Here is a 50,608-nt window from a genome sequence, read left to right as displayed (position 1 = left end):
TCAGGGTGGTTTTTATGCCCACTTGGTGAATAGTTAGAGAGGAGAAAAGATGCAATCAGAATTTTTAGAAAGTGCTGAGTTTTACAATCGTCGTTACCATAATTTTTCTAGTTATGTGATTTTTCCAAGTTTTATCTTGTTTTTGTTCCTGATCGTTTTTTCAATTTTTGCACAAAAGGAGATAAGCTTGACAGCTGGAGCTACGGTAGAACCTGCTCGTATCATTGCCACCATTCAGTCTAGTAGTAATAGTAAGATTGTTGCCAACCATTTGGCTGAAAATAAGTTTGTCAAGCAAGGGGATCTTCTCGTTCAATACCAAGAGGGAGCAGAAGCAGTTCAGGCTGAGAATTATGCTAGTCAGTTGGAAATGCTCAAGGATCAGAAGGTTCAACTGGAGTATTTAAAAGCAAGCCTTCAATCAGGAAGCGATCAATTTCCTGAAGCAGATAAATTTGGTTATCAGCATAGTTTTTTAGATTATCTAAATCAAGCTGCTAGTCTGCGAAGTCAGGTTGAGCAGCAAAATGCTAGTATATCATCTCAAAATGCAGCAGCCAGTGGTAGTCAGGCAGAGTTAGGCAATCTCATCGGTGAAACCCAGTCCAAAATTAAAGAATATCAGCAAGCTAAGTCTGCTATTCAAGCTGATGGAGTCTTAGAGAGTGATCATCCAGCTTATGTCATTTATCAGTCTTATCAGTCAACAAAAGAGCAGGGATCGGAAGCCAAACAGCAGGTCTTATCTCAGCTAGATGCTCACATCACTCAGTTGGAGTCAACTCTTGCAGGTTATCGAGTACAGTATGCAGGTTCAGGAGCCCAGCAAGCTTATGCATCTGGATTAGGAAGTCAGTTGGAGTCATTAAAATCTCAGCAACTAGCCAAGGTAGGCCAGGAATTAACGCTCTTGGATCAGAAAATTCTTGAAGTAGAGTCAGGTAAAAAGATTCAAGGAAATCTTTTAGATAAGGGAAAAATCACAGCAACAGAAGATGGTGTTCTACATTTGAATCCTGAGCATAGTCGATCTACCATCATTCCAGAAGGAACTATTCTTGCTCACCTTTTTCCACAGTTGGCTAGGGAGAGGAAGGCAAAACTGACAGCTTATATCAGTTCTAAGGAAGTGGCTGATCTCAAGCATGGAAATGAGGTACGATTTACAACAGTAACAGATGCCAATAAGCAGCTAGTGTTGACCTCCAAGATTACGAATATCGATACCAGTGCGACTCAGACAGAAAAGGGCAATTTCTTTAAATTAGAGGCAGAGACCGATTTGAATGCTGAACAAGCAGAAAAACTTCGTTATGGACTTGAAGGTCGTTTGACTATGATTACAGGTAGGAAGAGTTTTTTACGCTACTATCTGGACCGCTTTTTGAAACAAGAATAAAGTTTCTATTTTTAACTCAAATCGATCTTAGAAAATCGCAAATGAAAAATCGTTTGCGATTTTTCTGTACTTTTTCAGATACTATACAAAATATAGTTCGTGTAATATTTGATTTTTAGTGTATGTTGTGTTAGAATGATGTAAAGTAATGCGAAAGGCGAACAAGAAAATGTCCAGTAAACTTATTTATACGGGAAAAGCTAAAGATATCTATACTACAGAAGACGAAAATGTGATTAAGTCGGTCTACAAGGATCAGGCCACTATGCTGAATGGAGCTCGCAAAGAGACCATAGAGGGGAAAGGTGTGCTGAATAATCAGATTTCGTCTCTTATTTTCGAAAAATTGAATGCGGCTGGTGTGGCGACACACTTTATCGAACGTATTTCTGACACAGAACAACTTAACAAGAAGGTTTCAATCATTCCTTTGGAGGTTGTGCTGCGTAACGTGACTGCAGGTTCTTTCTCAAAACGTTTTGGCGTGGAAGAAGGTTTGGACTTAGAAACTCCAATCGTTGAATTTTACTACAAGAACGATGATTTGGATGATCCATTCATCAATGATGAGCATGTGAAGTTCTTGGATATTGCCAATGATGAGCAAATTGCTTATATCAAGGAAGAAACGCGTCGTATCAATGAATTGTTGAAAGATTGGTTTGCACAAATTGGTCTTCGGTTGATTGACTTCAAATTGGAATTTGGTTTTGATAAGGATGGCAAGATCATCTTGGCAGATGAATTTTCACCAGACAACTGCCGTCTTTGGGATGCGGAAGGGCACCACATGGACAAGGATGTTTTCCGTAGGGACTTGGGCAGTTTGACAGATGTTTATGAAGTTGTATTGGAAAAATTGCAAGGATTGAAGTAATTTTTTGAATTCCTCTCCAATACGGTTTTTAAGTAGAAATAAATAAAGGAACTAAAATGGATAAACGTATTTTCGTTGAGAAAAAAGCTGATTTTCGTGTGAAATCGGACTCTTTAGTAAAAGAATTACAACATAATCTTCAGTTAAAAACTTTGAAGGATCTTCGTATTGTTCAGGTTTACGATGTCTTTAATTTGGCAGAGGACTTGTTTGCGCGTGCGGAAAAACATATTTTTTCTGAGCAAGTGACCGATACTGTTTTGGATGAAGCTGCGGTTCAGGCTGATCTTGAGAAGGTTGCTTTCTTTGCTATCGAAAGTTTGCCTGGTCAATTTGACCAACGTGCGGCCTCTTCACAAGAAGCTTTGCTGTTGCTTGGTAGCTCAAGTGATGTAACGGTGAATACAGCACAACTCTACTTGGTCAATAAGGATATTGATGCGAATGAATTGGAAGCTGTTAAAAACTATCTTTTGAACCCAGTGGACTCTCGTTTCAAAGATATCACTCTTGGCATTGCGAAACAGGATTTCTCTGAGTCTGACAAGACCATTCCAAACTTGGATTTCTTTGAAACTTATACAGCAGAAGATTTTGCTAAGTATAAGGCTGAGCAAGGATTGGCCATGGAAGTGGATGACCTTCTCTTCATTCAAGATTACTTCAAGTCTATTGGACGTGTGCCAACTGAGACTGAGTTGAAGGTTTTGGATACTTATTGGTCTGACCACTGCCGTCACACAACTTTTGAGACAGAGTTGAAAAACATCGACTTCTCAGCTTCTAAATTCCAAAAACAATTGCAGGCGACTTATGACAAATATATCGCTATGCGTGACGAGCTAGGACGTACAGAAAAACCTCAAACCTTGATGGATATGGCGACTATTTTTGGCCGTTATGAGCGTGCTAATGGTCGTTTGGATGATATGGAAGTATCTGATGAAATCAATGCCTGCTCTGTAGAAATTGACGTGGATGTCAATGGTGTCAAAGAACCATGGCTTCTCATGTTCAAAAACGAAACTCACAACCACCCAACGGAAATCGAACCATTTGGTGGTGCGGCTACTTGTATCGGTGGTGCCATTCGTGACCCATTGTCAGGGCGTTCCTACGTTTACCAAGCCATGCGTATTTCAGGTGCTGGCGATATTACAGCTCCAATTTCAGAAACTCGCGCTGGGAAATTGCCACAACAAGTGATTTCTAAAACAGCGGCTCACGGTTATTCTTCATATGGGAACCAGATTGGTCTTGCAACAACTTATGTTCGTGAATACTTCCACCCAGGTTTCGTTGCTAAGCGTATGGAGCTAGGTGCCGTTGTCGGTGCGGCTCCTAAGGAAAATGTTGTCCGTGAAAAACCTGAAGCAGGTGATGTGATTATCTTGCTCGGTGGTAAGACTGGACGTGATGGTGTCGGTGGTGCGACAGGTTCTTCTAAAGTTCAAACGGTTGAATCTGTTGAAACAGCTGGTGCTGAGGTTCAAAAAGGGAATGCCATCGAAGAACGTAAGATTCAACGTCTTTTCCGTAATGGGGAAGTAACCCGTCTGATCAAGAAATCAAATGACTTTGGTGCTGGTGGTGTCTGTGTGGCTATCGGTGAATTGGCAGATGGTCTTGAAATTGATCTAGACAAAGTGCCATTGAAATACCAAGGTTTGAACGGTACAGAAATTGCCATCTCTGAATCTCAAGAGCGTATGGCTGTGGTAGTTCGTCCAGAAGATGTGGCAACCTTTATTGCAGCATGTAACAAAGAAAATATTGACGCGGTTGTCGTTGCGACAGTGACTGAAAAACCAAATCTTGTCATGCACTGGAATGGTGAAACAATCGTCGATTTGGAACGTCGTTTCCTTGATACGAACGGTGTACGTGTGGTTGTAGATGCTAAGGTGGTTGACAAGGATGTCAAGATTCCAGAAGAACGTCAAACATCCGCTGAAACACTTGAAGCAGATACGCTTGCAGTCTTAGCTGACCTCAACCATGCTAGTCAAAAAGGGTTGCAAACCATCTTTGATAGCTCAGTTGGTCGTTCAACAGTCAATCACCCACTTGGTGGTCGCTACCAAATTACACCAACTGAAGCTTCTGTACAGAAATTGCCAGTCCAACATGGTGTGACAACAACTGCTTCTGTTATGGCGCAAGGCTTTAACCCATACATCGCAGAATGGTCTCCATATCATGGTGCTGCTTATGCGGTCATCGAAGCAACCGCTCGTTTGGTTGCTGCTGGTGCAAACTGGTCTAAGGCTCGTTTCTCTTATCAAGAATACTTCGAGCGTATGGATAAACAAGCAGAGCGTTTTGGTCAACCAGTAGCAGCTCTTCTTGGATCCATTGAAGTTCAGATTCAACTTGGGTTGCCATCTATCGGTGGTAAGGACTCTATGTCTGGTACCTTTGAAGAATTAACAGTACCACCAACCTTGGTTGCTTTTGGTGTCACAACTGCAGATAGCCGTAAGGTCCTTTCTCCAGAATTTAAAGCTGCTGGTGAAAATATCTATTACATCCCAGGTCAAGCTTTGGCACAAGAAATTGACTTTGATCTTATCAAGTCTAACTTTACTCAATTTGAAGCCATCCAAGCTGATCACAAAGTGACAGCAGCATCAGCTGTCAAATATGGAGGTGTCCTTGAAGCTCTTGCTCTTGCAACATTTGGTAACCATATCGGTGCTATTGTAACCCTTGAAAATCTTGAAACCGCCTTGACAGCTCAATTGGGTGGATTCATCTTTACATCTCCTGAAGAAATTGTGGGAGTTAAGAAGATTGGACAAACAACAGCTGACTTTACACTTGCTGTCAATGGTGTAACGCTTGATGGACACAAGCTTGACAGTGCCTTCCAAGGTAAATTGGAAGAAGTTTACCCAACGAAATTTGCACAAGCAAAAGAACTGGAAGAAGTGCCTGCGGTAGCATCAGATGCTATCATCAAAGTAAAAGAAACAGTTGAGACACCAGTGGTTTACATCCCAGTATTCCCAGGCACTAACTCTGAGTACGATTCAGCTAAGGCCTTTGAAAAAGAAGGTGCAAAAGTCAACTTAGTACCATTTGTCACACTTAACGAAGAGGCTATTGTCAAGTCTGTTGACACCATGGTTGACAATATTGAAAAAGCTAACATTATCTTCTTTGCAGGTGGCTTCTCAGCCGCCGACGAACCCGATGGATCAGCTAAATTTATCGTTAACATCTTGCTCAATGAAAAAGTACGTGCAGCTATTGATAGTTTCATCGAAGGTGGTGGTTTGATTATCGGTATCTGTAACGGATTCCAAGCTCTTGTCAAATCAGGTCTTCTTCCATACGGTAACTTTGAAGATGCAAGCAGTACCAGCCCAACCCTCTTCTACAATGATGCCAACCAACACGTGGCTAAGATGGTAGAAACACGGATTGCCAATACCAACTCACCATGGCTTGCTGGCGTGAAAGTTGGTGACATCCATGCCATCCCAGTATCACATGGTGAAGGTAAATTTGTCGTGACAGCTGAGGAATTTGCAGAACTTCGTGACAATGGACAAATCTTTAGCCAATATGTTGACTTCGAAGGCAAACCAAGCATGGATTCACAATACAATCCTAACGGATCTGTGAATGCTATCGAAGGGATCACCAGCAAGAATGGTCAAATCATCGGTAAGATGGGACACTCAGAACGTTATGAAGACGGTCTCTTCCAAAATATTCCAGGAAATAAAGACCAACATCTCTTTGCATCAGCGGTTCAATACTTTACTGGGAAATAGGCTTTGCAGATTTTCTAATAGATAACCATCAGTAAATGTAAAATCAAGTAGATCTAACTTGCTATAATTGCAAATGATTTGCTGTTGCGAGTGAAACGAGCTTCTGCCGTATCATTCCGCTCTAGTATCGTTAAGGAATGATACACAAATAAAAATTAGGTATATAAAATGACATACGAAGTAAAATCTCTTAATGAAGAATGTGGTGTTTTTGGTATCTGGGGCCACCCAGACGCTGCCAAATTGACCTATTTTGGACTCCATAGTCTTCAGCACCGTGGTCAGGAGGGGGCAGGTATCCTCTCCAATGACCATGGGCAATTGAAGCGTCATCGTGATATGGGGCTTTTATCAGAAGTCTTCAAAAATCCTGCTAATTTGGATAAATTGACAGGAACTGGAGCGATTGGACACGTGCGTTATGCGACTGCGGGAGAAGCATCTGTAGACAATATCCAACCTTTCCTATTCCGCTTTCACGATATGCAGTTTGGTTTGGCTCATAATGGGAATCTGACCAATGCAGAATCTCTCAAGAAAGAATTGGAACAAAGAGGAGCAATCTTTAGCTCGACTTCTGATTCAGAAATCTTGGCTCACTTGATTCGCCGTAGCCACAATCCAAACCTAATGGGTAAAATTAAGGAAGCCCTCAGTCTTGTTAAAGGTGGTTTTGCTTATCTCTTGATGTTTGAAGATAAGTTAATTGCAGCGCTTGATCCAAACGGCTTCCGTCCTCTGTCAATCGGGAAAATGACGAATGGAGCAGTAGTGGTTTCATCTGAGACCTGTGCCTTTGAAGTAATCGGTGCTGAGTGGATTCGCGATGTGAAACCAGGCGAGATTGTTATTATTGATGACAATGGTATCCAGTATGACAGCTATACAAACGATACTCAGTTGGCTATCTGTTCCATGGAGTATATCTACTTTGCCCGTCCTGACTCCAATATCCATGGTGTCAATGTTCATACGGCTCGTAAGAGAATGGGAGCTCAATTGGCACGTGAGTTCAAGTATGAAGCTGATATCGTAGTTGGGGTACCAAACTCCTCACTCAGTGCAGCTATGGGCTTTGCTGAAGAATCAGGCCTGCCAAATGAAATGGGGCTCATCAAGAACCAATATACGCAACGGACCTTTATCCAGCCGACTCAAGAATTGCGCGAGCAAGGGGTTCGTATGAAATTGTCTGCCGTTTCTGGTGTCGTTAAAGGCAAACGCGTGGTCATGATTGATGATTCGATTGTACGAGGAACAACATCACGTCGCATTGTCCAACTCTTGAAAGAAGCGGGGGCATCAGAAGTTCACGTTGCTATTGGGAGTCCTGCTCTTGCCTATCCTTGTTTCTACGGGATTGATATTCAGACACGTCAGGAATTGATTGCAGCCAATCATACGGTTGAAGAAACTTGTCAAATCATTGGTGCGGATAGCCTGACTTATCTTTCTATTGATGGCTTGATTGACTCTATTGGGATTGAAACAGATGCGCCAAATGGCGGCCTCTGTGTGGCTTACTTTGATGGGAAATATCCAACTCCTCTCTATGACTATGAAGAAGAATATCGTAGAAGTTTAGAAGAAAAAACGAGTTTTTACAAATAAAAAATCCCATTGAAGGAAAGGAAAAGGAAAAAACAAATGACAAATAAAAATGCTTACGCGTCACGTCTCACTACTGACTAAAAGCTAAAGCATTTGTCAGTAGACGCTTTCTCCTATGGGACCAAAGCTAGAGACCTGACTAGTATTTTTAGATAAAATAATTGTTTATCTAAAAATACGTCGCAGTCTTTCTCAAAAAAAGAAAAGGAAAAAACAAATGACAAATAAAAATGCTTACGCAAAATCTGGCGTAGACGTTGAAGCGGGTTATGAAGTTGTTGAACGAATTAAAAAACACGTGGCACGTACGGAGCGTGCAGGTGTCATGGGAGCTCTTGGTGGTTTTGGTGGCATGTTCGACCTTTCAAAAACAGGTGTTAAAGAGCCAGTTTTGATCTCAGGAACTGACGGTGTTGGAACCAAGCTCATGCTGGCTATCAAGTACGACAAACACGATACTATCGGTCAAGACTGCGTGGCTATGTGTGTCAATGATATCATTGCTGCAGGAGCAGAGCCTCTTTACTTCTTGGACTATATCGCAACTGGTAAAAATGAACCAGCTAAGCTAGAACAAGTGGTTGCTGGTGTGGCCGAAGGTTGTGTGCAAGCTGGAGCAGCCCTTATCGGTGGGGAAACTGCTGAAATGCCTGGTATGTACGGTGAAGACGACTATGACTTGGCTGGATTTGCGGTCGGTGTTGCTGAAAAAAGCCAAATCATCGACGGTTCAAAAGTGGCAGCAGGGGATGTCCTTCTTGGACTTGCCTCAAGCGGTATCCACTCAAATGGTTACTCACTTGTGCGTCGTGTCTTTGCGGATTACACAGGCGAAGAAGTCTTGCCAGAATTGGAAGGCAAAAAGCTCAAAGAGGTCCTTCTTGAACCAACTCGTATCTACGTCAAAGCTGTTTTGCCTCTTATCAAAGAAGAATTGGTCAATGGGATTGCCCACATCACAGGTGGTGGTTTTATCGAAAATGTCCCACGTATGTTTGCGGATGACTTGGCTGCTGAAATTGACGAAAGCAAGGTCCCAGTTCTTCCAATTTTCAAAGCCCTTGAAAAATATGGTGAAATCAAACATGAAGAAATGTTTGAAATCTTCAACATGGGGATTGGTCTCATGCTTGCGGTGAAGCCAGAACACGTGGAACGTGTCAAAGAACTTCTTGACGAACCTGTTTATGAAATCGGTCGAATTGTGAAGAAGACAGATGCTAGTGTGGTGATTAAATAATGGCTAAAAAAATTGCTGTATTTGCCTCTGGCAATGGCTCAAACTTACAGGTGATTGCAGAACAGTTTCCAGTTGAGTTTGTCTTTTCTGATCATCGAGATGCCTACGTCCTTGAGCGTGCAGAAAATCTTGGAGTTTTAACCTATGCCTTTGAACTCAAGGAATTTGAGAGCAAGGTAGACTACGAAGCAGCCATTGTCGAGCTCTTGGATGAGCACCAGATTGACCTAGTTTGTTTGGCCGGTTATATGAAAATCGTCGGTCCAACCTTGCTAGCAGCCTATGAAGGACGTATTATCAATATTCACCCGGCTTACCTTCCAGAATTTCCAGGCGCTCATGGTATTGAAGATGCTTGGAATGCTGGCGTTGACCAGTCTGGTGTGACCATTCACTGGGTGGATTCTGGTGTGGACACTGGTAAGGTTATCAAACAAGTCCGTGTGCCAAGACTAGCTGATGATACCATTGACAGTTTTGAAGCTCGCATTCATGAGGCGGAGTATAAACTGTATCCAGAGGTGTTGGATAGTTTGGGAGCTGCACGAAAATAAGGAAGCCCTCGAGCTGAAAGAAAATTTTCGACTGTAGCAAATGAAGAACTTTTTTAAAAAAGGAAAAGAAATAACATGACTAAACGCGCACTAATTAGTGTTTCAGACAAAGCGGGCATTGTTGAATTTGCCCAAGAACTTAAAAAACTTGGTTGGGATATCATCTCAACAGGTGGTACCAAAGTTGCCCTTGATAATGCCGGTGTTGATACCATTGCCATCGACGATGTGACTGGTTTCCCGGAAATGATGGATGGTCGCGTCAAGACTCTCCATCCAAATATCCACGGTGGACTCTTGGCTCGTCGTGACTTAGATAGCCACTTGGAAGCGGCTAAAGACAACAAGATTGAGCTCATTGACCTTGTGGTGGTCAACCTTTACCCATTTAAGGAAACTATCCTTAAACCAGATGTGACTTATGCTGATGCAGTTGAAAATATCGATATTGGTGGGCCATCTATGCTTCGTTCAGCAGCGAAAAATCATGCCAGTGTTACAGTTGTGGTAGATCCTGCTGACTATGTTGTGGTTTTGGACGAATTGGCAGCAAACGGCGAAACCTCTTATGAAACTCGCCAACATTTAGCAGCCAAAGTATTTCGTCACACAGCGGCTTATGACGCTTTGATTGCAGAATACTTCACAGCTCAAGTGGGTGAAAGCAAGCCTGAAAAACTCACTTTGACTTATGACCTCAAGCAACCAATGCGTTACGGTGAGAACCCTCAACAAGATGCAGATTTCTACCAAAAAGCCTTGCCGACTGCCTATTCGATTGCTTCAGCTAAACAGCTTAACGGTAAAGAATTGTCCTTCAACAATATCCGTGACGCTGATGCTGCCATCCGTATCATTCGTGATTTTAAAGAACGTCCAACCGTTGTGGCTTTGAAACACATGAACCCATGTGGGATCGGTCAAGCTGACGATATCGAGACTGCATGGGACTATGCTTATGAGTCTGACCCAGTGTCTATCTTTGGTGGAATTGTCGTTCTCAACCGTGAGGTAGATGCTGCGACAGCTGAGAAGATGCACGGCGTTTTCCTTGAAATCATCATCGCACCAAGCTATACGGATGAAGCGCTAGCTATTTTGACCAACAAAAAGAAAAACTTGCGCATTCTTGCCTTGCCATTTGACGCACAAGATGCTAGTGAAGTGGAAGCAGAATACACAGGTGTTGTCGGTGGACTCCTCGTTCAAAATCAAGATGTGGTCAAGGAAAGCCCAGCTGACTGGCAAGTGGTAACCAAACGCCAACCAACTGAGACAGAAGCGACTGCTCTTGAGTTTGCTTGGAAGGCTATTAAGTACGTCAAATCAAACGGAATCATTGTGACTAATGATCACATGACACTTGGCGTTGGTCCAGGTCAAACTAACCGTGTGGCTTCTGTTCGTATTGCTATTGACCAAGCTAAAGACCGTCTTGACGGCGCTGTTCTTGCTTCGGATGCCTTCTTCCCATTTGCGGATAACGTGGAAGAAATCGCCAAAGCTGGTATCAAGGCCATCATTCAACCAGGTGGGTCAGTACGAGACCAAGAGTCTATCGAAGCTGCTGATAAATACGGCTTGACTATGGTCTTCACAGGCGTGAGACATTTTAGACATTAAGAGAATAAAAGGGAAGAAAACAGTTTCTTTCCTTTTTTTGTTTTAAAAGCGAAACGAAACAAGATTAAAACGAACGTTTATGGTATAATATTAGTAAATAATTCGCAAAAGAGGTTGTAAGATGAAGCTGTTAGTTGTTGGTTCGGGTGGTCGTGAACATGCGATTGCTAAGAAGTTACTTGAGTCAAAAGACGTTGAAAAAGTCTTTGTAGCTCCTGGGAATGACGGGATGACTCTGGATGGTCTGGAACTGGTAAATATCTCTATTTCCGAACATTATAAATTGATTGAGTTTGCAAAAGCCAACGATATTGCTTGGTCCTTCATTGGTCCAGATGACGCTCTTGCGGCTGGTATCGTGGATGATTTCAATGCAGCTGGTCTCAAAGCCTTTGGTCCGACAAGATTGGCAGCGGAGTTGGAGTGGTCTAAGGATTTTGCTAAGGAAATCATGGTCAAATACGATGTTCCGACAGCAGCCTATGGCACATTTTCAGATTTTGAGGAAGCCAAGGCCTATATCGAGGAGAAAGGCGCTCCAATCGTCGTCAAAGCAGATGGCTTGGCCCTTGGGAAAGGTGTCGTCGTTGCGGAGACAGTTGAGCAAGCCGTCGAAGCCGCTCATGAGATGCTTTTGGACAATAAATTTGGTGATTCAGGTGCGCGTGTAGTCATCGAGGAATTCCTGGATGGAGAAGAGTTTTCTCTCTTTGCCTTTGTCAATGGCGACAAATTCTACATTATGCCAACGGCTCAGGACCACAAACGTACCTACGATGGTGACAAGGGGCCTAACACTGGGGGGATGGGTGCCTATGCGCCAGTTCCTCACTTGCTACAAAGCGTGGTTGATACAGCGGTTGACACCATTGTCAAGCCTGTTCTTGAAGGCATGATTAAAGAAGGGCGCCCCTATCTTGGTGTCCTTTACGCGGGGCTTATCCTGACAGCTGATGGCCCTAAAGTTATCGAGTTCAACTCACGCTTTGGCGATCCTGAAACACAAATCATCTTGCCTCGCTTGACATCTGACTTTGCACAAAATATCACCGATATTTTGGATGGTAAAGAGCCAGCCATCACTTGGACGGACAAGGGTGTGACACTAGGCGTGGTTGTAGCCTCAAACGGCTACCCACTCGCTTATGAGAAGGGTGTCAAACTTCCAGCCAAGACAGAGGGTGACATCATCACTTACTATGCTGGAGCTAAATTTGCTGAAAATGGCCAAGATCTCCTCTCAAACGGCGGACGTGTCTACATGCTCGTCACAACAGCAGACACAGTTAAAGACGGCCAAAATATTATCTACAACGAACTCAACAAACAAAACACAGAAGGCCTCTTCTATCGTACGGATATCGGTAGCAAGGCGATAAAAGATTAACAGATATTATATTTGTAAAAGGCGAGCGAAAGCGAGCCAAACACGATAATGGTCTCCGTGGGGAAAAGACCCGAACAGTATCTGTTCTGGTCGGGGGAAACTTTGAGACCTTAGGCTCAAAGTTTAGGAATGAAACCGAAGGTTTGCTTCCGTCCCCACCACCTAAGACCATTATCAAAAAAAGAAAAAGGAAAAATTATGACTAAACCAGTAATTTCCATCATCATGGGCTCAAAATCCGACTGGGCAACCATGCAAAAAGCTGCCGAAGTCCTCGACAACTTTGGCGTTGCTTACGAAAAGAAAGTTGTTTCCGCACACCGTACACCAGACCTCATGTTCAAACATGCGGAAGAAGCACGTAGCCGTGGCATCAAGGCCATCATCGCAGGTGCGGGTGGCGCTGCTCACTTGCCAGGGATGGTAGCAGCTAAGACTACACTTCCAGTCATCGGTGTGCCGGTCAAATCACGTGCTCTTAGCGGTGTGGATTCTCTCTACTCTATCGTTCAGATGCCGGGTGGAGTACCAGTCGCAACCATGGCGATCGGTGAAGCAGGTGCGACAAATGCGGCCCTCTTTGCCCTTCGTCTTCTTTCAGTAGAGGATAAGGCTATTGCAGATGCGCTTGCTAACTTTGCTGAAGAACAAGGAAAAATCGCAGAGGAGTCTACTAATGAGCTCAACTAAAACCATTGGCATCATCGGTGGTGGCCAGCTCGGTCAGATGATGGCGATCTCAGCTATCTACATGGGACACAAGGTTATCGCGCTGGATCCAGCAGCTGATTGTCCAGCCTCCCGTGTGGCGGAAATCATCGTGGCCCCTTACGACGACGTAGATGCTCTTCGTCAGTTGGCAGATCGCTGTGATGTTCTCACTTATGAATTTGAAAATGTAGATGCTGATGGTTTGGATGCCGTTATCAAAGACGGTCAACTTCCACAAGGGACAGACCTACTTCGCATTTCCCAAAATCGCATTTTTGAAAAGGACTTCCTTTCCAACAAAGCACAAGTCACTGTGGCTCCTTACAAGGTCGTGACCTCAAGCCAAGACTTGGCAGATATTGACCTATCGAAAAACTATGTTCTCAAGACCGCGACTGGTGGCTATGATGGACATGGGCAAAAGGTCATTCGCTCAGAAGCAGACTTGGAAGAAGCCTATGTGCTAGCTGACTCAGCAGACTGCGTTTTAGAAGAATTCGTCAACTTTGACCTTGAGATTTCAGTCATTGTATCTGGTAATGACAAGGACGTGACAGTTTTCCCAGTTCAGGAAAATATTCACCGCAACAATATTCTTTCAAAAACAATTGTGCCTGCTCGCATTTCAGAAAGTCTAGCTGAAAAAGCCAAAGCTATGGCAGTTCGAATCGCAGAACAACTGAACTTGTCTGGAACGCTTTGCGTGGAAATGTTTGCGACGGCTGATGACATCATTGTCAACGAAATCGCGCCACGTCCACACAATTCAGGGCACTACTCAATTGAAGCCTGCGACTTTTCACAGTTTGACACGCATATCTTGGGCGTTCTCGGAGCGCCACTACCAGCAATCCACCTCCATGCGCCAGCTGTCATGCTCAATGTCCTCGGCCAACACGTCGAGGCTGCTGAAACATATGTGACAGAAAATCCAAGCGCTCACCTCCACTTATATGGTAAACTAGAAGCGAAACACAACCGCAAGATGGGGCACGTGACTTTGTTTAGTGATGTGCCGGATGAGGTATGGGAACTGTGAACGAAACATTGGAGTTATTATGAAAATCTCGAATATAAAATTACATAATTGGAAGTCATTTAAAGACTTAGATATAAGTATAAATGATTTAATGATAATCATTGGACAAAATAATCATGGAAAATCTAACTTGTTATCTTCTCTGTTATTCTTCTTTGACGGAATAAAAATTAAGGAGGATGATTATTTCAAAGGGACTGAGGAGTTATTTGTTGAGATCGAATTTAAAGAATTAACTAATGAAGAGCAAACGACATTTTCAAAATATGTTACGGAAGCTTGTGAGATGAAAGTAAGAAAAACTGTAAAAATGTCGGGTAATCCTACTTATAATGGTTATACTAAGAGATATACTGAAGAAAATGCGTGGCTTGAGGATGATGAATTTAAGAAATTACTTAGAAATATTGATCTTGAGAATAGTCCGCTTTCTAAATTAAAAAAAATGATATCCTCTGAATTTGAGGGCAATTCAAAAACTAAGCAAGTTGAAGAACTCAAAAGCTTGAGGGAAGAGTATATCAGGTCTCATGGTATTGAAAAAAACTATGTTTTAGAAGAGTCAAATTTTTTAGGAAAAGCAAATATTGCTCAAGGTTTACTTGGTGATGTTTACTATCTTCCGGCCTTGAAAGATACTTCTGATGAGTTAAATTTAAAAGCAAGTTCAATGTTCGGTAAATTATATAATGAGATCCTATTATCTGATGTGAATCAAAATTACTCACAAGCTGTAAGGAATCTGCAAGATGCTATTTCAGTATTGAATCAGAGAAATGCTTCGGTAGAAAAAGAGGAAGATCTGGATGAGATTTCAAAATTAGAAAATGACTTGTCAAATCAACTCAAAGATTGGGGAACAGAAGTTAAAATACAATTCAAGACTCCGGACGTCCCAGAGGTTATGAAATCTTATATTGAAATCTTGTTTGATGATGGAGTTGAAACTGATATATCTCATAAGGGAAATGGTTTACAGCGTACATTTTATCTGTCTTTGATTAAACTTTTAGCTGAAAGATCAAGTAAAGAGGTTAGTGAAAATGAAACCTCCACTAGACAAGCCTCTAAATCAAAATATTTTTTGTTTGAGGAACCTGAATTGTTTCTGCACCCTCAAGCACAAAAGCAATTATTTGATGATTTAGTAAGTTTATCTGAGGGTAATCAGGTCTTTGTTACTACCCACTCCAATAACTTAATTGATTTAGAAAAGTATAAATCTATTTGTATTGTGAGAAAGACTGATAGCGGAGAATCTGAAGTTTCAAAGTGTGATGAAGAACTTTTTCAACAAGAAAATGACAGGGATAAGTGGAAGTATCTAAATTGGATAAATGCTGAAAGAAGTGAGTTGTTTTTTGCTGATAAGGTTATCTTAGTGGAGGGAGATACTGAGGCAGTTAGCATTCCAAGTATTGCAAAGAAGCTGGGAGTCTATAAGCATAGTTTTACTATAATTAATTGTGGAAGTAAGGATAATATCCCACTGTATATGAAGTTGTTAAATAAATTTAAAATACCTTATGTTGCGATTTATGATGTGGACCATCAAGAAGGAAAGTCTATAGAAGCTATTGCAGTTTCTGATAGAAGTACAAGAGCAATTAGAGAGTGTCTTGATGAAAGCTTGGGTTCAACAATTAGTATGGAGAATGATTTTGAAGATGTACTTGGATATAGACCAAGTGGGAACTCAAAACCACTGGCAGCATTAGAATGGATTAATAATAATCAAATACCTGTAATACTGGAAAATAAGATTAATGAAATATATGTGAATTAACAGAGGAAAAATCTATGATTCAACTCATTATCAACGCATTTGTCGAAAAAGAGAAGACAGGAGCAGCCGTCGAACTTTTGTATGCTAGTAGTGATCACGAAAAGGTGAAAGCTAAGTATGAAGAGCTAGTTGCGCGATACCCTGAAAACTACTTAGCTATCTATGATTTACCGTTAGATACGGATTTGAATACCCTGGATCATTATCCATCTGTGTGGATTGGGAAAGAGGAGTTTGAAGGAAATGAGAAAGAAATATGACTTTTAAATTAGTTGATTCTTATGATGAAATTAGATTGGGTGATGATGGATATTATCTAATTCATAGTAATTGGGATGACTGGTTCAAATATGAAACTACTTATTCTTTTTATATTAAGAAAAATGTATCTATAATAAACGTTGGCTCGCTGAAGATAGGCGAAATGGTGATGCTAGGAAGGGTTCCGCGCTTACCTTCGGAATTTGAAAACTTACCAGACAACTTCTTCTCATTAGTTACAGATGAAAGCTTTTATTATGAAATTGATAGGATAGCTAAGGAACAGAGAGAATATATTTTAACTTCTTTAAGGGATGTGGCATTCAATAAAGCTTTGTATGAAAAAGTAAAGGGTACAGATGTTTTTCAGGTTTCTTTAACTAGAGGTATATTAAGTTCAACAATTGAAAATAAATATTTTCGATTAGCTGAAGGGGATACTGAGCTATCAGACTATGATTTCTCGTTTAGAATGACAGAAAGTTGTTCATTGAATTTTAGAGTGAATCCTCAAAAATTTCCAGCTTCAAATATACATGCAATTATTGGGAGAAACGGAGTTGGGAAATCTTATCTATTAACAGAGATGGTCGACAGTGCAATAAACAAAGATGAGCGATTTTCATTTAATACAGAGTATCAAGATAATTTTTTTTCAAACATAATCTCAGTAAACTTTAGTAATTTTGAAAATAAAAAATTATTTGAAGAGAGTGAAGATAGAAGCAATGGTTATTTATATTATCATTTATCAAATAAAACTGAAGCTAAAAAACCAGAAAAATGTAATTTTTTGAGGGAACAAGATGGAGAAATCATTAACTATGTTCCTGAGGGATGGAATGCGGTATTTATTGAAAGTTTAAGGTTAACATTGAGAAAAAAACCTAAACTTTGGAGAGATTGTATAAACATATTGTATAGCGATCCTATCTTTAGCCAAACAAATGTTCATCTACTTTCTGATACTTTTCAAACTTACTCAGATCTTCGTAAGTTCAACATGGAATCATATAAAATATTTAATAGTTTAAGTTCAGGGCATAAAATTGTATTACTTACAATTACAAAGTTAGTAGAACTGGCATTTGAAAAGACATTAGTTATTCTAGATGAACCTGAATTACATCTACATCCCCCATTGTTAAGTAGTTTTATAAGGAGCCTATCTCATCTACTTATAAAGAGAAACGGAGTTGCGATTTTGGCTACACACTCGCCAGTAATTCTTCAAGAGGTACAAAAAGATTGTGTTTATAAACTAACGAGAGATGTTAAATCTGATGCGATGGATGCTCATAGACCAGATATTGAGACATTTGCTCAAGATATTGGTAGTTTAACTTTTGAAGTTTTTAATTTAGAAGCGAAAGAATCAGGATTTAATACGCTTATTAATCAAATTGCGAGAGAGGGGCTTGATTTTGAAGAATCTTTAAGCAGATTTGATAATAAAATGGGGTCTCTAGGATATAAATTATTATTGTCGAAAATTTTAGAGAGAGAGTTAGGTGATGGACCTGATGCGTAAATTAGAGATTCCATATCTGACACTGGATGATATTTTTTATGACTTAACTCATGGTATTCAAAAGAAGAAATTGATTAATGGTGAGGAAGTAGATTATTTTAATCTATTTGAATTATGTAAAGATAGAATAGTTATATTCGAAGAATTTTATCGTTCTTTAGCATCTACAGGTGAATTGTATTTATTAAAAGAGGAACAATGTATAGTTTCAAGAGATGTGGGCTTTGAAGAGATGAAATATCTTTATGAGGAAAGATTACGTAAAAAGTTCAATGATAGTTTATATACATGGTTAAAAACAAATGATAAAAGAAATTTTCATAAGTGTTCATACTGTGAACAGGGAGACGTTAGTGAGCTAGATCATCTTTTACCCCAATCAAAGTTTCCTATCTTTGCAGTAACACCAATAAATCTAATACCATCTTGCCATGAATGTAATCTTAATAAATTGGATGACGATAGTATGTTGATAAATCCGTATTTTGAAGATACTACTAATGAACACTGGTTGATTTGCAATATTATCAGTCACTCTGGCATTTGTATAGCTCAATACAGATTAGATTTTTCGAATACTCAATATACTCCAGAAATGAAACAAAGTATTCGAAATATTTATGAAAACGGGAAAAATAGCATTATGAAGCGCTATTCAATCTGGGGAAATAATAAGTTAGCTGATAAAATTACAATATGGAAAGAGATTTTTAGAAATAATGGTTCAAAAGAACTAATAAAAATGTTAAAATCAGAAAACTCATCGAGAAAAACAAGTTCTAAGAATTCTTATGAATCTTCTCTTTATGAAGGAATGATTAAATTTATTGATTCAGGTGGAAGCATTTAAATATGAAATTATTTATAGAAAGGAAGAATAGCCTCGTTTTCATTTAACTGAATACGAGCTTCCTTGAACTGAAGCTTTAAACAAAAGAAAGGAAAAATAAACAACATGATTGAAAGATATAGTCGCCCTGAAATGGCGAACATTTGGACTGAAGAAAATAAATACCGTGCTTGGCTTGAGGTGGAAATCTTGGCTGACGAGGCATGGGCTGAATTGGGAGAAATCCCTAAGGAAGATGTGGCTTTGATTCGTGAAAAAGCGGACTTTGACATTGACCGTATTTTGGAAATCGAGCAGCAAACTCGTCACGATGTGGTTGCCTTCACACGTGCGGTTTCTGAAACTCTTGGTGAAGAGCGTAAGTGGGTTCACTATGGTTTGACTTCTACTGACGTGGTCGATACGGCCTATGGTTACCTCTACAAACAAGCCAACGACATTATCCGCAAGGATCTTGAAAACTTCCTCAACATCATTGCTGATAAAGCGAAAGAACACAAGTTCACTATCATGATGGGTCGTACCCACGGTGTGCACGCTGAGCCGACAACTTTTGGTCTTAAATTGGCGACTTGGTATAGTGAAATGAAGCGCAATATCGAACGTTTCGAGCATGCGGCTGCTGGTGTAGAAGCTGGTAAGATTTCTGGTGCGGTTGGGAACTTTGCCAACATTCCACCATTCGTTGAACAATACGTCTGCGACAAACTGGGCATCCGTGCTCAAGAAATCTCTACACAGGTGCTTCCTCGTGACCTTCATGCTGAGTACTTTGCAGTTCTTGCTAGCATTGCGACTTCCATCGAACGTATGGCAACGGAGATCCGTGGTCTTCAAAAATCTGAGCAACGCGAAGTAGAAGAGTTCTTTGCCAAGGGTCAAAAAGGATCTTCAGCAATGCCTCACAAACGCAACCCTATCGGTTCTGAAAACATGACAGGTCTTGCGCGTGTTATCCGTGGTCACATGGTGACAGCTTATGAAAATGTTGCTCTCTGGCACGAACGTGATATTTCTCACTCATCAGCTGAGCGTATCATCACACCGGACACGACCATTTTGATCGACTACATGCTTAACCGTTTTGGAAATATCGTCAAGAACTTGACAGTCTTCCCAGAAAATATGATCCGCAACATGAACTCGACTTTTGGTCTTATCTTTAGCCAACGTGCCATGTTGACCTTGATTGAAAAAGGCATGACGCGTGAGCAAGCTTATGATTTGGTGCAACCGAAAACAGCCTACTCTTGGGATAACCAAGTAGACTTCAAGCCACTTCTTGAAGCAGATCCAGAAGTGACATCACGCCTGACTCAAGAGGAAATTGATGAAATCTTCAACCCTGCATACTACACTAAACGAGTGGATGATATCTTTGAACGTATCGGTTTGGGTGATTAATGATAATAAAAAAGCGAGATTGTATCTCGCTTTTTTATTTGTGCTTAATCTTTTTTCTTACTTAGTCCATAAGCTGTGAGTGCGGCCATGAGACCTGTAGCAATCAACCATTCTGAACCTTGGCTTCCTGTTTCAGGAAGTTTATTTTCTTTTGCTACAGGAGCTGGACCTTGAGGAAGTGCTTTGTTTTCCTTAGCAGGAACAGTTTCTGGAGCTGGTACATTTGGAATTTCTAATTTCGGTTTTTCTTCTGCAATAGGAGCCGGTATATTTGGAATCTCTAGTGCTGGTTTTTCTTCCGCAACAGGAGCTAGACCTTTTTCATCTCCCACATGTGTTACAGGAGTCCCAATTTCAATGATTTGAGTAACTGGTTCTTGAGCGACAACACTTGTAACCAATGTTTTTACTTCGCTTCCGTCAGCAGCAGTAGTCACAGAGTAAAAATGGCTACGACGACCGTTGACACCTGCAGTTACTAGACGAGTTTGTCCCTTTGGTAGCGAAGGAGTCTCGCGAGTGATGGTTGTAAATGGAATTTCTTCATCTTCGATGACTACACGAGGTTTACTTAGCACTGGAGCTTGACCTTTTTCGTCTCCTACATGTGTTGCTAATGTTCCAACTTCGACAACTTGATTGACAGCTTCTTTCGTTACTTGATCTTCAAGAACTGTTTCTGTCTGCTTGCCATTTTCAGTCACAACTGAAAGATACTTAGTACGTTCTCCTTTGACACCAACAGTGATGACTTTCTCTTGTCCTGCTGGAAGGTTAGGATTTTCTTTCTTAACGATCTCAAATGGAATTTCTTCTGTCTTAACAAGAAGCTCTGGTCGATTTTCAACTGTAGCAGCAGTTTCACTCTCATCGAGGCTTCCTGAGTGAGTGGCAGCTGGTTTAAGACCAAGTCTAGCAACTTTGAGATTAGCTACAAGTGTATCCAATTCAGCTTGTTTGTTACGATTGAGGTTGTAGTTAAGAGCATCTTTAGCAGCCTTGAGAGCGTCGAGACTTTCTGTGCTATATCCTTCTAAGTTTTCAGGGATTTGAGCAAGTTCTTCGCGTAGCGCTTTGTAGTCAGCACGGAAGTAGTCTTTGTTGTGATCTGCAAAGGCAGTCATGAGTTCAAAGATTTCTTCTTCTTTGTATTCTGCGCTTGGTCTATCAGCCCAGATAGCTAACATACTACCAACAGTAGGTAGGTCGACTTCAGGATACTTAGTTGAAGCTAGTTGGTTAAATGGAGTTTTTTCAGTATTTTCAATAGCTTTCTTGAGGAAGCCACCACCATCTTCTGGTTTTTGACCGAGAATGTAGTACCAATCCCCATTCGTGTTAAGGAATTTGTACCCCTTACTTGCTAGGTATTGAGGAGACGCAAGGTTGTAACCCCACCATCCTTTAGACCAGTAAGAGATGATAACGTCTTTATCAAACTCGACATCGTCCTTGTCTTCGTAGTAGAAGCCATCGTTAAAGGCCATTGGTTGCAAGCCTTTTTCTTTAGCCATGGCAGCTAGGCTATTAGCGTATTCAGCAAATTTACCGTAGAGACCATACCACTTGAGGTAGTACCAACCTTGAGCATTGGTAGCGTCATTAGCATATTCATCTGTACCATAGTTAAAGATCTTAGTCTTACCAGCAAAGAAGTCCATGTACTTGCCGATGAGGGCTTTTGTAAAGTTCATTGCTTCTTCGTTTTCAAGGTCCATAGTTGTTTTTGAAACCTTGTCAAAGTTAGCTTGAGGGTTTGCGATGCCTAATTTTTCCATAGCGACAAGCATAGCATCCATGTGGCCTGGGCTATTGATAGCTGGGATTAGTCCAATACCTTTGTCCTTAGCATACTGGATAAGTTCAGTGATTTCAGCTTGGTTCAAAGTAGTTCCATTAGGATCGTCGTAGTAAGATTTTGTTCCTTCTATGATGGCCTTTTTCACATCGTCGCTTGCATAAGTCTTGCCGTTTGCTGAGATACTCATATCATCCAAGAGGAAGCGAAGTCCATCATTTCCAAGTAGCAAGTGGAGGTCAGAGTAGCCGAGCTCACTAGCCTTGTCAACGATACGTTTAAGTTGGTCTAGCGTGAAGTATTTACGTCCGGCATCGATAGAGATAACCTTGTTTTTAGCTAGTTTTTCAACTTCGCGTTTAGCGTCTTCTTCTTTTTGAGCTTCTGGAGTGAAGGTCAAGTTGCTAACAGCTTCCTGGAGTTTTGCGATCGCTTGGTCAATAGTATCTTGTTGAGCACGGCTGAGGTTGCTATCGAGAGAACGGATGGCTTTTTCAGCTTCTTTAACGGCTGCAATACTTTCTTCTGTGTAGCGAGTAAGGTCTGTTGGAACTTCTTTCAGAGCTTGTTCAGCAGACTCGTAGTCAGCAGCGAAGTATTCAGCATTTGAGTTTGCGAATTGACGCATGAGTTTGAAGAGACGAGATGGAGAGTAGCGAGCAGATGGAGTATCAGCCCAAGCAGCTACCATACCACCGATAATAGGAACGTCAGCTCCTTCTGTTTTTGGTACAGAAGTAATCGGTGTACTCTTAATGCCGTTCAATCCTTGATCAAGGTTGTACCAACCTTGTCCGTCAGCATTACGGCCGAGAACGTAGTACCAAGCATCGTTAGTGTTGAGGATTTCGTGTCCTTTTTCAGCTAGTAATTTAGAAGAAGAGACATCGTAACCGCCCCAGCCACCAGTCCACATAGAGACGATGATGTCCTTGTCAAAGGTACCAAAACTTGTATCGCTATTATAGTAGATACCATCGTTGAAGGCCATAGGTTTTAGACCGTGAGATTTGACGATACGAGCTAGGTCATTAGCATAGGCGATGAATTTGTCATAGCCCTTGTCTGGGAATCCATCTTCTGGATACCATTTATAGGCTTGAAGAACGCTCCATCCTTTAGCATCCGTAGCATCGTTAGCGTACTCATCCAAACCGATGTTGAAGATTTCAGACTTACCAGCAAAGTAGCCTGCATACTTGTCAATCAAAGCTTTTGTGAAGGCAACTGCTTTTTCATTGTCAAGGTCGACAGTACGTGCTGATTCTTTACCAAAATAGTTAAAGTTAGGCTTTTCAATACCTAGTTCTTTCATGGCATTAAGGATAGCGTCCATGTGACCAGGACTGTTAACAGATGGGATAAGGCCGATACCTTTATCCTTAGCATAGTTAATCAAATCGGTCATTTGGCTTTCAGTTAGATGATTGCCGTTTGGATCGTTGTAGTAGGCATTTGTTCCATTTTCAACAGCACGTTTGACATCATCGCTTGCATAAGTCTTGTCCCCTACAGTTAGAGACATATCATCAAGCATAAAGCGCAAGCCATCATTTCCGACTAGGAGATGAAGATCAGTGTAACCATAGTGTTTGGCTTTGTCGATGATTTCTTTCAGTTGTTCAGGAGAGAAGTATTTACGCCCTGCATCGATTGAAACGATTTTCTTTTTAGCTAGTTTTTCATTGACTTGAGCTTCTCTATCTGTAGCAACTACAGGAGCTTCAACTTTAGCAACTTCTTTGTTTTCAACTTTTTCTTTTTCAGATTCTGTCTTCTTAACTTCTTCAGTTACTTCTGGCTTTGCTGGAGTTTCTTCGGTTGCAACAGCTTTTTCTACGACAGGTGCAGGAGTAGTTTCAACTTTTGGAGCTTCAGTAGTTGCTACTGGAGCAACTGGAGTAGCATTTTCTGTTGTTGGAGCAGTTTCGAGTTTTTCTTCACTCGTTGGTGGAGTGACTTCTCCAGTAGTTTGGACAGCAGGCTGATTTTCTGTTGGAGCAGGTACGACTCCGTCAGCAGCAACAGCTTGAGCCTGAAAGGCAAAGCCGATCAATACAGAAGCCGCTCCGATTGCATATTTACGAATAGAGAAGCGCTGTTTATTTTCTGGTTTCATTAAAAAACCTCCTAATTTATTGTTTTGGTAGCGTTTTCACAAACTGATTCCATTGTATTATCTGAAACTAGTAAAGTCAAGTATTTTAATAAAATACCTATAAAAAATATAAGAAGTTATTTAATTTGAACTAATTTTCAATTTTTACTCTGTTTTTAGTAAAATTTCTCCAAATTATAGTTTAAAGTCATTTGATATTTCCTACTAAAAGCTAGCGTGCTATAATGAAAAACAGAAAAGCCTGAAACGATTGTCTCAGACTTTTTAATGTTTAGTGATCGCGATCACATGAGATAAATTTAATCTTATAGAAATCAGAACGTTTGTAAGTTTCAATGTATTCCAACACTTGGCCAGTTGACTCAAGTTTAGTTGTCTTGGTTTGAAGAACAGTTGGGAACTGAGAGTCGATTCCTAGGATAGAAGCAGCATGTTCTGGAGTTGGAAATACAATTTCATTGATTTCTTCAAAATGCTCGTCATTCATGTGAATGTGGTAGTCCAATTTGAAACGATTATAGATAGAACTATAGTATTCAAGATTTGGATAGTTTGCATTGATGTATTGTTCAGGGATATAAGATGTGTGGTAGATATAAGTAACACCGTTAGATTCACGGACACGTTCGATTTTGTAATAAAATTGATCGCCACGCAATCCCAATTTTTCTAAGTAGTTAAGATCGTTACCACGTTCAATAGAAAGAACAGTGACTTTATCGTCCTTGGTTTCAAAAATTTCTACATCAGAAAATTCTACGAGTTTGTGCTTACGAGCGCGAGCCACAAATGTTCCCTTTCCTTGTTGGCGGACAATATAACCGTCTTTAGCAAGGTCGTTTAAGGCGCGAACAACAGTGATTGAACTTACGTCATACATTGCGATCAATTCTGCTTCAGTGTAGAACTTGTCGCCACTTGCAAATTGACCTGAAATGATTTTGTTTTTCAATTCATCTTTGATATATTGATACTTTGGAATTGCCATATTTTCACCTCATTTTTTCCCTCTCCATCTTCGATTTTACCATAAATAGTTTGAAAATGATAGTAAATAATGTAAAAAAATAAAATAATATTCTAAGCGATTGACTTACATATTATTTACGGTTAAAAACTCATACATTTATGCTATCTAGATCGAAAATATTTAAGAAAAAAATTTTTTACAAGAATTTTAGAAAACAATTCAGTAAAAAAAGAAAAAATTTAAATAATTTTCGAAAAATCTATTGACAAGATGGATTCATTAGTTTATTATTTAATATAACAACAAATGAAAGCGCAAACGGAAAAGTATGGGGTGGTAAAATGGCAAGGTTTAAAATTGAGGATGATTTTTACCTAGATGGGAAACCATTCAAAATTTTATCTGGTGCCATTCATTATTTTAGAATTCCTGAAGAAGACTGGTATCATTCATTATACAATCTCAAAGCTTTAGGTTTCAACACTGTTGAAACATATGTCGCTTGGAATTTGCATGAGCCAACTGAAGGAAACTTCAATTTTGAAGGCAATCTTAATATTGACAAATTTCTTCAGACAGCTCAGGACTTAGGCTTGTATGCTATTGTTCGACCATCTCCCTTTATCTGTGCAGAGTGGGAATTCGGTGGTTTACCAGCATGGCTTTTAAATAAAGACATGCGAATCCGTTCTTCTGATTCAGCCTTTGTTGAAATGGTAGGATGTTACTACGATCATTTACTTCCGCGTCTTGTTTCAAGATTGTTGGACAATGGTGGTAACATCCTCATGGTGCAGGTTGAAAATGAGTACGGTTCTTATGGTGAAGACAAGACCTACTTGCGTGAGATTCGCCGATTGATGGAAGAACGTTCAGTGACTTGTCCGCTCTTTACATCTGATGGCCCATGGCGAGCAACTCTGAAAGCTGGTACCTTGATTGAAGATGATCTCTTTGTGACAGGGAACTTTGGTTCAAAAGCTAACTTTAACTTCTCGCAAATGCAAGAGTTCTTTGATGAGCATGACAAGAAATGGCCACTCATGTGTATGGAATTCTGGGATGGATGGTTTAACCGATGGAAAGAACCAGTCATCACGCGTGAGCCAGAGGAGTTAGCAGAAGCCGTACATGAGGTGCTAGAGCAAGCCTCTATCAACCTTTATATGTTCCACGGTGGAACCAACTTTGGATTTATGAATGGTTGTTCAGCTCGAGGGACCATTGATTTACCACAAGTAACATCTTATGATTATGACGCTCTCCTTAATGAAGCTGGCAATCCAACTGCTAAATACATGGCAGTTAAGGAAATGATGGCAACTTACTATCCTGAGTATCCACAATTAGAACCGCTTTACAAAGAGAGTATGGAAGTTGAAAACATTCCACTGGTTGAGAAAGTTTCTCTCTTTGGAACCTTGGATAGCCTAACAAGTCCTATCGAGAGTCTCTATCCTAAGAAAATGGAAGAGTTGGGGCAAAGCTACGGTTATCTACTCTATCGTACAGAAGCTAGTTGGGATGCAGAAGAAGAACGCATCCGCATCATTGACGGTCGAGACAGAGCTCAGCTATTTGTAGATGGTAAATGGGTTGCAACTCAGTACCAGACTGAAATTGGAGAAGATATCTTCTATCAAGGAAAAAAGAAAGCGCTCTCTCGTTTTGATATCCTGGTAGAAAATATGGGGCGTGTCAATTATGGTCACAAATTCTTAGCAGATACCCAGCGAAAAGGGATTCGTACAGGTGTTTGTAAAGATCTGCATTTCTTGCTCAATTGGAAACAATATCCGCTTCCACTAGATAATCCTGAAAAGATTGATTTCTCAAAAGGATGGACAGAAGGGCAACCTGCCTTTTACGCCTATGACTTTGAAGTTGAGGCTCCGAAGGATACCTACTTAGAACTATCTGAGTTTGGCAAAGGGATTGCCTATGTCAATGGCCGTAATCTAGGACGTTTCTGGAATGTTGGTCCAACCTTATCGCTTTATATTCCGCACAGCTATCTCAAGGAAGGTGCTAACCGCATCATTATCTTTGAAACTGAAGGGGAGTATAAAGATCACATACATTTAACTCGTAAACCTACACTAAAACATATAAAGGGGGAAAATTTATGACAATTGTAGGATGCCGTATAGATGGGCGCTTAATTCACGGACAAGTGGCAAACCTTTGGTCTGCTAAACTTAATGTTTCACGTATCATGGTCGTTGACAATGAAGTTGTGAACAACGACGTTGAAAAAAGCGGCTTGAAACTCGCAACACCACCAGGTGTAAAACTTAGTATTTTGCCAGTTGATAAAGCAGCGGCGAATATCCTTGCTGGTAAATATGATAGCCAACGTCTTTTGATTGTAGCACGCAAACCTGACCGTTTCCTCGGTTTGGTAGAAGCAGGTGTGCCGCTTGAAACTGTCAACGTCGGTAACATGTCTCAAACACCAGAAACTCGTCCTATCACACGTTCTATTAACGTTGTTGATAAAGACGTAGAAGATTTCCACAAATTGGCGGAAAAAGGTGTTAAACTTACTGCTCAAATGGTTCCAAATGATCCAGTTTCAGACTTTTTGAGCTTATTAAAATAGGAAAAAATTTTTAGGAGGTCATTGTTATGATACAATGGTGGCAAATTTTACTTCTCACTTTGTACTCAGCTTATCAAATCTGTGATGAGTTGACGATCGTTTCTTCTGCAGGTTCCCCTGTATTCGCTGGTTTCATTACTGGTTTAGTCATGGGAGATTTGACAACTGGTTTGTTTATCGGTGGTAGCTTGCAGTTGTTCGTACTTGGGGTAGGTACCTTCGGTGGTGCTTCTCGTATCGACGCAACTTCTGGTGCGGTTCTTGCGACTGCTTTCTCAGTTTCACAAGGTATTGAAACTGACCTTGCGATCACTACAATCGCTGTACCAGTAGCAGCACTTTTGACTTACTTCGACGTACTTGGTCGTATGACTACAACATTCTTCGCTCACCGTATTGATGCTGCGATCGAACGCTTTGACTACAAAGGAATCGAACGTAACTATCTTCTTGGTGCAGTTCCTTGGGCTCTTTCTCGTGCCCTTCCAGTATTCTTCGCCCTTGCTTTCGGTGGAGAATTCGTACAAGGTGTTGTAAACCTTGTTAAAGAATACCAATGGGTTGCAGACGGTTTGACTCTTGCAGGTCGTATGCTTCCAGGTCTTGGATTCGCTATCTTGCTTCGTTACCTTCCAGTTAAACGTAACCTTCACTACCTTGCTATGGGATTCGGTTTGACAGCTATGTTGACTGCACTTTACTCATACGTAACAGGTCTTGGTGGAGTAGTTGCTGGTATCATTGGCACTCTTCCTGCTGACGTTGCTGAAAAAATTGGCTTTGCCAACAACTTCAAAGGATTGTCTATGATCGGTGTCTCTATCGTGGGTATCTTCCTTGCAGTTGTTCACTTCAAGAACAGCCAGAAAGTTGCTGTAGCAGCACCTTCTACTCAGTCAGAAAGTGGGGAAATTGAAGATGACGAATTCTAATTACAAATTAACAAAAGAAGATTTTAATCAAATTAACAAACGTAGCTTGTTCACTTTCCAATTGGGATGGAACTACGAACGTATGCAAGCATCAGGTTACCTTTACATGATCTTGCCACAATTGCGTAAAATGTATGGAGATGGAACTCCTGAGTTGAAAGAAATGATGAAAGTTCATACTCAATTCTTCAACACTTCACCATTCTTCCACACAATCATCGCTGGTTTTGACCTTGCCATGGAAGAAAAAGATGGCGTTGTCTCTAAAGATGCGGTTAACGGTATCAAGACAGGTTTGATGGGACCATTCGCTCCTCTTGGAGATACAATCTTTGGTTCACTTGTTCCTGCTATCATGGGATCTATCGCTGCAACAATGGCTATCGCTGGCCAACCTTGGGGTATCTTCCTTTGGATCGCAGTTGCAGTAGCTTATGACATCTTCCGTTGGAAACAGTTGGAATTTGCCTACAAAGAAGGGGTTAACCTTATCAACAACATGCAAAGCACTTTGACAGCTTTGATTGAAGCTGCATCTGTACTTGGTGTGTTCATGATGGGGGCTCTTGTAGCAACAATGATCAACTTTGAAATTTCATACAAATTGCCAATCGGTGAAAAGATGATTGACTTCCAAGACATCTTGAACTCAATCTTCCCACGTTTGCTTCCAGCGATCTTCACTGCATTCATCTTCTGGTTGCTTGGTAAGAAAGGTATGAACTCTACAAAAGCTATCGGTATCATTATCGTGCTTGCCTTGGCTCTTTCTGCTCTTGGTAAATTTGCACTTGGAATGGGCGCATAGTTTATGACTAAATCATTGATTTTAGTGAGTCACGGTCGTTTCTGTGAAGAACTTAAAGGTAGCACAGAGATGATTATGGGACCACAAGATAACATCCATGCGGTAGCTCTTCTTCCAGAAGATGGGCCAGAAGAATTTACTGCAAAATTTGAAGCTGCTGTTGAAGGATTGGATGATTTCCTAGTCTTTGCGGATCTTCTTGGCGGAACTCCATGTAACGTGGTGAGCCGTTTGATTATGGAAGGTCGCGACATTGAACTTTATGCAGGAATGAACCTTCCAATGGTCATTGAGTTTATCAATGCAAGCCTAACTGGCATGGATGTGGACTATAAGAGACGTGCTTCAGAAAACATTGTGAAAGTTAATGATTTATTGGCAAGCTTCGACGACGATGAAGATGAATAATACTCTTCAAAAATCAAATTCAAACCACGTCAGCTTCGCCTTGCCGTACTTGAGTACAGCCTTCGGCTAGCTTCCTAGTTTGCTCTTTGATTTTCATTGAGTATAAGATGTGATTGCGTTAAAACGTTAAATCATCTTATAGAAAATATACATGGGAATGGGAGCTGCTCCCATTCCCATGTTTTCAATCATGAAACAATATTAGATTAGAGGTTTTCAATGCTAGATTATACAAAAGAAGATTTGCTTGAGTTGGGGGCAGAAATCACAACTCGCGAAATTTACCAACAACCAGACGTTTGGAAAGAAGCTTTTGAAGCTTATCAAGCACGACGTGATGAAATTGCAGCCTTCTTACAAGGAATTGCTGACAAACATGACTACATCAAAGTTATCCTGACTGGTGCTGGAACTTCTGCTTATGTAGGTGATACTCTCGTTCCTTACTTTAAAGAAGTTTATGATGAACGTAAATGGAATTTTAATGCTATCGCGACAACTGATATTGTAGCAAACCCACAAACTTATTTGAAAAAAGATGTGACAACTGTTTTGGTATCATTCGCGCGTAGCGGGAACTCACCTGAGAGTGTGGCAACAGTTGACCTGGCCAAGGCTTTGGTTGATGAGCTTTATCAAGTGACAATCACTTGTGCTGCTGAAGGGAAATTGGCTCTCCAAGCGCATGGTGATGACCGCAACCTATTGTTGCTACAACCAGCTGCTTCTAACGATGCTGGCTTTGCTATGACTTCAAGCTTCACTTCAATGATGTTGACAGCACTTTTGGTATTTGATCCAACAGAATTTGCTGTTAAAGCTGAACGTTTTGACGTGCTATCTAGTTTAGCTCGTAAAGTCCTTGATAATGTAGCAGATGTCAAAGAGTTGGTTGACCTAGACTTTAACCGAGTGATTTATCTAGGTGCGGGCCCATTCTTCGGACTTGCTCACGAAGCTCAGCTTAAAATTTTGGAATTGACTGCTGGTCAAGTCGCGACTATGTATGAAAGTCCAGTTGGCTTCCGTCACGGTCCAAAATCTCTTATCAACGAAGATACAGTCGTTTTGGTATTTGGTACGACAACAGACTATACTCGTAAGTATGACTTGGACTTGGTTCGTGAAGTTGCAGGCGACCAAATTGCTCGACGTGTTGTTCTCTTGAGCGATCAAGCCTTCGGACTTGAAAATGTGAAGGAAGTAGCACTTGGATGCGGTGGGGTTCTGAATGATGTTTACCGTGTCTTCCCTTACATCGTTTATGGTCAGTTATTTGCTCTCTTGACTTCACTTAAAGTTGGTAACAGACCAGATACACCATCACCTACAGGTACAGTTAACCGCGTCGTTCAAGGTGTTATTATTCACGAGTTTGAAAAATAAGGAGTTATTTATGAGTAAATTAACATTAAGCCCAAATAAACTTGCTTGCATGCAAAAACTCTCTGATGAGAATGGTATCATCTCAGCTCTTGCTTTTGACCAACGTGGTGCTTTGAAACGCCTTATGGCTCAATACCAAACAGAAGAGCCAACAGTAGCTCAAATGGAAGAACTCAAAGTATTGGTAGCAGATGAATTGACAAAATACGCTTCATCTATGCTTCTTGACCCTGAGTATGGACTTCCAGCGACTAAAGCTCTTGATGAAAAAGCAGGTCTTCTCCTTGCTTATGAAAAAACAGGATACGACACAACAAGTACAAAACGTTTGCCAGACTGCTTGGATGTTTGGTCTGCAAAACGTATCAAAGAACAAGGTGCAGATGCTGTTAAGTTCTTGCTTTACTATGATGTAGACAGCTCTGACGAACTCAACCAACAAAAACAAGCCTACATCGAACGTATCGGTTCTGAGTGTGTGGCTGAAGATATTCCATTCTTCCTTGAAATCTTGGCTTACGATGAAAAGATTGCTGACGCAGGTTCTGCTGAATACGCTAAAGTAAAACCACACAAGGTTATCGGAGCTATGAAAGTCTTCTCAGACCCACGCTTCAACATCGATGTCTTGAAAGTAGAAGTTCCAGTTAACGTGAAATACGTTGAAGGCTTTGGTGATGGCGAAATCGTTCATACACGTGAAGCAGCAGCAGCATTCTTCAAAGCGCAAGACGAAGCTACTAACCTTCCTTACATCTACTTGAGTGCAGGTGTATCCGCTAAGCTCTTCCAAGAAACACTTGTCTTTGCCCATGAATCAGGCGCAAACTTCAATGGTGTTCTTTGTGGACGTGCAACATGGGCTGGCTCCGTTGAAGCTTACATCAAAGATGGAGAAGTAGCAGCTCGCGAATGGCTTCGTACAACTGGATTTGAAAACATCGATGAACTTAACAAGGTTCTTCAAACAACAGCTACTTCATGGACTGAACGTGTAGAAGCATAGATCAGAAATAGAAAAAACAACTTTTGTTAATAAAATATCTATGGTTTTTGACAAAGGTGTCTGTAAATCATACAATAAAACCATAGAGAGCGAATGCGCTTTCTATGGTTTGTTTGCTTAATTGAATTAGAAAAAGGAGAGAAGGATGAAAGCATACACAGAACGTGTATTTGGGAAAGTTGACGGCAAGGATGTCCTCGCTTACCGTTTTGAAACGGAGGCAGGATACCAACTGGAAATCATGACCTATGGAGCAACAATTTTACGCTATGTAACTCCAGATAAGACTGGCAATTTTGCCAATGTTATCCTAGGTTTTGATGATTTCGAAAGCTATGTGGGAAATAGCCCTAAACATGGAGCAAGTGTAGGTCCAGTTGCAGGTCGTATTGCAGGAGCGACTTTCGAACTTAATGGTAAGACCTATGATCTTGAAGTCAACAATGCTAGCAACTGTAACCACAGTGGCTCAACTGGTTGGGATTCTAGCTTGTTTGAGCTAGTCCAAGTGAATGATAGTGGTTTGAGTCTTTACACAGAAAGAGCAGACGGGACAGGAGGTTTCCCTGGAAATCTTAAGATCTGGATTAGCTACAACTTGGAAGAAAGTGGTGCCTACGAAGTTAGTTACAAGGTAACGACAGACCAGGATACCTTGGTCAATCCAACCAATCATAGCTACTTTAACTTATCTGGTGATTTCACGCAGACAGTTGACCGCCATGTCTTCCAATTGAATACAGAGGGGATTTATCCAATTGCTCCTGATGGTGTTCCAGCTAAAACCCCAGATGCTAATCGTGATGTGGTCAAACATATCTACAATGGTGCTTTGTTGAAGGATATCTTTGCAGAAGAAGATGAGCAAATCCAACTCGTATCTGGTTTGGACCATCCATTTGCTCTTCCTGCAGGACATGACAATGCTGGATTCCTCTATGACCAAGGTTCAGGTCGCTTCTTGCTCTTCAAGACAGAGGCTCCTTGCTTTGTGGTTTACACAGCAAACTTTGTGGACGAGAGTGTCATCATCGCTGGTCAGCCAATGATTCAGCACAATGGAATTGCTTTAGAAGCGCAAGCTTTACCAGATGCTATTCATAGTGACCTTAAAGACCAAGTCATCCTCAAAGCATGTGAAACTTTCACCAGCAAAACACGTTACGAGCTTGTCGTGAAATAATGATTATTCTTTGAGTAAACCTAGACTTTAACCGTTAGTTATTTGCTAGCTGTTATAGTTTAGGTTGTTTTTTGATTCTTGAAAAATAAGGAAATAATCTAAAGTTTAGAAGATAATTCTATATATCAAATATTCTAACTAAATAAAGATGATTGACTTATTTTGATAGTTAAATGCTGAAATAATATCTAATAGATATATTTATATGATAGCTCTTTTGCTAAAAATAAGGTATAATTAAAATGGAATAAATCTAGGCTTTTGACTAAAAATACTAGATTTTGATAAAGATTTTTGGTAAAAAACTCTCTTGATTACGAAATGTAATACTTGGAGCTTTTGATAAAAGCACTACCTGATGTTCATTTTCATATTTTGGCTCATACAACTTTTGCATCGAAGTTGTTGATTTACAACGATATCTTAATGTGATCATCTACCCTAGTTTTAACAGATATAATTTTGAAAATATTCTTAGCAAAATCGATTTTTATTTAGATATCAATCATTTTAATGAACTTATGAATATCACTCAGGAAATTCATAAGTTGGGGAAAGCGATCTTTGCTTTTGATAATACCAGTAAGGACCCAACAGGAGAAAGCCAGATTTTTTCTTCGCAAACTCCTGAAACGATGGTAGTGGCGATTAAAGCTTACCTCAATTCGTTAGATGAATGAGAGAAAATACTAAAAGACAAGTAGAAAATCTAATCATTTGTTTGTTCATTTCTTTTAAGGAGTCCAGGCTTTGATGCTTGTGATTAGAGTTTAGTTTGGAGTTAAAGAATGCTTTACACTTTCAATCTTATGGTGGGTTTAGAACCCAATGGTGTAGATGTTGCTCAAGCATATCGTGGGAAGGCTTTTCGCGACTTGGGCCTCCCTGCCAGTTTTGTATTTACACAAGTCCCTCCTCGATATAAATGGGACTACTACCTATCTTTGGGTCATCTTGAGGAAGAAATCCTGTTAGCACATATGTTGTTGACAGATCAGCGTGATATGAGCTTAGGGATCCGTATAGATGATATGAAACAGCTCTTACATTTGACTGCTGAATATAAGGAAAATAATCACGAGTTGAGTTTTCAAGAACAAGATGGTGTGACTATCATTCTACATAAAAATAGTCTAAAACCGGATTATGTGGATTATGTAGATTATTATGTATTTGGTCGTTTACTTCGTAGAGAACATTATGGTAAGAAAAAGCTATTCACAGAATTTTTTACAGCAGTGGATACTGGATTTGGTCTAGAAGCTAGAGTTGTTCGCCGACTGTTTCATAATAGAGATGGTTCAGTAGCTTTTGAAGAGATAAAAAAAGAACCAGGTGACAATACTGAAGCAGTTTATCGGTGTGGTGCGGAGTGGTTCTATAGTGAATCTGAATTTTTAGAGCGAGCCATATCAGAGTTGCAGTTTAGTAAAGAGGATCATATATTTCTTGATCGTCTAGAGAATCTCCCCTTCATGTCTCCTCTTTTACGTTTAAAGGGTGAAGCAAGATTATCCTGTGTTGTGCACTCCATTCATTATTGGGGAGATCATATGAATTCTGAATATTATCAGCTCTTTCAATATGCTGAAGAATTTGATGGTATTTTAGTATCAACGCAAGCACAGAAGGATGAATTAGAAAAACATTTAGAGTTACTGGGAAAAACTGGTCAAGTTCGCGTTCTTCCAGTAGCTGCTCTAGACCAGTTGCAATTAGCAGATGAACGAAAACCATATTTTGTGATGCTCGCCGCTCGATTTGTACGTCGAAAACGATTAGACTTAGCAATTAAAGCAATCGTTGCTTTTCATGAAATTTGTCCAGACGTCAACTTAGATATCTATGGTCAAGGGATGCTATGGCCGGATATTGAAGCAGAGATTGCCAATCTAGGAGCACAAGATTACATCCATCTTAAGGGGCATCAGACAATTTCAAACCGTTTCAAAGAGTATGAACTTTACCTAGCTACCTCGGAATGGGAAACTCTTGGTATAACTTTGTTAGAAGCAATTGGTTCTGGACAAGCTCTTGTTGGTTTAGATGTACCATATGGAAATCAGACCTTTATTCGAGAGGGTAAAAATGGTTATTTAGTTCCTTTTGATGCTCGTTCGGATGAGGAAATTGTGGTTGATTTAACAAAAGCTTTAGAGAAAGCCTTCAAACAAATCGAACAGTTCAGGGAAGGATCTTACCGCTTGGCTGAAGAGTATTTATCAGACCGTATAATAGAACAATGGCATGAATTTTTGACTAGAGAATGGGAATAAAAAAAGAAATGATGTATTATTATCTGGCGAGGGAATGGTCTTCAGATGACGATCGCCTAAAAAAAGATTTAGAACTCATGGGGATGGATCTGAAACCATTAACGATTAACAATATTTTTACTAGTTTTTTTTCTAATCATGAAAATTCAAGTCCCTTACACATGACTCAACTACCCTTACCTAGATTTTGGGAGGTTCTTTCTACAGGTGATATCGTAGCCGAAGGAAATAAAAAAGGGAAGATTTACTGCTATCCTCAGTGGCCACAAATGGTGGAGTTAGTCGAATGGTATGATAACAAAGGTGTTTGTTGTGCAAAAGATCATTATGATTTATCGGGAACTTGTTTTCATAGAGAAATCTGGAGTGGTGGGAAAAAAGAGATAGACATTTATGGTCAGGAAAATCAAGAGCAACTCTATCTTTTTTCATCTCATAATCGTGCACTTTTTCGAGAAGCAAATGGTCGGGAACAGGGGCTTTCTTCAATTGGTGAAGCAATAAAACTGATTTTAGATAAACAATTGTCCACAGGTGATTGTTTAGTATTATCAGATATAAGCTTGCTTAGGGATATGCCCAACCTCTCATCTAATCAGATAATGTTTTATATAAGAGAAGAGTTGTCTGTAGAAGATATTTCATATCTAAAAGAGCGTTGTGGGAAACTACTGACCCAAGATTTGAAATTTAAGACAGATAATATGAATCTTCCCCTGATTTATCTGCCAACGTTTCTTGGTGCCTTTAGGGAGTTTCGTCCGCATATTTTAATTTTGACAAATACGCAAGAACTAGAACAAATTGAAGTCCTTGTATCTGCCCTACCGAATTTTGAATTTCATATTGCTGCTTTAACAGCAATGGGAAGGCGCTTGCTAGTTCTGGATTGCCTTGCAAATGTTCATCTCTATCCAGGACTATCTAGAGAGATATATGAGAAACTTTTACAAACGTGTAGTATTTATCTGGATATTTCTCATGCGCAGGAAATACTTGATGGTAGCCGTGCAGCTCTTGAAAATGGCATGATCCTTTATTCTTTTAAGGAAATGAGTCACCATCCAGAGTTTTATGCCACTGACCATCTGTTTCCAAAGGATGGTGTAGCAGAGATGATTGATGAATTATCTCAACTTGGGAATCCGGAAAAATATCAATCCGCTTATGATAAACAGAAGATGAATCCGTGCTTAGCGACAAAGGAAGAGATGAAGTTACTTTTTGAAATGACGGATAAATAAAGGAAGTATCGTAAAAGCTTTAGAGTAGATCCTCCTAGATAAAGATATCAATAACTATATAGCGTTTAGCTTAGTATTTCGCTTGCTGATAATTTGTATTTGAATCATTAACTTAGTATGGGGAAATATAATCAAGAGTTTGTAGCTAAGAGGATATGATTGTATCGATTCAGCGATATTTGAAGAAACTGGTCTAAAAATTGAATAAAGAAAGAAATAAAATGTAAAAAATAAGTGTTATCGTCCCTGTTTATATGTCAGAGGCCTATCTTGAAAAATGTTTAGATAGCCTTCTTCAACAAACTTATCAAAATCTTGAAGTTATTTTGATCAATGATGGATCAACGGATGGTTCAGCAGCTATTTGTCAACGATATAAAAATCAAGATATGCGTGTTAAAGTATATCATAAGCCGAATGAAGGGGTTACTTCCAGTCGCAATCGAGCTTTGGAAGCTGTGACAGGTGATTACATTGTCTTTGTGGATAATGATGATTGTCTAGAGTTAGACCATATTCAAAGCCTTTATGATTTATTGAAAAAAACGGATGCAGATATTGCAATTGGTAATTTTACTCAATTTATTGAAGATCAGGGAAGTTTTTTTAATCCATGTAGGTGGAGATAACTATTTTGAACAAGTGTACAGCTCTTTCGATTGGTTCCATCATCAATATGATGGAAAGTATAATATTAGTCAATGTTTTACAGTTCCGTGGGCAAAACTCTATAAAGCAGAGCTTTTCAAGGATATTGTTTATCCAACGGATCAGAAGGTAGAAGACGATTATACGACCTATAAGGTTTATCTTCAAGCGAATAAGATAGCCTATATGAATAAAGCCATTTATATTCATAGAAAACGCTCCACAAGTGTGACGAGAACAGTTAATCTTGCAGATGTTTATCCTTTAAAGAGTATTGAAGAGCGTCTGACTATTTTGAATCTGATTGGGGCACCTCAGGAGTTGTTGGATAAGGAAATTCAGGCTTATAAATGGCGACTATCCATTCATGAAGAAGAATTGAAATGTGGAGATATGGAAGCTTATCAACAGATTTTAGTGAAAAAAGCTATTGAGACCAAGCAGAGGTAAGAGTTATAAGTCTTATAGAATAGTTGATTAAAGAAAATAATTGCTACAACTTATCGTAAAATAAAAATAATAAAAAAATTCTCTGAAGTCATAGGATTTCAGAGAATTTTTTCTTATTCTTCATCTGGTGTGAGAATCATCGGAATGATGATTGGTTCACGTTCAGTATTTTCGTAAAGGAATGGTCGAATGGAATTTACGATAGCGCCATTGACAGACTGGACGCTGGCATCTTTGTTTTTCAATGCGATACGAATAGCGTTGAAAAGGATGCGTTGGCTTTGGCGAATCAAGTCACCAGACTCTCTCATGTAGACAAACCCACGGCTGAGAATATCTGGTCCAGATAGGATCATCTGAGACTTGAAGTCAACGGTTGCGACAGCCAGTACAACGCCATCTTCAGATAGATCGCGACGATCTTTAAGCACAGCTGCACCTATTTCACCGATACGATTTCCATCGACGTAGATATCTTGAGCATTAAAATGACCAGCGATACGGGCAGAGTTTGCAGTGAGGGCAAGCACATCACCATTACTCATGATAAAGATATTGTCCTTCTCTACTCCAGTGTCTACAGCTAGTCCAGCGTGGACTTTCTGCATGCGGTATTCACCGTGAACAGGCATGAAGTATTTTGGCTTGATGAGGCGGAGCATAAGTTTTTGCTCTTGTTGACCACCGTGTCCAGATGTATGGATATTGTTAATCTTACCATGGATTACTTCAACACCAGCTTCAGAAATGATGTTAATCAGCTTGTTAACACTAGTGGTGTTTCCTGGAATTGGACTAGATGAGAAGATAACGGTATCGCCAGGTTGGAGTTGCACTTGACGGTGGGTTCCGTTAGCGATACGAGAGAGAGCTGCCATAGGCTCACCCTGACTTCCCGTACAGAGGATAAGAATCTCACCTGCAGGGTAATCTTTGATTTCATTTGGCTCGATGAAGGTTCCCTTAGGAGCCTTGATGTAACCAAGTTCAATCCCATTAACAATGGCCTTTTCCATAGAGCGCCCAAAGACTGCGATCTTACGCCCGGTCTTAACAGCAGCTTCCGTTGCTTGTTGGAGACGGAAGATATTTGAGGCAAAGGATGCAAATATGATGCGTCCCTCGATACCTTGGATAATCTTCATGATCGACTGGCCGACAACCTTTTCAGAGTTTGTAAAGGTTGGCACTTCAGCATTGGTCGAGTCAGAGAGCAAACAAAGTACTCCATCTTCACCTAGAGCTGCCATTCGGTGCAAGTCTGCAGGTTCACCAACTGGTGTAAAGTCAAACTTGAAGTCTCCCGTACAGACGATTTTCCCTTGAGGTGTGTGGATGACAATTCCCAATGGCTCTGGAATCGAGTGGGTTGTTCTAAAGAAAGTTGCTTTAAGATTTTTAAAGGTCAACTCCGTGTTGTGGTTGATTTCGTGAAGTGTAGCATTGCGCAAAAGTCCATGCTCTTCGAGTTTTCCACGGATTAAGGCAAGGGCCAGTGGACCAGCATAGATAGGGATGTTTGCTTGCTTGAGCAAGAAAGGAATCCCTCCGATATGGTCCTCGTGTCCGTGTGTAATCAAGAGAGCCTTGACGCGGTCGATATTTTCTACAATATAAGAGTAATCAGGGATAACGTAGTCGATACCAAGCAGGTCATCCTCAGGGAATTTAATCCCTGCATCAACGATGATAATTTCGTCTTGATATTCGATTCCGTATGTATTTTTACCGATTTCTCCTAGACCACCAATAGCAAAAACGCCAACTTCTTCTGGTTTAAGAGTGTAGGCCATATTAGAACTCCGTAATTTCGAATGCGCCAGTTTCTTTTTCGTAGTCTAGCAATTTGTCAGACAAGAGTTCGATATACTCGATGTTGTACTCTGGACGATTTTCTTCGACAAGTTGGCGAGCAGCGATACGTCCTTCAAGTTCTGAACTAGCATCGATGTCTAAGTATAGTGAGCGTGTTGTTTCACGACGTGGGCTACGGTCTTTTGTTTCTTGATAAAAAACTTTGTAAATCATATGTTTCCTTTCTGCTTTCAGGTCAGCTATATTCAAAAATGCTCAGTTTGAAGCTGGTTTGATTCCAGTTCATTTTTTGTCTTTATTGACCTTGATTCGTTACAATTATCTCAATTATAACATAAAAAGGGGAATTAGTAAAAGCAGGAAACATGAAAGTAAGGAGCTTGAAATGGGTTTCATTATACCTTGTATAAGTATTTGAAGACTTCAGATGCAAGTGCTATAATAAAGTTAGAAAAGAGGTTTTTCTTGATTAAGGAGGACTAACTATGCTTGATTTTGTATTTCACCTATTTGGATGGAAATTCTACATATTGCTACAACTGCTTGGGCTCCTTTTTGTTAGATGATGATTTTGAAATATTTGCCTTTAGAATTGGAGAAAGGAGGCTCTCTATGTTTCAACTAGCTATTGCGATTCGTCTCTTGGTATTTGCTGTTTTTGTTGCCTGTGTTTATGGTGGCAATCTACTGTTTGTTCGGCTGGAACATAGAAAAACAGCTGTACACTGGAAAATTCTCTTTGTAACACTGTATTCCATTTTTCTCCTTCTTGTAACCTATGTGGTCTGGCTTGTATTTTACTTTGGATTGAATGCTTAACTTCAGTTGTTTATTTATATCTGCTGATTGAACGAATATCTGGTATAAAAAGATAGCGAATCTAGTTACAAAAAAATCCACCCCAACTATTAAGATAGGGTGGATTTTTCAACTTTTTCTCAAATTCTGTGTCCAATTTTCCCTCAAACAGAGGTTATATTTTCAGGCCCTATCCTTATTTTTACAGTAGTGATTGTTTTGTTCAAAAATAGGGTTGAAGCATAAAAATAAAACAATACAAACAGATAAATCAATTGGCAACGGTATAGTCGTAATGTTTAAATCGTTGAGAATACTGATCAAACTGTAAGAGATGAAGAAAATAAAATTCATCCTTCTAAAAATGTGTCTTTTATCTAGCATGACTTATCCAAACTTTTTACGGAGATCTTTTCCAGTGGTGTAAGCTGCCATAAATAAAGCTATACCAACCCCTACACCAAAACCACCCTTGATTTCTTGCAATTCTTTATTAGAAATTTCATGATATTTGTCTAAATCTTTAATCATACTAATCTCCTAAAAAATAACCAGCTGCCAAGCCAGAGCCTACAAGTGCTGTTCCGCCAGCAATAGCTTTCCAAGAAACTGCTACATCAAAGACAACCAAGGGAGCGAGACCACCATCAATATCTGATAATTCATTTTCAGATAGCGATACAAATTGATTGTCAAGAACGTCAAAATTTATCATGAACTTTCCTCCTTTTTTCTTGATCACTTTTATATTCGGAAATGAAAGGGAAAAATTGCGATTTATTTGAAGATTTCTTTTCACCATGATTTTGTTTCAAAATAAAGAAAATTCCCATGTGAGGGCTTTTGTAGTATAATAGTAAACAGACAAAAAGATAGGAATGTGTTATGAAAGTATTAGCATTTGATACGTCTAGCAAGGCTCTTTCTCTCTCTATTTTAGAGGACAAGCAGCTTCTTGCCGAGACGACAATCAATATCAAAAAAAATCACAGTATTACCCTTATGCCTGCCATCGATTTTTTGATGGCGAGTCTAGATTTGACGCCCAAAGATTTGGATCGAATCGTTGTAGCAGAGGGGCCAGGTAGCTACACAGGTTTGCGAATTGCAGTAGCGACTGCCAAGACCTTGGCTCATACTCTAAACATTGAGTTGGTGGGTATGTCGAGCCTTTTGGCTCTGGTACCAAGCCAGCAAGTAGGTCTTGTTGTACCTTTGATGGATGCGCGTCGCAACAATGTTTATGCAGGATTTTATGAAAATGCTCAGCCTGTCTTTCCAGAGGCGCATCTGTCCTTTGCAGAAGTTTTGGAGCAAGTCAAAGATGCTGAACAAGTCACTTTTGTTGGTGAAGTGGGAGCCTTTGTGGAGCAGATTCAAGAACAACTACCACAGGCTAACTATCAGGAAACCTTGCCAAATGCAGCTAATCTGGCTCTGTGGGCTTGGGACAAGGAAGCAGACTCCTTGCACGACTTTGTGCCAAACTATCTCAAGCGTGTCGAAGCTGAGGAAAACTGGCTCAAGAATCACACCGAGTCTGGCGAGTCTTACATTAAACGCCTATGATAGAAATCAAACGAATCCAACAGCAATCTGACTTAGCTCAATCCATCTATGCTGTTATGGCAGATGTTTATCCAGTCAGTCCTTGGACTTTGGAACAAATCCAAGCAGACCTGTCTCAAGACCAAACCTGGTATGCTTTAGGCTACGATGGGATAGAAGTGATTGGATTTTTAGCTGTTCAGGAAAATATCTTTGAAGCAGAGGTTCTGCAAATCGCTGTTAAAGGAGACTATCAGGGTCAGGGAATTGCGTCAGCCTTATTTGCTCAATTACCGACAGATAAGGAGATTTTCCTCGAAGTCAGAAAGTCAAATCAACGAGCACAGGCATTTTATAAGAAAGAAAAGATGGCAGTCATCGCTGAGCGAAAGGCCTATTACCATGATCCAGTCGAGGACGCCATTATCATGAAGAGAGAAATAGATGAAGGATAGATATATTTTAGCATTTGAGACATCCTGTGATGAGACCAGTGTCGCCGTACTGAAAAACGATGATGAGCTCTTGTCCAATGTCATTGCTAGTCAAATTGAGAGTCATAAACGTTTTGGTGGCGTAGTGCCAGAAGTAGCTAGTCGTCACCATGTTGAGGTCATTACAGCCTGTATCGAGGAGGCGCTGGCAGAAGCAGGGATTACAGAAGAAGATGTAACAGCTGTTGCGGTTACTTATGGACCAGGCTTGGTCGGAGCCTTGCTTGTTGGTTTGTCAGCTGCCAAGGCCTTTGCTTGGGCACATGGACTTCCGCTGATTCCCGTTAACCACATGGCTGGCCACCTCATGGCAGCTCAAAGTGTGGAGCCTTTGGAATTCCCCTTACTAGCTCTATTAGTCAGTGGTGGACACACAGAGTTGGTCTATGTTTCTGAGGCTGGTGATTATAAGATTGTTGGTGAAACCCGTGATGATGCGGTTGGTGAGGCCTATGACAAGGTCGGTCGTGTCATGGGCTTGACCTATCCAGCAGGTCGGGAGATTGATGAGTTGGCTCATCAAGGTCAGGATGTTTATGATTTCCCACGTGCTATGATCAAGGAAGACAATCTGGAGTTTTCATTCTCAGGTTTGAAGTCTGCCTTTATCAATCTTCACCACAATGCCGAGCAAAAGGGAGAAAGCTTGTCCAAGGAAGACCTATCTGCTTCTTTCCAAGCTGCAGTCATGGATATTCTCATGGCTAAAACCAAGAAAGCCTTAGAAAAATACCCTGTTAAAACTCTAGTCGTGGCTGGTGGTGTGGCAGCTAATAGAGGATTAAGAGAACGCTTGGCAGCTGAAATCACTGATGTTAAGGTCATCATTCCACCTCTGCGCCTCTGTGGAGACAATGCGGGTATGATTGCCTATGCCAGCGTCAGCGAGTGGAACAAAGAAAACTTTGCAGGCTTGGAGCTAAACGCCAAACCAAGTCTCGCTTTTGATACTATGGAATAAAAAGTCAGCTTCAAGCTGGCTTTTTTGCTAAAATATTTTATAATATGTTAAAAAAGTAAAAGTTTTTACGAATAGAATAGTAAAGGGAATATTTAAAAGGGAGTTTGTCTATGATTGAAAAACAGGAATTAGGAGAATTTTACAAGGAATTACGCCTGGCAAGAAAGCTCAAGCAGTCAGATGTGGCTTGTGCTGGACTAACAGCCTCTCAGCTATCCAAGTTTGAGTTAGGGCAGTCTATGCTATCTGCGGATAAGTTGATTCTAGCTATCCAAGGGATCAATGTGACCTTTGATGAGTTTGGGCACAAGCTCAACAACTACCAAGAATCTCCACATATGCGATTTGGTAGAAGGGTTGTGGATTGCTTTGCCCATCAGGATATAGCTGGTTTAGAGCAATTGTTGAAAGAAGTTGAGCAAGAACAGATGGCGCAGATCTATCGTCGTTTGAACTCTATTGTGATTAAAAATGCTATCCATTCACTAGATAAAAGCTACCCACTAGCAGAGGAGGATAGTGAGTTTTTAACTACCTATCTCTATGCTATCGAATCTTGGACCTGGTTTGAACTCTATATTTTTTGCAATACTATGCCCTTCTTGAGTAATCAAGATCTGATCTTTTTATCGACCTCTTTGCTTGAAAAAACCAAGGAATTTAAAGAGTTAGTGCACAATCGATTGTATTTGAAAGGTGGTTATCTCAATATCATCTCAGAGCTCATGGAGCGCAAACTTTTCTCTTACATCCCAATCTTTGAAGCCGAGTTGGAGAGTATGCTTCGCCCGTATGATGTTTTTGAGAAATTACTGTGGCAGTTTTTAAAGAAAATGAGTGTTTTCCTTCAGACCAAGGGAAGCAATCAAAAAGAGATTGAACACTTTATCCAATCTCTGCAAATATTAGAAAACCCACAATTATCAGCACTTTTTGAATTACGTTTCCAACAGTATAAAGCACTTATAGATTAGTTAGAAATGGGGAAATGATAATAATATCAGCGACGATTGTCAATAATGTTAAAACTTGTTTCTTCATTTCATGTCCTCCTACATAATGGTAACTATATTATATCAGTGAAATAATCAAATCGACAAAAATCGCAAATGTGAAATTTTCATAAGAAAAAATATCAAATATGCGATTTTTAAAAATAGACTGATTTCCGTGCTATACTATTCTTGTAAAGTATTTGAAGCAAATCCTAGGTCGCAGAAGTGGTTTACAAATAAAATAATTGAAGGAGAGTAAATGATGTTGAATTTACAATTTGCAGAAACAATGGAATTGACAGAGGCTGAATTACAAGAGGTTAGCGGAGGAGATCTTGTGTACAATGCCATTATCCCAGGTGGTGGAAATTGGGGAGGTTTCGGGACATCTTGGTCAATTACTGATTTCTGGAAGAAGAATTTTAACCATGATTCTTCCACTGTTAATCGTCGTCGTGATTGATATTCAAAGCCCTTGTCTTTGTCTGGGTAGGGGCTTTCTTTATTTTATAGTAATAGGAGCAAAAAGAATGAAAAAGATAATCTCACACTACTACTTGTTTGTGGCCATTCTACTTGTCATTGCTTACCAGTACTTCAGTGGTCTAGTTTTACACAGCGACTTTGCTGTTTCTCTATCTGATTTTAGCTATTACTTTTTGGATATGATGTTAAATTTTCTTGTAGTTTTGCTTGCTCTTATTGCCATGATTTGGTCAGGGAAATGGCAACAAATCAATAGCAGAAAATTTAAAGTGTCCTATATTTTCTATTCCTTTTTAGCTCTTCTAGCTTTTTTTGTTTGGAATTTCGTTACATTTTTTATTTTCCCGCCTACCCAAAATGCAATTTCTTATCAACTGGATCTTCCTACTTTTATAGGTCCAACTGCATTTTTGATGTATTTTTTCTATCCTGTGATTGCAGGTCCCATTTTTGAAGAGATGATCTATCGTGGATTGGTGATGACAGCTCTGGAAAAAGGGAAGAAATGGGGACTGGATGTGCTTGGTTCGGCTGCTTTATTTGGAATCTTGCATATCAGTAGTCATGGTTGGGTCTTGACAGACTTTTTCGTATATATGGGTGGTGGTCTAATAATGGCAGTCTTTTTTAGAGTGACAAAGTCTATTTATTGGCCTATTGGACTGCATATAGTTGATAATGCCATTGGTCAAATTCTCCCCTTGTTGTTTTAGAGGATTTTGAGAATCATAAATCAAGGGAAGAATCCTCGTCGTGGTGCTTTTGCTTGGGTTGTAGATCCAACAGGTGAGTTGTTTAAGCGTAGTAGAAGATAGGATACTATAGGAGTTGATTAAATGAAGAAAATGAAAGAAATGAAATTTCACCTGGCAACTGGCTTGTTGCTTTTGACTTATTACCTCATTTTTAATGTCATACCAGACTTAGATTTTACTGTAGCTTTGTCTGATGAGATCTACTATGTGTTTCAGGTTTTATTCGTACTTATCCTGGGAACTTTATCTACAATTATTTTTGTCAAAAGTGAACATTGGAAAGAGTATGGTCGTTTCCAGTTTCGTTGGTCTTACCTAGGTGTTTTCTTTCTTTCTTTTTTCTTATTATTTGTGTGGGCAAATCTAGCAACTCGTATCTTTCCTCGTACGCAAAATGGAAGTACAGTAGTGGAAATAGGCACCAGTTTGACAGGAATTAGCTATTTTATTACGCGTGTACTTTACGGTATCCTTATCGCACCTGTAGCAGAAGAAATCGTGTGTCGTGGTTTTTTGATGACAAGCTTGTCTAAATTCAAAAACTACTATATTGATGTTCTTGTTTCTGCTGCCATATTTGGCGCTATGCATGTTTTACAGCATGGTTGGATAACGACGGATTTCATACTCTACTTTGTAATGGGCTTGATATTTTGCATGATGTTTCGCTATACACGCTCTATTTATTGGGCCATAGCTTTACATGCTTCATGGAATACCTTCTTGCTTATTGTTAGTTTATTGGTGTTTGGGTACTAAATCTAAAATAGTTTATAAGTTGCATCGTAAGACTGGCCTCCCAGTCTTTTTCTGTTCTTGTCAATCAGCAGACTTTGTTCTATTTTACGAATATGTTATAATAATGTTTGCTGTAACTGTTTGAAAAGCAGTTGCTGAAGGAATGATTAGTGAGGAAGTCTATGAAAGAAAAAGGATTTTGGGAGGGTGTGCAGGCTGCGGTACCGACGGCTTTGGGCTATGTCAGTATTGGCCTTGCTTGTGGCATTATCGGTTCACCCTATGTGACACCAGTAGAAATGGGTTTGATGAGTCTCTTTGTTTATGCTGGGAGTGCTCAGTTTGCCATGATAGCCTTGATAGCAGTTCAAGCACCTGTGGCAGCCATTGCCATGACGGTCTTTTTGATTAATCTGCGTCTCTTCTTGCTAAGTTTGCATGCGTCGACTTATTTCCGTCATACCAGTCTTTGGCAAAACATCGGTATGTCTAGCCTCTTGACTGATGAGACCTATGGCGTTTTGATGGGCGAGTTGGTGCATACGGATAAGGTTAACCCCATGTGGATGCACGGGAACAACCTTAACAGCTATGTAGCTTGGTTTGTTGGAACTGTAGTCGGAACTGCTCTAGGTGGACTTCTACCAAATCCAGAAATTTTTGGCTTAGATTTTGCCCTAGTGGGTATGTTTATCGGGATTTTTTCTTCCCAGTTTCAGATTATGCAAAAACGGATTCCTTTGCGCAATCTCTTCATCATTTTAGGAGTTGTTGCCCTTTCTTTCTTTATACTCTTGACAGTGGTGTCTCAGTCATTAGCTGTCTTGTTTGCGACCTTGCTAGGTTGTACCATGGGGGTGGTCTTGGATGGTCAGTAAGTATATTTTAATGGCAATCGTCTTTTCTGGTTTGGTGACTTGGATTCCAAGAATGATTCCTTTCATCCTTGCTAAGTATAAGGGTTTGCCACCTATTGTCGAGCGCTTTTTGAAATTTCTACCAGTTTCTATTATCTTTGCCTTGATTCTTTCAAGTGTGGTGACAGGAAAAGTTGGAAGTTTCCCGCAGATAAAGTGGTTAGACTTTTTAGCAGTCTTTCCGACAGCCCTTGTCGCCTTTCGCTACCGCAATCTGGTGGGGACGGTTATCTTTGGAGTGGTCTTGATAGCAGTCTTACGTTTGGTCTTTTAATCAGCCATAAAGAAAACTTATCACAAATATAGAAATCATATAATAGCGTAATTCCTTTTTTTCTGTTAAGATAAGATTGTATTCTATTTTGGAGGAAATATCATGAAAAAAATCGTTAAGTATTCATCACTTGCTGCCCTAGGGCTTGTTGCTGCAGGTGCATTAGCAGCTTGCTCAGGTGGTGAGAAGAAAGATGCTGCATCTGGTGAAGCAACATCTGGTAAGAAAGAAATCGTTGTGGCAACTAATGGATCACCAAAACCATTTATCTATGAAGAAAATGGTGAATTGACAGGTTACGAGATTGAACTTGTTCGTGCTATCTTTAAAGACTCAGACAAGTATACTGTCAAGTTTGAAAAGACAGAGTGGTCAGGGATTTTCCCAGGACTTGATAGCGATCGTTACCAAATGGCCGTTAACAACCTTAGTTATACCAAAGAACGTGCAGAGAAATACCTCTACGCAGCGCCAACTGCTAAAAACCCTAACGTTCTTGTTGTGAAGAAGGACGACACTAGCATCAAGTCTCTTGATGATATCGGTGGAAAATCTACTGAAGTCGTTCAAGGAACAACCTCAGCTAAACAATTGGAAGCATACAACACAGAACATGCGGACAATCCAACTATCCTTAATTATACTAAGGCAGATTTCCAACAAATCATGTCTCGTTTGAGCGATGGACAATTTGACTATAAGATTTTTGACAAGATCGGTGTAGAGACAGTTATCAAAAACCAAGGTTTGGATAACTTGAAAGTCATCGAACTTTCAAGCGACCAACAACCATACGTTTACCCACTTCTTGCAAAAGGTCAAGATGAATTGAAATCATTTGTTGACAAACGCATCCAAGAACTATACAAAGACGGAACTCTTGAAAAATTATCTCAACAATTCTTTGGTGGTTCTTACCTCCCAGCAGAAGCTGATATTAAATAAGTTTGTAAATCATCCATTCTCTCGTAGGTGGATGATTCTGTCCTCTTTGACTATATAGTTTTAAACTATAAGTCTACCTATCTTAAAACAATTTGCTAAATCAAATAAAGTATGAGATACTATTACAGTATTATTTTTAAAGGAGAACGAATCATGAAAATCAAAAAATGGTTAGGCGTAGCAGCTATCGCTACAGTAGCAGGCCTTGCACTTGCAGCTTGCGGAAATTCAGACAAGAAAGCAGACAATACAACTACAGTTAAAATTGCGACTGTTAACCGTAGCGGTTCAGAAGAAGCACGCTGGGACAAAGTCCAAGAATTGATTGAAAAAGACGGAATTAAATTGGAATTCACAGAGTTTACAGACTACTCACAACCAAACAAAGCAACTGCTGATGGCGAAGTAGACTTGAACGCTTTCCAACACTACAACTTCTTGAACAACTGGAACAAAGAAAACGGTAAAGACCTTGTAGCGATTGCAGATACTTATATCTCACCAATCCGCCTTTACTCAGGTAAAAACGGTGAAGAAAACAAGTATACTAAAGTGGAAGAAATCCCAAACAACGGTGAAATTGCTATTCCAAACGATGCTACTAACGAAAGCCGTGCCCTTTACCTTCTTCAATCAGCAGGTTTGATTAAATTGGATGTTTCAGGAACTGAACTTGCTACTATCGCAAATATCAAAGAAAATCCAAAGAACTTGAAAATCACTGAGTTGGACGCTAGCCAAACAGCTCGTTCATTGACTTCAGTTGATGCAGCAGTTGTAAACAACACTTTTGTTACAGAAGCAAAATTGGACTACAAGAAAGCACTCTTTAAAGAGCAAGCTGACGAAAACTCAAAACAATGGTACAACATCATCGTTGCGAAAAAAGATTGGGAATCATCACCTAAAGCTGATGCAATCAAGAAAATTATCGCAGCTTACCATACTGATGAAGTTAAAAAAGTCATCGAAGAAACTTCAGACGGCTTGGATCAACCAGTTTGGTAATAAACACAGGGAGGTGGGAGAGATTTTTTCCACCTCTTACTTTTATATAGAGACTAAAGAAAAAGAACATCCACTTGTATTGATTCCAAAGGTACAAGTCCTAGTAGAAAGGTAGAGAGAAAATGGTTTTCCCTAGCCAAGAAGAACAAATTGAAAAGTTTGAAAAGGATCATGTAGCGCAACATTACTTTGAAGTTTTGCGTACCCTGATTTCTAAAAAATCAGTCTTTGCCCAACAGGTCGGTCTGAAAGAGGTGGCTCGTTATCTAGGCGAGATTTTTAAACGTGTTGGCGCAGAAGTTGAGATTGACGAGAGCTATACGGCGCCTTTTGTCATGGCACACTTCAAAAGTTCACGCCCAGATGCCAAGACTATCATTTTCTACAACCACTATGATACAGTACCTGCGGATAGTGATCAGATCTGGACAGAGGATCCATTTACGCTTTCTGTCCGTGATGGCATCATGTACGGGCGTGGGGTTGATGATGACAAGGGGCATATCACTGCTCGCTTGAGTGCTCTTAGAAAATACATGCAGCATCATGATGACTTACCAGTCAATATTAGTTTCATCATGGAAGGCGCAGAGGAATCTGCATCTATGGACTTGGACAAATATCTAGAAAAACATGCGGACAAACTTCGTGGTGCAGATTTGTTGGTCTGGGAACAAGGAACCAAAAATGCTTTGGAGCAGCTAGAAATCTCTGGTGGAAACAAGGGAATTGTAACCTTTGATGCCAAGGTTAAGAGTGCCGATGTGGATATTCACTCTAGCTATGGCGGTATTGTGGAGTCAGCCCCTTGGTATCTCATTCAAGCCTTGACTAGCCTTCGCGCTGCCGATGGTCGTATCTTGGTGGAGGGTTTGTATGATGATGTGCAGGAGCCTAATGAACGTGAGTTAGCCTTGGTTGAAACCTATGCTCAACGCAATCCAGAGGAAATTAGCCAGATTTATGGTTTAGAATTACCACTTTTACAA

Annotated in this window: 45 protein-coding genes and 1 pseudogene (1 of these 46 running past the window's edge); 40 read left to right on the top strand and 6 right to left on the bottom strand. The window is 40.1% G+C overall.

The features are described from left to right. Positions 1-49: 49 nt before the first annotated feature. The 15 genes from O3633_RS05925 (at position 50) to purB (ending at position 20,055) form a co-directional block, all read left to right on the top strand. On the top strand, positions 50-1,399 hold the full coding sequence (locus tag O3633_RS05925; protein WP_371620725.1) for a bacteriocin secretion accessory protein: 1,350 nt from the start codon (positions 50-52) through the stop codon (positions 1,397-1,399). A gap of 169 nt (positions 1,400-1,568) precedes the next feature. Then, positions 1,569-2,276, top strand: a complete 708-nt coding sequence (purC, locus tag O3633_RS05920; RefSeq protein WP_371620724.1) for a phosphoribosylaminoimidazolesuccinocarboxamide synthase — start codon at positions 1,569-1,571, stop codon at positions 2,274-2,276. A 56-nt stretch (positions 2,277-2,332) separates the two neighbouring features. Next, complete coding sequence (locus O3633_RS05915; protein ID WP_371620723.1) at positions 2,333-6,058, top strand: phosphoribosylformylglycinamidine synthase; 3,726 nt, start codon at positions 2,333-2,335, stop codon at positions 6,056-6,058. 168 nt (positions 6,059-6,226) lie between these two features. Further along, positions 6,227-7,669, top strand: a complete 1,443-nt coding sequence (purF, locus tag O3633_RS05910) for an amidophosphoribosyltransferase (RefSeq protein WP_000220606.1) — start codon at positions 6,227-6,229, stop codon at positions 7,667-7,669. 217 nt (positions 7,670-7,886) lie between these two features. Next, the gene (purM, locus tag O3633_RS05905; RefSeq protein WP_000182555.1) at positions 7,887-8,909 is read left to right on the top strand and encodes a phosphoribosylformylglycinamidine cyclo-ligase; all 1,023 of its coding nucleotides are present in this window, start codon (positions 7,887-7,889) and stop codon (positions 8,907-8,909) included. Further along, positions 8,909-9,463: a phosphoribosylglycinamide formyltransferase gene (gene purN / locus O3633_RS05900; RefSeq protein ID WP_001074680.1), complete on the top strand. Its 555-nt coding sequence runs from the start codon at positions 8,909-8,911 to the stop codon at positions 9,461-9,463. Before purM ends, purN begins: the two co-directional genes overlap by 1 nt. Before the next feature lie 75 nt (positions 9,464-9,538). Then, positions 9,539-11,086, top strand: a complete 1,548-nt coding sequence (purH, locus tag O3633_RS05895) for a bifunctional phosphoribosylaminoimidazolecarboxamide formyltransferase/IMP cyclohydrolase (protein WP_000166533.1) — start codon at positions 9,539-9,541, stop codon at positions 11,084-11,086. Between the two features lie 121 nt (positions 11,087-11,207). Next, positions 11,208-12,473, top strand: a complete 1,266-nt coding sequence (purD, locus tag O3633_RS05890; RefSeq protein WP_371620722.1) for a phosphoribosylamine--glycine ligase — start codon at positions 11,208-11,210, stop codon at positions 12,471-12,473. Between the two features lie 198 nt (positions 12,474-12,671). Continuing rightward, positions 12,672-13,163 carry a 5-(carboxyamino)imidazole ribonucleotide mutase gene (gene purE / locus O3633_RS05885; RefSeq protein WP_371620721.1) on the top strand — a complete coding sequence of 164 codons (492 nt, stop codon included), beginning with the start codon at positions 12,672-12,674 and terminating at the stop codon, positions 13,161-13,163. Then, positions 13,150-14,223, top strand: a complete 1,074-nt coding sequence (gene purK / locus O3633_RS05880; protein WP_371620720.1) for a 5-(carboxyamino)imidazole ribonucleotide synthase — start codon at positions 13,150-13,152, stop codon at positions 14,221-14,223. The genes purE and purK overlap by 14 nt, the downstream gene beginning before the upstream one ends. 19 nt (positions 14,224-14,242) lie before the next feature. Beyond that, on the top strand, positions 14,243-16,009 hold the full coding sequence (locus O3633_RS05875; RefSeq protein WP_254724634.1) for an AAA family ATPase: 1,767 nt from the start codon (positions 14,243-14,245) through the stop codon (positions 16,007-16,009). A 14-nt stretch (positions 16,010-16,023) separates the two neighbouring features. Beyond that, positions 16,024-16,269 (top strand): phosphoribosylaminoimidazole carboxylase, encoded by a 246-nt coding sequence (locus O3633_RS05870; RefSeq protein ID WP_254724635.1) that lies wholly within the window; start codon positions 16,024-16,026, stop codon positions 16,267-16,269. Continuing rightward, positions 16,266-17,801, top strand: coding sequence for an AAA family ATPase (locus O3633_RS05865; protein WP_371620719.1), 1,536 nt, complete (start codon positions 16,266-16,268; stop codon positions 17,799-17,801). Before O3633_RS05870 ends, O3633_RS05865 begins: the two co-directional genes overlap by 4 nt. After that, positions 17,794-18,651 carry an HNH endonuclease gene (locus tag O3633_RS05860; protein WP_254724637.1) on the top strand — a complete coding sequence of 286 codons (858 nt, stop codon included), beginning with the start codon at positions 17,794-17,796 and terminating at the stop codon, positions 18,649-18,651. Before O3633_RS05865 ends, O3633_RS05860 begins: the two co-directional genes overlap by 8 nt. A gap of 105 nt (positions 18,652-18,756) precedes the next feature. Further along, positions 18,757-20,055 carry an adenylosuccinate lyase gene (gene purB, locus O3633_RS05855; protein WP_371620718.1) on the top strand — a complete coding sequence of 433 codons (1,299 nt, stop codon included), beginning with the start codon at positions 18,757-18,759 and terminating at the stop codon, positions 20,053-20,055. A 44-nt stretch (positions 20,056-20,099) separates the two neighbouring features. Here the strand turns inward: purB and strH are convergent, their stop codons facing one another. Beyond that, positions 20,100-23,972 carry an LPXTG-anchored beta-N-acetylhexosaminidase StrH gene (gene strH, locus O3633_RS05850; RefSeq protein ID WP_371620717.1) on the bottom strand — a complete coding sequence of 1,291 codons (3,873 nt, stop codon included), beginning with the start codon at positions 23,970-23,972 and terminating at the stop codon, positions 20,100-20,102. A 271-nt stretch (positions 23,973-24,243) separates the two neighbouring features. Continuing rightward, complete coding sequence (gene agaR / locus O3633_RS05845; protein WP_001007179.1) at positions 24,244-24,960, bottom strand: transcriptional regulator AgaR; 717 nt, start codon at positions 24,958-24,960, stop codon at positions 24,244-24,246. 323 nt (positions 24,961-25,283) lie between these two features. Here agaR and O3633_RS05840 point away from each other — a divergent pair, with 323 nt between their 5' ends. The 12 genes and pseudogenes from O3633_RS05840 (at position 25,284) to O3633_RS05785 (ending at position 37,885) form a co-directional block, all read left to right on the top strand. Then, positions 25,284-27,071 carry a glycoside hydrolase family 35 protein gene (locus tag O3633_RS05840; protein WP_371620716.1) on the top strand — a complete coding sequence of 596 codons (1,788 nt, stop codon included), beginning with the start codon at positions 25,284-25,286 and terminating at the stop codon, positions 27,069-27,071. After that, on the top strand, positions 27,068-27,544 hold the full coding sequence (locus O3633_RS05835; RefSeq protein ID WP_006147736.1) for a PTS sugar transporter subunit IIB: 477 nt from the start codon (positions 27,068-27,070) through the stop codon (positions 27,542-27,544). Before O3633_RS05840 ends, O3633_RS05835 begins: the two co-directional genes overlap by 4 nt. Before the next feature lie 26 nt (positions 27,545-27,570). Then, a complete protein-coding gene (locus O3633_RS05830; protein WP_371620715.1) occupies positions 27,571-28,476 on the top strand; it encodes a PTS mannose/fructose/sorbose/N-acetylgalactosamine transporter subunit IIC in 906 nt (301 codons plus the stop codon). Beyond that, positions 28,463-29,284: a PTS system mannose/fructose/sorbose family transporter subunit IID gene (locus tag O3633_RS05825; protein WP_178894416.1), complete on the top strand. Its 822-nt coding sequence runs from the start codon at positions 28,463-28,465 to the stop codon at positions 29,282-29,284. Before O3633_RS05830 ends, O3633_RS05825 begins: the two co-directional genes overlap by 14 nt. Before the next feature lie 3 nt (positions 29,285-29,287). Beyond that, the gene (locus O3633_RS05820; protein ID WP_080982654.1) at positions 29,288-29,692 is read left to right on the top strand and encodes a PTS sugar transporter subunit IIA; all 405 of its coding nucleotides are present in this window, start codon (positions 29,288-29,290) and stop codon (positions 29,690-29,692) included. A gap of 219 nt (positions 29,693-29,911) precedes the next feature. After that, positions 29,912-31,078 (top strand): SIS domain-containing protein, encoded by a 1,167-nt coding sequence (locus O3633_RS05815; protein ID WP_049531143.1) that lies wholly within the window; start codon positions 29,912-29,914, stop codon positions 31,076-31,078. Between the two features lie 10 nt (positions 31,079-31,088). Then, complete coding sequence (gene lacD / locus O3633_RS05810) at positions 31,089-32,084, top strand: tagatose-bisphosphate aldolase (protein ID WP_371620714.1); 996 nt, start codon at positions 31,089-31,091, stop codon at positions 32,082-32,084. Positions 32,085-32,229: 145 nt separating this feature from the next. Further along, positions 32,230-33,267 (top strand): aldose epimerase family protein, encoded by a 1,038-nt coding sequence (locus O3633_RS05805; RefSeq protein WP_371620713.1) that lies wholly within the window; start codon positions 32,230-32,232, stop codon positions 33,265-33,267. Positions 33,268-33,695: 428 nt separating this feature from the next. Next, positions 33,696-33,947 (top strand): glycosyltransferase family protein, encoded by a 252-nt coding sequence (locus tag O3633_RS10325; protein ID WP_049531147.1) that lies wholly within the window; start codon positions 33,696-33,698, stop codon positions 33,945-33,947. Positions 33,948-34,055: 108 nt separating this feature from the next. Then, the gene (locus O3633_RS05795) at positions 34,056-35,543 is read left to right on the top strand and encodes a glycosyltransferase (protein ID WP_049531148.1); all 1,488 of its coding nucleotides are present in this window, start codon (positions 34,056-34,058) and stop codon (positions 35,541-35,543) included. Positions 35,544-35,551: 8 nt separating this feature from the next. Continuing rightward, complete coding sequence (locus tag O3633_RS05790; protein WP_049531245.1) at positions 35,552-36,787, top strand: glycosyltransferase family protein; 1,236 nt, start codon at positions 35,552-35,554, stop codon at positions 36,785-36,787. Between the two features lie 254 nt (positions 36,788-37,041). Next, a pseudogene (locus tag O3633_RS05785) lies at positions 37,042-37,885 on the top strand (glycosyltransferase family 2 protein). 113 nt (positions 37,886-37,998) lie between these two features. Here O3633_RS05785 and rnjA read toward each other — a convergent pair. Together rnjA and O3633_RS05775 are read right to left on the bottom strand one after the other, a co-directional pair. Beyond that, a complete protein-coding gene (rnjA, locus tag O3633_RS05780) occupies positions 37,999-39,678 on the bottom strand; it encodes a ribonuclease J1 (protein WP_371620711.1) in 1,680 nt (559 codons plus the stop codon). A gap of 1 nt (position 39,679) precedes the next feature. After that, positions 39,680-39,913 (bottom strand): DNA-dependent RNA polymerase subunit epsilon, encoded by a 234-nt coding sequence (locus tag O3633_RS05775; RefSeq protein WP_000639568.1) that lies wholly within the window; start codon positions 39,911-39,913, stop codon positions 39,680-39,682. Positions 39,914-40,312: 399 nt separating this feature from the next. Between O3633_RS05775 and O3633_RS05770 the strand changes: the two genes are divergently transcribed. Beyond that, positions 40,313-40,519, top strand: coding sequence for a hypothetical protein (locus O3633_RS05770; RefSeq protein ID WP_049531150.1), 207 nt, complete (start codon positions 40,313-40,315; stop codon positions 40,517-40,519). A 366-nt stretch (positions 40,520-40,885) separates the two neighbouring features. On the opposite strand, the gene O3633_RS05765 is transcribed toward O3633_RS05770, so the two are convergent. Beyond that, positions 40,886-41,029 (bottom strand): bacteriocin, encoded by a 144-nt coding sequence (locus O3633_RS05765; protein WP_371620710.1) that lies wholly within the window; start codon positions 41,027-41,029, stop codon positions 40,886-40,888. Position 41,030: 1 nt separating this feature from the next. Beyond that, a complete protein-coding gene (locus O3633_RS05760) occupies positions 41,031-41,213 on the bottom strand; it encodes a class IIb bacteriocin, lactobin A/cerein 7B family (RefSeq protein ID WP_371620709.1) in 183 nt (60 codons plus the stop codon). 170 nt (positions 41,214-41,383) lie between these two features. On the opposite strand from O3633_RS05760, the gene tsaB reads away from it, so the two are divergent. The 12 genes from tsaB to O3633_RS05700 form a co-directional block, all read left to right on the top strand. Continuing rightward, complete coding sequence (gene tsaB / locus O3633_RS05755) at positions 41,384-42,067, top strand: tRNA (adenosine(37)-N6)-threonylcarbamoyltransferase complex dimerization subunit type 1 TsaB (RefSeq protein ID WP_371620708.1); 684 nt, start codon at positions 41,384-41,386, stop codon at positions 42,065-42,067. Continuing rightward, entirely contained in the window at positions 42,064-42,501 is a 438-nt protein-coding gene (gene rimI, locus O3633_RS05750) for a ribosomal protein S18-alanine N-acetyltransferase (RefSeq protein ID WP_371620707.1), read from the top strand. The genes tsaB and rimI overlap by 4 nt, the downstream gene beginning before the upstream one ends. After that, positions 42,491-43,501, top strand: coding sequence for a tRNA (adenosine(37)-N6)-threonylcarbamoyltransferase complex transferase subunit TsaD (gene tsaD / locus O3633_RS05745; protein ID WP_371620706.1), 1,011 nt, complete (start codon positions 42,491-42,493; stop codon positions 43,499-43,501). The genes rimI and tsaD overlap by 11 nt, the downstream gene beginning before the upstream one ends. A 110-nt stretch (positions 43,502-43,611) precedes the next feature. Then, positions 43,612-44,475: an XRE/MutR family transcriptional regulator gene (locus tag O3633_RS05740; protein WP_371620705.1), complete on the top strand. Its 864-nt coding sequence runs from the start codon at positions 43,612-43,614 to the stop codon at positions 44,473-44,475. 283 nt (positions 44,476-44,758) lie between these two features. Further along, on the top strand, positions 44,759-44,959 hold the full coding sequence (locus O3633_RS05735; protein WP_371620726.1) for a peptide pheromone VP1: 201 nt from the start codon (positions 44,759-44,761) through the stop codon (positions 44,957-44,959). A 67-nt stretch (positions 44,960-45,026) separates the two neighbouring features. Further along, entirely contained in the window at positions 45,027-45,695 is a 669-nt protein-coding gene (locus O3633_RS05730; RefSeq protein WP_371620704.1) for a CPBP family intramembrane glutamic endopeptidase, read from the top strand. Between the two features lie 123 nt (positions 45,696-45,818). After that, positions 45,819-46,496, top strand: a complete 678-nt coding sequence (locus tag O3633_RS05725) for a CPBP family intramembrane glutamic endopeptidase (RefSeq protein WP_371620703.1) — start codon at positions 45,819-45,821, stop codon at positions 46,494-46,496. 161 nt (positions 46,497-46,657) lie between these two features. Further along, positions 46,658-47,353 carry an AzlC family ABC transporter permease gene (locus tag O3633_RS05720; protein WP_371620702.1) on the top strand — a complete coding sequence of 232 codons (696 nt, stop codon included), beginning with the start codon at positions 46,658-46,660 and terminating at the stop codon, positions 47,351-47,353. Beyond that, the gene (locus tag O3633_RS05715; RefSeq protein WP_371620701.1) at positions 47,343-47,666 is read left to right on the top strand and encodes a branched-chain amino acid transport AzlD family protein; all 324 of its coding nucleotides are present in this window, start codon (positions 47,343-47,345) and stop codon (positions 47,664-47,666) included. The genes O3633_RS05720 and O3633_RS05715 overlap by 11 nt, the downstream gene beginning before the upstream one ends. 102 nt (positions 47,667-47,768) lie before the next feature. Next, positions 47,769-48,611, top strand: coding sequence for an amino acid ABC transporter substrate-binding protein (locus tag O3633_RS05710; RefSeq protein ID WP_371620700.1), 843 nt, complete (start codon positions 47,769-47,771; stop codon positions 48,609-48,611). A gap of 153 nt (positions 48,612-48,764) precedes the next feature. After that, positions 48,765-49,619, top strand: a complete 855-nt coding sequence (locus O3633_RS05705; protein WP_371620699.1) for a MetQ/NlpA family ABC transporter substrate-binding protein — start codon at positions 48,765-48,767, stop codon at positions 49,617-49,619. A gap of 122 nt (positions 49,620-49,741) precedes the next feature. Next, positions 49,742-50,608, top strand: the 5' portion of a protein-coding gene (locus tag O3633_RS05700; RefSeq protein ID WP_371620698.1) for a M20 family metallopeptidase. It continues 507 nt past the right edge of the window; the window shows 867 of its 1,374 coding nt (coding positions 1-867); the start codon lies at positions 49,742-49,744; its stop codon lies off the right edge, out of view.

Origin of the sequence: Streptococcus sp. 27098_8_22 (genome assembly GCF_041432415.1) — a bacterium.
Taxonomy (GTDB): domain Bacteria; phylum Bacillota; class Bacilli; order Lactobacillales; family Streptococcaceae; genus Streptococcus; species Streptococcus pseudopneumoniae_M.
Note: the sequence above shows the minus strand (reverse complement) of the source record. Positions and strands in the feature narration are given on the sequence as shown.

Coding starts and splice junctions, on each gene's coding strand:
- purK (WP_371620720.1), top strand. CDS start 13,150: ATGAGCTCAACTAAAACCATTGGCATCATCGGTGGTGGCCAGCTCGGT.
- purM (WP_000182555.1), top strand. CDS start 7,887: ATGACAAATAAAAATGCTTACGCAAAATCTGGCGTAGACGTTGAAGCG.
- O3633_RS05840 (WP_371620716.1), top strand. CDS start 25,284: ATGGCAAGGTTTAAAATTGAGGATGATTTTTACCTAGATGGGAAACCA.
- O3633_RS05805 (WP_371620713.1), top strand. CDS start 32,230: ATGAAAGCATACACAGAACGTGTATTTGGGAAAGTTGACGGCAAGGAT.
- O3633_RS05830 (WP_371620715.1), top strand. CDS start 27,571: ATGATACAATGGTGGCAAATTTTACTTCTCACTTTGTACTCAGCTTAT.
- purC (WP_371620724.1), top strand. CDS start 1,569: ATGTCCAGTAAACTTATTTATACGGGAAAAGCTAAAGATATCTATACT.
- purB (WP_371620718.1), top strand. CDS start 18,757: ATGATTGAAAGATATAGTCGCCCTGAAATGGCGAACATTTGGACTGAA.
- O3633_RS05820 (WP_080982654.1), top strand. CDS start 29,288: ATGACTAAATCATTGATTTTAGTGAGTCACGGTCGTTTCTGTGAAGAA.
- O3633_RS05825 (WP_178894416.1), top strand. CDS start 28,463: ATGACGAATTCTAATTACAAATTAACAAAAGAAGATTTTAATCAAATT.
- agaR (WP_001007179.1), bottom strand. CDS start 24,960: ATGGCAATTCCAAAGTATCAATATATCAAAGATGAATTGAAAAACAAA.
- O3633_RS05730 (WP_371620704.1), top strand. CDS start 45,027: ATGAAAAAGATAATCTCACACTACTACTTGTTTGTGGCCATTCTACTT.
- O3633_RS05870 (WP_254724635.1), top strand. CDS start 16,024: ATGATTCAACTCATTATCAACGCATTTGTCGAAAAAGAGAAGACAGGA.
- purE (WP_371620721.1), top strand. CDS start 12,672: ATGACTAAACCAGTAATTTCCATCATCATGGGCTCAAAATCCGACTGG.
- O3633_RS05740 (WP_371620705.1), top strand. CDS start 43,612: ATGATTGAAAAACAGGAATTAGGAGAATTTTACAAGGAATTACGCCTG.
- O3633_RS05790 (WP_049531245.1), top strand. CDS start 35,552: ATGATGTATTATTATCTGGCGAGGGAATGGTCTTCAGATGACGATCGC.
- purN (WP_001074680.1), top strand. CDS start 8,909: ATGGCTAAAAAAATTGCTGTATTTGCCTCTGGCAATGGCTCAAACTTA.
- O3633_RS05735 (WP_371620726.1), top strand. CDS start 44,759: ATGTTGAATTTACAATTTGCAGAAACAATGGAATTGACAGAGGCTGAA.
- O3633_RS05835 (WP_006147736.1), top strand. CDS start 27,068: ATGACAATTGTAGGATGCCGTATAGATGGGCGCTTAATTCACGGACAA.
- rnjA (WP_371620711.1), bottom strand. CDS start 39,678: ATGGCCTACACTCTTAAACCAGAAGAAGTTGGCGTTTTTGCTATTGGT.
- O3633_RS05915 (WP_371620723.1), top strand. CDS start 2,333: ATGGATAAACGTATTTTCGTTGAGAAAAAAGCTGATTTTCGTGTGAAA.
- O3633_RS05875 (WP_254724634.1), top strand. CDS start 14,243: ATGAAAATCTCGAATATAAAATTACATAATTGGAAGTCATTTAAAGAC.
- O3633_RS05775 (WP_000639568.1), bottom strand. CDS start 39,913: ATGATTTACAAAGTTTTTTATCAAGAAACAAAAGACCGTAGCCCACGT.
- O3633_RS05715 (WP_371620701.1), top strand. CDS start 47,343: ATGGTCAGTAAGTATATTTTAATGGCAATCGTCTTTTCTGGTTTGGTG.
- O3633_RS05720 (WP_371620702.1), top strand. CDS start 46,658: ATGAAAGAAAAAGGATTTTGGGAGGGTGTGCAGGCTGCGGTACCGACG.
- O3633_RS05760 (WP_371620709.1), bottom strand. CDS start 41,213: ATGATAAATTTTGACGTTCTTGACAATCAATTTGTATCGCTATCTGAA.
- O3633_RS05705 (WP_371620699.1), top strand. CDS start 48,765: ATGAAAATCAAAAAATGGTTAGGCGTAGCAGCTATCGCTACAGTAGCA.
- tsaD (WP_371620706.1), top strand. CDS start 42,491: ATGAAGGATAGATATATTTTAGCATTTGAGACATCCTGTGATGAGACC.
- tsaB (WP_371620708.1), top strand. CDS start 41,384: ATGAAAGTATTAGCATTTGATACGTCTAGCAAGGCTCTTTCTCTCTCT.
- O3633_RS05860 (WP_254724637.1), top strand. CDS start 17,794: ATGCGTAAATTAGAGATTCCATATCTGACACTGGATGATATTTTTTAT.
- O3633_RS05925 (WP_371620725.1), top strand. CDS start 50: ATGCAATCAGAATTTTTAGAAAGTGCTGAGTTTTACAATCGTCGTTAC.
- O3633_RS05770 (WP_049531150.1), top strand. CDS start 40,313: ATGTTTCAACTAGCTATTGCGATTCGTCTCTTGGTATTTGCTGTTTTT.
- rimI (WP_371620707.1), top strand. CDS start 42,064: ATGATAGAAATCAAACGAATCCAACAGCAATCTGACTTAGCTCAATCC.
- O3633_RS05815 (WP_049531143.1), top strand. CDS start 29,912: ATGCTAGATTATACAAAAGAAGATTTGCTTGAGTTGGGGGCAGAAATC.
- O3633_RS05865 (WP_371620719.1), top strand. CDS start 16,266: ATGACTTTTAAATTAGTTGATTCTTATGATGAAATTAGATTGGGTGAT.
- strH (WP_371620717.1), bottom strand. CDS start 23,972: ATGAAACCAGAAAATAAACAGCGCTTCTCTATTCGTAAATATGCAATC.
- O3633_RS05725 (WP_371620703.1), top strand. CDS start 45,819: ATGAAGAAAATGAAAGAAATGAAATTTCACCTGGCAACTGGCTTGTTG.
- O3633_RS05795 (WP_049531148.1), top strand. CDS start 34,056: ATGCTTTACACTTTCAATCTTATGGTGGGTTTAGAACCCAATGGTGTA.
- O3633_RS05710 (WP_371620700.1), top strand. CDS start 47,769: ATGAAAAAAATCGTTAAGTATTCATCACTTGCTGCCCTAGGGCTTGTT.
- lacD (WP_371620714.1), top strand. CDS start 31,089: ATGAGTAAATTAACATTAAGCCCAAATAAACTTGCTTGCATGCAAAAA.
- purD (WP_371620722.1), top strand. CDS start 11,208: ATGAAGCTGTTAGTTGTTGGTTCGGGTGGTCGTGAACATGCGATTGCT.
- purH (WP_000166533.1), top strand. CDS start 9,539: ATGACTAAACGCGCACTAATTAGTGTTTCAGACAAAGCGGGCATTGTT.
- O3633_RS05765 (WP_371620710.1), bottom strand. CDS start 41,029: ATGATTAAAGATTTAGACAAATATCATGAAATTTCTAATAAAGAATTG.
- purF (WP_000220606.1), top strand. CDS start 6,227: ATGACATACGAAGTAAAATCTCTTAATGAAGAATGTGGTGTTTTTGGT.